General features: G+C 74.0%; 56 protein-coding genes (2 of these 56 cut by a window edge). 36 read left to right on the top strand and 20 right to left on the bottom strand.

What is annotated here, in order from left to right; all coding sequences use genetic code 11:
* Positions 1-808: the 3' portion of a helix-turn-helix transcriptional regulator gene (locus E4623_RS18525; RefSeq protein ID WP_134768030.1), read on the top strand. It extends 38 nt beyond the left edge of the window; 808 of the gene's 846 nt are visible here — the last part of the coding sequence; its start codon lies off the left edge, out of view; the stop codon is at positions 806-808.
* A gap of 98 nt (positions 809-906) precedes the next feature.
* The gene (locus E4623_RS18520) at positions 907-1,152 is read left to right on the top strand and encodes a hypothetical protein (protein WP_134768029.1); all 246 of its coding nucleotides are present in this window, start codon (positions 907-909) and stop codon (positions 1,150-1,152) included.
* A 90-nt stretch (positions 1,153-1,242) separates the two neighbouring features.
* Here E4623_RS18520 and E4623_RS18515 read toward each other — a convergent pair whose 3' ends face one another.
* Both E4623_RS18515 and E4623_RS18510 read right to left on the bottom strand, forming a co-directional pair.
* Positions 1,243-4,245, bottom strand: a complete 3,003-nt coding sequence (locus E4623_RS18515; protein ID WP_209020755.1) for a crotonase/enoyl-CoA hydratase family protein — start codon at positions 4,243-4,245, stop codon at positions 1,243-1,245.
* Positions 4,242-5,384 (bottom strand): acyl-CoA dehydrogenase family protein, encoded by a 1,143-nt coding sequence (locus E4623_RS18510; protein WP_134768028.1) that lies wholly within the window; start codon positions 5,382-5,384, stop codon positions 4,242-4,244. The genes E4623_RS18515 and E4623_RS18510 overlap by 4 nt, the downstream gene beginning before the upstream one ends.
* A gap of 174 nt (positions 5,385-5,558) precedes the next feature.
* Between E4623_RS18510 and E4623_RS18505 the strand changes: the two genes are divergently transcribed.
* Entirely contained in the window at positions 5,559-6,224 is a 666-nt protein-coding gene (locus E4623_RS18505) for a TetR/AcrR family transcriptional regulator (protein WP_134768027.1), read from the top strand.
* Positions 6,225-6,340: 116 nt separating this feature from the next.
* Positions 6,341-7,534, top strand: coding sequence for a thiolase family protein (locus E4623_RS18500; RefSeq protein WP_134768026.1), 1,194 nt, complete (start codon positions 6,341-6,343; stop codon positions 7,532-7,534).
* A gap of 58 nt (positions 7,535-7,592) precedes the next feature.
* Here the strand turns inward: E4623_RS18500 and E4623_RS18495 are convergent, their stop codons facing one another.
* Positions 7,593-8,087 carry a MarR family transcriptional regulator gene (locus E4623_RS18495; RefSeq protein ID WP_134768025.1) on the bottom strand — a complete coding sequence of 165 codons (495 nt, stop codon included), beginning with the start codon at positions 8,085-8,087 and terminating at the stop codon, positions 7,593-7,595.
* Positions 8,088-8,179: 92 nt separating this feature from the next.
* Here E4623_RS18495 and E4623_RS18490 point away from each other — a divergent pair, with 92 nt between their 5' ends.
* From E4623_RS18490 to E4623_RS18480, 3 genes are all read left to right on the top strand, one after another.
* On the top strand, positions 8,180-9,085 hold the full coding sequence (locus E4623_RS18490) for a class III extradiol ring-cleavage dioxygenase (RefSeq protein ID WP_134768024.1): 906 nt from the start codon (positions 8,180-8,182) through the stop codon (positions 9,083-9,085).
* 191 nt (positions 9,086-9,276) lie between these two features.
* On the top strand, positions 9,277-9,519 hold the full coding sequence (locus E4623_RS18485; protein WP_134768023.1) for a DUF6458 family protein: 243 nt from the start codon (positions 9,277-9,279) through the stop codon (positions 9,517-9,519).
* 323 nt (positions 9,520-9,842) lie between these two features.
* Positions 9,843-10,844: a serine/threonine-protein kinase gene (locus E4623_RS18480; protein WP_134768022.1), complete on the top strand. Its 1,002-nt coding sequence runs from the start codon at positions 9,843-9,845 to the stop codon at positions 10,842-10,844.
* Between the two features lie 50 nt (positions 10,845-10,894).
* Here the strand turns inward: E4623_RS18480 and E4623_RS18475 are convergent, their stop codons facing one another.
* The gene (locus E4623_RS18475) at positions 10,895-11,581 is read right to left on the bottom strand and encodes a sigma-70 family RNA polymerase sigma factor (protein WP_134768021.1); all 687 of its coding nucleotides are present in this window, start codon (positions 11,579-11,581) and stop codon (positions 10,895-10,897) included.
* A 50-nt stretch (positions 11,582-11,631) separates the two neighbouring features.
* Between E4623_RS18475 and E4623_RS23390 the strand changes: the two genes are divergently transcribed.
* On the top strand, positions 11,632-12,600 hold the full coding sequence (locus tag E4623_RS23390) for a hypothetical protein (RefSeq protein ID WP_209020754.1): 969 nt from the start codon (positions 11,632-11,634) through the stop codon (positions 12,598-12,600).
* 58 nt (positions 12,601-12,658) lie between these two features.
* Here the strand turns inward: E4623_RS23390 and E4623_RS18465 are convergent, their stop codons facing one another.
* Positions 12,659-13,102: an Hsp20 family protein gene (locus tag E4623_RS18465; RefSeq protein WP_280633680.1), complete on the bottom strand. Its 444-nt coding sequence runs from the start codon at positions 13,100-13,102 to the stop codon at positions 12,659-12,661.
* 134 nt (positions 13,103-13,236) lie between these two features.
* Between E4623_RS18465 and E4623_RS18460 the strand changes: the two genes are divergently transcribed.
* From E4623_RS18460 to E4623_RS18445, 4 genes are all read left to right on the top strand, one after another.
* Positions 13,237-13,539 (top strand): MerR family transcriptional regulator, encoded by a 303-nt coding sequence (locus E4623_RS18460; protein WP_245155166.1) that lies wholly within the window; start codon positions 13,237-13,239, stop codon positions 13,537-13,539.
* 91 nt (positions 13,540-13,630) lie between these two features.
* The gene (locus tag E4623_RS18455; protein ID WP_209020753.1) at positions 13,631-14,806 is read left to right on the top strand and encodes a helix-turn-helix domain-containing protein; all 1,176 of its coding nucleotides are present in this window, start codon (positions 13,631-13,633) and stop codon (positions 14,804-14,806) included.
* 114 nt (positions 14,807-14,920) lie between these two features.
* Positions 14,921-15,919, top strand: coding sequence for a TerC family protein (locus E4623_RS18450; protein WP_134768019.1), 999 nt, complete (start codon positions 14,921-14,923; stop codon positions 15,917-15,919).
* Positions 15,920-15,973: 54 nt separating this feature from the next.
* Entirely contained in the window at positions 15,974-16,495 is a 522-nt protein-coding gene (locus tag E4623_RS18445; protein WP_134768018.1) for a hypothetical protein, read from the top strand.
* A gap of 34 nt (positions 16,496-16,529) precedes the next feature.
* Here the strand turns inward: E4623_RS18445 and E4623_RS18440 are convergent, their stop codons facing one another.
* Positions 16,530-17,372: an SDR family NAD(P)-dependent oxidoreductase gene (locus tag E4623_RS18440; protein ID WP_134768017.1), complete on the bottom strand. Its 843-nt coding sequence runs from the start codon at positions 17,370-17,372 to the stop codon at positions 16,530-16,532.
* An 82-nt stretch (positions 17,373-17,454) separates the two neighbouring features.
* On the bottom strand, positions 17,455-18,330 hold the full coding sequence (locus E4623_RS18435; RefSeq protein ID WP_134768016.1) for a LysR family transcriptional regulator: 876 nt from the start codon (positions 18,328-18,330) through the stop codon (positions 17,455-17,457).
* Positions 18,331-18,453: 123 nt separating this feature from the next.
* Between E4623_RS18435 and E4623_RS18430 the strand changes: the two genes are divergently transcribed.
* The 13 genes from E4623_RS18430 (at position 18,454) to E4623_RS18370 (ending at position 31,674) form a co-directional block, all read left to right on the top strand.
* Positions 18,454-19,815, top strand: coding sequence for an LLM class flavin-dependent oxidoreductase (locus E4623_RS18430; RefSeq protein WP_134768015.1), 1,362 nt, complete (start codon positions 18,454-18,456; stop codon positions 19,813-19,815).
* 50 nt (positions 19,816-19,865) lie between these two features.
* Complete coding sequence (locus E4623_RS18425; RefSeq protein WP_134768014.1) at positions 19,866-21,431, top strand: ABC transporter substrate-binding protein; 1,566 nt, start codon at positions 19,866-19,868, stop codon at positions 21,429-21,431.
* A 100-nt stretch (positions 21,432-21,531) separates the two neighbouring features.
* Positions 21,532-22,593 carry an ABC transporter permease gene (locus tag E4623_RS18420; RefSeq protein WP_134768013.1) on the top strand — a complete coding sequence of 354 codons (1,062 nt, stop codon included), beginning with the start codon at positions 21,532-21,534 and terminating at the stop codon, positions 22,591-22,593.
* On the top strand, positions 22,590-23,507 hold the full coding sequence (locus E4623_RS18415) for an ABC transporter permease (protein ID WP_134768012.1): 918 nt from the start codon (positions 22,590-22,592) through the stop codon (positions 23,505-23,507). Before E4623_RS18420 ends, E4623_RS18415 begins: the two co-directional genes overlap by 4 nt.
* Entirely contained in the window at positions 23,500-24,555 is a 1,056-nt protein-coding gene (locus tag E4623_RS18410; RefSeq protein ID WP_134768011.1) for an ABC transporter ATP-binding protein, read from the top strand. Before E4623_RS18415 ends, E4623_RS18410 begins: the two co-directional genes overlap by 8 nt.
* 67 nt (positions 24,556-24,622) lie before the next feature.
* Positions 24,623-25,693, top strand: coding sequence for an oligopeptide/dipeptide ABC transporter ATP-binding protein (locus tag E4623_RS18405; protein ID WP_134768010.1), 1,071 nt, complete (start codon positions 24,623-24,625; stop codon positions 25,691-25,693).
* Positions 25,693-26,820 (top strand): LLM class flavin-dependent oxidoreductase, encoded by a 1,128-nt coding sequence (locus E4623_RS18400; RefSeq protein WP_134768009.1) that lies wholly within the window; start codon positions 25,693-25,695, stop codon positions 26,818-26,820. The genes E4623_RS18405 and E4623_RS18400 overlap by 1 nt, the downstream gene beginning before the upstream one ends.
* A 30-nt stretch (positions 26,821-26,850) precedes the next feature.
* Complete coding sequence (locus E4623_RS18395; protein WP_134768008.1) at positions 26,851-27,999, top strand: LLM class flavin-dependent oxidoreductase; 1,149 nt, start codon at positions 26,851-26,853, stop codon at positions 27,997-27,999.
* A complete protein-coding gene (locus tag E4623_RS18390) occupies positions 27,974-29,194 on the top strand; it encodes a CoA transferase (protein ID WP_209020752.1) in 1,221 nt (406 codons plus the stop codon). Before E4623_RS18395 ends, E4623_RS18390 begins: the two co-directional genes overlap by 26 nt.
* Entirely contained in the window at positions 29,191-29,805 is a 615-nt protein-coding gene (locus E4623_RS18385; RefSeq protein ID WP_134768006.1) for an enoyl-CoA hydratase-related protein, read from the top strand. The genes E4623_RS18390 and E4623_RS18385 overlap by 4 nt, the downstream gene beginning before the upstream one ends.
* Complete coding sequence (locus tag E4623_RS18380) at positions 29,802-30,407, top strand: cysteine dioxygenase family protein (protein WP_134768005.1); 606 nt, start codon at positions 29,802-29,804, stop codon at positions 30,405-30,407. The genes E4623_RS18385 and E4623_RS18380 overlap by 4 nt, the downstream gene beginning before the upstream one ends.
* Before the next feature lie 44 nt (positions 30,408-30,451).
* Positions 30,452-31,180 (top strand): alpha/beta hydrolase, encoded by a 729-nt coding sequence (locus E4623_RS18375; protein ID WP_134768004.1) that lies wholly within the window; start codon positions 30,452-30,454, stop codon positions 31,178-31,180.
* On the top strand, positions 31,177-31,674 hold the full coding sequence (locus tag E4623_RS18370; protein WP_134768003.1) for a flavin reductase family protein: 498 nt from the start codon (positions 31,177-31,179) through the stop codon (positions 31,672-31,674). Before E4623_RS18375 ends, E4623_RS18370 begins: the two co-directional genes overlap by 4 nt.
* A gap of 48 nt (positions 31,675-31,722) precedes the next feature.
* On the opposite strand, the gene E4623_RS23385 is transcribed toward E4623_RS18370, so the two are convergent.
* The gene (locus tag E4623_RS23385) at positions 31,723-32,568 is read right to left on the bottom strand and encodes a LysR family transcriptional regulator (RefSeq protein WP_134768002.1); all 846 of its coding nucleotides are present in this window, start codon (positions 32,566-32,568) and stop codon (positions 31,723-31,725) included.
* A gap of 102 nt (positions 32,569-32,670) precedes the next feature.
* Here E4623_RS23385 and E4623_RS18360 point away from each other — a divergent pair, with 102 nt between their 5' ends.
* The gene (locus E4623_RS18360) at positions 32,671-33,408 is read left to right on the top strand and encodes an SDR family NAD(P)-dependent oxidoreductase (protein WP_134768001.1); all 738 of its coding nucleotides are present in this window, start codon (positions 32,671-32,673) and stop codon (positions 33,406-33,408) included.
* Positions 33,409-33,421: 13 nt separating this feature from the next.
* Here E4623_RS18360 and E4623_RS18355 read toward each other — a convergent pair whose 3' ends face one another.
* The 5 genes from E4623_RS18355 to E4623_RS18335 all read right to left on the bottom strand — a co-directional run bounded on the left by E4623_RS18355 (position 33,422) and on the right by E4623_RS18335 (position 37,961).
* A complete protein-coding gene (locus E4623_RS18355) occupies positions 33,422-34,336 on the bottom strand; it encodes a hypothetical protein (RefSeq protein ID WP_134768000.1) in 915 nt (304 codons plus the stop codon).
* Positions 34,333-34,977 (bottom strand): hypothetical protein, encoded by a 645-nt coding sequence (locus tag E4623_RS18350; RefSeq protein WP_134767999.1) that lies wholly within the window; start codon positions 34,975-34,977, stop codon positions 34,333-34,335. Before E4623_RS18350 ends, E4623_RS18355 begins: the two co-directional genes overlap by 4 nt.
* Before the next feature lie 138 nt (positions 34,978-35,115).
* Positions 35,116-35,709, bottom strand: coding sequence for a TetR-like C-terminal domain-containing protein (locus E4623_RS18345; RefSeq protein WP_134767998.1), 594 nt, complete (start codon positions 35,707-35,709; stop codon positions 35,116-35,118).
* Positions 35,702-36,541 carry an alpha/beta hydrolase gene (locus E4623_RS18340; protein ID WP_134767997.1) on the bottom strand — a complete coding sequence of 280 codons (840 nt, stop codon included), beginning with the start codon at positions 36,539-36,541 and terminating at the stop codon, positions 35,702-35,704. Before E4623_RS18340 ends, E4623_RS18345 begins: the two co-directional genes overlap by 8 nt.
* A gap of 199 nt (positions 36,542-36,740) precedes the next feature.
* Complete coding sequence (locus E4623_RS18335) at positions 36,741-37,961, bottom strand: HNH endonuclease signature motif containing protein (protein WP_167736749.1); 1,221 nt, start codon at positions 37,959-37,961, stop codon at positions 36,741-36,743.
* Positions 37,962-38,174: 213 nt separating this feature from the next.
* On the opposite strand from E4623_RS18335, the gene E4623_RS18330 reads away from it, so the two are divergent.
* The 4 genes from E4623_RS18330 (at position 38,175) to E4623_RS18315 (ending at position 41,071) form a co-directional block, all read left to right on the top strand.
* A complete protein-coding gene (locus E4623_RS18330; RefSeq protein ID WP_134767995.1) occupies positions 38,175-38,429 on the top strand; it encodes a PspC domain-containing protein in 255 nt (84 codons plus the stop codon).
* A gap of 153 nt (positions 38,430-38,582) precedes the next feature.
* The gene (locus E4623_RS18325) at positions 38,583-39,290 is read left to right on the top strand and encodes a VOC family protein (protein ID WP_134767994.1); all 708 of its coding nucleotides are present in this window, start codon (positions 38,583-38,585) and stop codon (positions 39,288-39,290) included.
* An 87-nt stretch (positions 39,291-39,377) separates the two neighbouring features.
* Entirely contained in the window at positions 39,378-39,737 is a 360-nt protein-coding gene (locus tag E4623_RS18320; protein WP_134767993.1) for a hypothetical protein, read from the top strand.
* Positions 39,738-39,943: 206 nt separating this feature from the next.
* Positions 39,944-41,071 carry a crosslink repair DNA glycosylase YcaQ family protein gene (locus E4623_RS18315; protein WP_134767992.1) on the top strand — a complete coding sequence of 376 codons (1,128 nt, stop codon included), beginning with the start codon at positions 39,944-39,946 and terminating at the stop codon, positions 41,069-41,071.
* On the opposite strand, the gene E4623_RS18310 is transcribed toward E4623_RS18315, so the two are convergent.
* Positions 41,049-41,972 (bottom strand): LysR family transcriptional regulator, encoded by a 924-nt coding sequence (locus tag E4623_RS18310; RefSeq protein ID WP_134767991.1) that lies wholly within the window; start codon positions 41,970-41,972, stop codon positions 41,049-41,051. The genes E4623_RS18315 and E4623_RS18310 overlap by 23 nt on opposite strands.
* A gap of 83 nt (positions 41,973-42,055) precedes the next feature.
* Between E4623_RS18310 and E4623_RS18305 the strand changes: the two genes are divergently transcribed.
* Positions 42,056-43,285 (top strand): MFS transporter, encoded by a 1,230-nt coding sequence (locus tag E4623_RS18305; protein WP_209020750.1) that lies wholly within the window; start codon positions 42,056-42,058, stop codon positions 43,283-43,285.
* A 36-nt stretch (positions 43,286-43,321) separates the two neighbouring features.
* Here E4623_RS18305 and E4623_RS18300 read toward each other — a convergent pair whose 3' ends face one another.
* The gene (locus tag E4623_RS18300) at positions 43,322-44,506 is read right to left on the bottom strand and encodes an ROK family transcriptional regulator (protein WP_134767990.1); all 1,185 of its coding nucleotides are present in this window, start codon (positions 44,504-44,506) and stop codon (positions 43,322-43,324) included.
* A 168-nt stretch (positions 44,507-44,674) separates the two neighbouring features.
* On the opposite strand from E4623_RS18300, the gene E4623_RS18295 reads away from it, so the two are divergent.
* From E4623_RS18295 to E4623_RS18285, 3 genes are all read left to right on the top strand, one after another.
* Positions 44,675-45,886 (top strand): substrate-binding domain-containing protein, encoded by a 1,212-nt coding sequence (locus E4623_RS18295; protein WP_209020749.1) that lies wholly within the window; start codon positions 44,675-44,677, stop codon positions 45,884-45,886.
* 134 nt (positions 45,887-46,020) lie between these two features.
* The gene (locus E4623_RS18290; protein ID WP_134767988.1) at positions 46,021-46,800 is read left to right on the top strand and encodes an ATP-binding cassette domain-containing protein; all 780 of its coding nucleotides are present in this window, start codon (positions 46,021-46,023) and stop codon (positions 46,798-46,800) included.
* Positions 46,800-48,224 carry an ABC transporter permease gene (locus E4623_RS18285; protein ID WP_134767987.1) on the top strand — a complete coding sequence of 475 codons (1,425 nt, stop codon included), beginning with the start codon at positions 46,800-46,802 and terminating at the stop codon, positions 48,222-48,224. The genes E4623_RS18290 and E4623_RS18285 overlap by 1 nt, the downstream gene beginning before the upstream one ends.
* A gap of 119 nt (positions 48,225-48,343) precedes the next feature.
* Here E4623_RS18285 and E4623_RS18280 read toward each other — a convergent pair whose 3' ends face one another.
* Positions 48,344-48,913: a TetR/AcrR family transcriptional regulator gene (locus tag E4623_RS18280; RefSeq protein ID WP_134767986.1), complete on the bottom strand. Its 570-nt coding sequence runs from the start codon at positions 48,911-48,913 to the stop codon at positions 48,344-48,346.
* A 117-nt stretch (positions 48,914-49,030) separates the two neighbouring features.
* Positions 49,031-50,710, bottom strand: a complete 1,680-nt coding sequence (locus tag E4623_RS18275) for a hypothetical protein (RefSeq protein WP_134767985.1) — start codon at positions 50,708-50,710, stop codon at positions 49,031-49,033.
* Between the two features lie 178 nt (positions 50,711-50,888).
* On the opposite strand from E4623_RS18275, the gene E4623_RS18270 reads away from it, so the two are divergent.
* Both E4623_RS18270 and E4623_RS18265 read left to right on the top strand, forming a co-directional pair.
* Positions 50,889-51,071, top strand: a complete 183-nt coding sequence (locus E4623_RS18270; RefSeq protein WP_134767984.1) for a hypothetical protein — start codon at positions 50,889-50,891, stop codon at positions 51,069-51,071.
* A gap of 114 nt (positions 51,072-51,185) precedes the next feature.
* The gene (locus tag E4623_RS18265; protein WP_134767983.1) at positions 51,186-52,547 is read left to right on the top strand and encodes a serine/threonine-protein kinase; all 1,362 of its coding nucleotides are present in this window, start codon (positions 51,186-51,188) and stop codon (positions 52,545-52,547) included.
* A gap of 56 nt (positions 52,548-52,603) precedes the next feature.
* Here the strand turns inward: E4623_RS18265 and E4623_RS18260 are convergent, their stop codons facing one another.
* The 3 genes in view from E4623_RS18260 to E4623_RS22790 are tightly spaced (at most 22 nt apart) and all read right to left on the bottom strand, a layout consistent with a single transcriptional unit that may run on beyond the window.
* Positions 52,604-52,963, bottom strand: coding sequence for a cupin domain-containing protein (locus E4623_RS18260; RefSeq protein WP_134767982.1), 360 nt, complete (start codon positions 52,961-52,963; stop codon positions 52,604-52,606).
* Positions 52,964-52,985: 22 nt separating this feature from the next.
* Complete coding sequence (locus E4623_RS18255; protein ID WP_134767981.1) at positions 52,986-53,654, bottom strand: response regulator transcription factor; 669 nt, start codon at positions 53,652-53,654, stop codon at positions 52,986-52,988.
* Positions 53,644-54,903, bottom strand: partial view of an ATP-binding protein gene (locus E4623_RS22790; RefSeq protein ID WP_167736747.1) — the 3' portion only. It continues 192 nt past the right edge of the window; the window shows 1,260 of its 1,452 coding nt (coding positions 193-1,452); the start codon falls outside the window, past its right edge; the stop codon is at positions 53,644-53,646. The genes E4623_RS18255 and E4623_RS22790 overlap by 11 nt, the downstream gene beginning before the upstream one ends.

Raw genomic sequence — 54,903 nt, 5'->3', positions numbered from 1 at the left:
CTCCCGGCGCGACCGGGTGACACCGGCTCAGGCCGGGATCACGGCGTTCCCCGGCGCCCGCCGGGTGCCGGGGCTGCGCAAGGAGGAGCTCGCCGTGCTGGCCGGGCTCAGCGCGGACCACTACAGCCGGATCGAGCAGGGCCGGCAGCAGACGCTGAGCGACGACGTCCTGGACGCGCTGGCCCGCGCGCTGCAGCTCGACGACGTCGAGCGGGCCCACCTGCGCGACCTCGCCGCCCCCTCCCGGCGACGCTCGGCCCCGTGGGAGGTGCCGCAGCGCGCCGACCCCGGTCTGCTGCGCCTGATGACCACGCTCGACCACGTCCCCGCCCTGCTTCTCGGCCGCCGCGGTGAGGTGCTCGCCCGCAACCTGCTGCTGCCGGCCGTCCTCGGGGACGAGATGCCGCCCGGGTCGTCGTTCGTGCGGTGGCTCTTCCTCGACCCGACGGCTCGCGAGCGGATCGTGAACTGGTCCGACTTCGCCGCGGCCGCGGTCGGCGCGCTGCGCTACGAGGTCGGTCGTCATCCGCAGGACCGGAGGCTGGCCGCGCTCGTCGCCGACCTCCGCGACCGCGACGCCGACGTCGCACGCTGGTGGGACGACCACGGCGTCACCGACCGCACGTCGGTGCCGAAGCAGGTCGCGCACCCCCAGCTCGGCGTGCTCCGGTTCACGATCGAGGCCCTGACCACGCCACACGACCCCGAGCAGCGGCTCGTGGTCTACACCGTCGAGCCCGGGTCGGAGACGGCGCGCGCCCTGCCGCTGCTGGCCTCGTGGCAGGCCACGACCGGCGCGAGGGCGTAGGCGCCGCTGCCACACCGGCCCGGGTCGGACGGTGCCGGTGCGACCCGGGGAGGGTCGCTCCCTGTCGTCGGCGCGGGCAGGGGGAGCAGGATGTGGGCATGCCCACCGACATCGAGGTCAGCTACGCGGCGGTCCGCGGCACCCCGACGTTGCCGTCGGGTCGTCCGGTGCTCACGTGGGGCACGCACCCCGAGCACGGCACGGGGTGGACGCTGTGGCACCTGGTCGACCCCACCTCGGAGTCGGCCGAGGTCGCGGACTACTTCATCCCGGGCGACCTGCCGGACATCGACCTCGTCGTCCGGTCGGCCCAGGCCTACCTCGACCACCGCCGCTCCCGCTAGCCGCGGGACGGCGGCGCCTCCGGGGTCGGGGCCGTTCCCACCGTCGTTCCCACCGTCGTTCCCGCCGGCACGACGGCCGGAGCGAGCGCGTCACCGACCGACCCAGACCGGCGCGCGCCCCTCGGCGAACGCCCGCACCCCCTCGCCGGCGTCCTCCGAGGCCAGCGCCCGCCCGGCCAGGTCTGCCTGGCGGGCGAACGCCTCGTCGACCGCCCAGCCGGGGGCGGCGCAGACGATCTCGCGACTGACCGCCACCGACAGCGGGGCGTTGGCCACGATCGAGTCGGCCAGCGCGAGGGCCGCCTGCAGGCTGGTCCCCGGCTCGGCCAGGACGTTGACGAGACCGAGGTCGTGGAGCCGCCGGGCCGGCACCGGGTCGCCGGTGAGCGCCATCTGCATGGCGACGTTGCGCGGGAGGCGCTGGGTCAGGCGCAGGACGCCGCCCGCAGCAGCGGCGAGCCCGCGCTTCGGCTCGGGGAGGCCGAACGTCGAGTCGGTGGCGGCGACGATCAGGTCGGCAGCCAGCGCGAGCTCGCACCCGCCGGCCAGCGCCGGGCCCTCGACCGCGGCGATCAGGGGCTTGGTGAGCGGGAGGCCCGTCAGGCCGAGCGGACCGCGCCTCTCGGTGATCGGGAACTGGCCGGAGGCCGCGGACCTGAGGTCCATCCCGGCACTGAACACGCTCGTTCCGCCGGTGAGGATCGCGATCCTCACCTGGTCGTCGGCCTCGAAGGCGTCCACGACCCGCTCGAGCAGCTCCGCGGTCGCGAGGTCGACGGCGTTCCGGCGCTCGGGCCGGTTGAGGGTGATGACCCGGACCGCTCCGTGGTCCTCGACCAGGACCGGCATCGGCGGGGGCGGGGACAGCTCGGCCCTGCCCTCCTCGAGGACGGTCAGCTCCTCGCCCGCCACGGCGACCGTCCACCCGAGCGGGTCGTGCGACTCCAGGTGGTGCACCAGGCCAGGGTCGGTCACTCGGACGAGACCTCGGGAGCCGTCGGCGGTGATGGCGCTGACGATGGCCGACTCGGGCCCTCCGGCGCGGTCGTAGGACACCGTGCAGGCCTCCACGACGGCCGGCCCCTCCCACTCGCCCACCGCGGGCCGGCGCGCCTCGATCGGCACCGTGGGACGCAGGTCCGCGAACGGCACGGCCGGCGGCGTGGCGGAGAGCAGCGCGGCGGCGTGCTTGGTCGCGTACCAGCCGAGCGAGGTGGTGAGTCCGAACGCCTCCGGCCTCTCCCGGAGCCGCGCCACGAGCGTCGCCACGGCGTGGCCCCCGTAGTTGTTGCCGGGTCCCCCGCCGAAGGTGAGACCCCCGGTCACCGAGAGCGGCCGGGCCGGGTCACCGACCGGCAGCCCCAGCTCGTGGGCGGCGAGCTGGACGGCGGCGGGGAAGCACGAGTACAGGTCGACGATCTCGACGTCGGCGATCGCCCGCCCGGTGTGCGCCCCCAACGACGCGCCGATGGCCCGGATGGCGGGGGAGCCGGCCAGGGACGCACGCTCGGAGACGAACCACTCGTCGTGGGCGGCCGCACCGGCGTGGAGGAAGACCCACTGCTCCTGGGGGATCCCTGCCTGCTCCGCCGCCGCGACACTGGTGACGATGATGCCGCTGGCGAGGTCGACCTGGAGGTTCGCGCAGAGCAGCTTCGGGTACGGCGAGGTCACGGGACGGTTGTCCGGACCGGGCGTGGCCAGCTCCTCGGCGGCGAAGGACGTCGGGAGCCAGGCGTGCTCGTTGGCGGCGGCGACCTCGGACAGCGACGACCACAGCCGGGTGATCTTCTCCTGGTGCACCTGCTTCGTGGTGCCGTCGCGCGCCCGGAGCGCCGACTCCATGAGGGCGTAGTTGTAGACGGGGGCGCCGAGCCCGACCCGGCCCTCGAGCTCGGTGTTCGCCTCGCGCTCGGAGCCCAGCGAGCGGGTCGGGCGGGTGCCGGGGTCCTGCTCGGTCCAGGCAGGGGTGGTGCCGTCGCGCTGGGCGCGCGCCAGGCTGGCGCCCGCCTCGGCGCCGACCACCAGGACCACGGCGGCCTCGCCCGCGCCGATCGCCCGACCGGCCTCGTTGACCACCAGCTGACCGCCGTCGCCCCCGAACCTCGCCGTCTGGAGGGTCACCGACGGCTCGGCGCCGACCCGGGCGGCCACGACGGCGGCCAGGTCCTGGTACTGCCACGAGGCGCTGGCGACCGCGTACACGGAGTCCGCCGAGGCGAGCAGGGCGGCGGCCCGCGTCGTCCCGGAGTCCTCGGCGGCCCGCCGCACGGCCGCGGCGGCCAGGTCGGCCGGCTCCCGCCACGGGGCGGCCGGGTCGCGCTGGACGACCTGGCCGACGCCGACGATCACCGGGGTCCGTGGATCGAGCGTGGCCCCCGAGGCCCGGTGCAGGACGGCCTTGCCGGTCCTGGGCCCGGACCGGCCGGTGGACGGACCCGCCTCGGCGGCGCGCGTGCGGAGGTTCTCCAGCGACAGGTGGAGCGCCTCGGCGATGCTCCGGGTGACCGAGGCGCCCAGGGGACCCTTCACCGGGTCTCCGGAGAGCCCGGCGTGGAGGACCACCCGGGTCCTGCGACCCACGGCGACGGTCGTCATCGCGAGTCCGAGCCTGAGACCCATCGGCCCCGTGCCGTCGAGCACCAGGACGGCGTCGTCGGCCCGCAGCACGGTCCAGGTCACCTCGGCGGGGATCCCCATGATCTTGAGCTGCTGCCCGTAGGTGCTCCCCTCGACCGCGTGGTCCGGAGCGGCCCCGCGCCAGCCGGCGTGCAGGGTCAGCCACGCCTCCTGGTGGGCGATGTTGCCGATGAGCTCCCGGGTCACCGCGGAGGTCGCGTCGAGCACGGACTCGGCCGAGACGGAGCGCAGGTGACCCTCCAGCTCGGGCGGGACCGGGTGCGGCCCCCCGCCGACGGCCTCGTCCGGCTCGCCGCCCTCCCTCGCGAGACCCGCAAGGCGGCGCAGCGGCTCGGGCAGGGCCCCGCCGACGACGTCCCTGACCAGGCCGGGCTCGCGGGCGACCAGGACGGCGACGTCGCGGACGGCCCTGGCCGAGCGCGCCGCTCTCCGGGCCGGCGTGGGGCGGCTCATGCGAAGCCCAGCAGCTTGGCGGCCAGGTCCCGCATGACCTCGGTGGCACCGCCGCCGATGCCCAGCACCCGGTTGTCCCGGTAGTGGCGCTCGATCTCGGACTCGCGCATGTAGCCCATCCCCCCATGGAGCTGGACGGCCTCGTCCACGACCCGCTTGGCGACCTCGACGGCCTGGTTCTTGGCGACCACCGCCTCCGCGAAGAGGTGCTCGCCCGCTGCGTGCCGGACGGCGAGGGAGCGGGTGTAGGTGCGGACCACCTCGATCTGCTCGTGCATCTCGACGAGCTTGTGCCGGACGACCTGGCGCTTGATCAGGGGCTGGCCGAAGGTGGACCGGTCCCGCGCGTGCTGGGCCGCGAGCTCCAGGCTGCGCGCGGCGAGGCCGTAGGCGTGGGCCGCGATCCCGATCCGCTCGGCCGCGAAGGCGTTCGCGACGAGCGCGAAGCCGCTGTTCTCCGGCCCGACCAGGTTCGCGACCGGCACCCGGCAGTCGGTGAACGACAGCTCCGCGGTGTCCGAGCAGAGCCAGCCCATCTTGTCGAGCCGGCGCGACACGGTGAACCCGGGCGCGTCGGTCGGGACGACGAGCAGGCTGACGCCCCCGGCGCCGGGGCCGCCGGTCCGGACGGCGGTGGTCACGAAGTCGGCACGGGTACCGGAGGTGATGAAGGTCTTCGCCCCGTTGACGACGTAGTGGTCGCCGTCCCGGACCGCGGTGGTCCGCAGCGCGGAGACGTCGGACCCGCCGTCGGGCTCCGTCATCCCCAGCGCGCCGATCGTGGTCCCGGCCAGCGTCGGGGCGACGAAGCTCGCGATCAGGTGCGGGTCGTTCACCTCGACCATGTGGGGCAGGGCGATCCCGTGGGTGAAGAGGGCGGCGTGCGCCCCCGAGCTGGCGCCCGCCTCGAACCAGGCCTCGGTCAGGACCAGGACGTCCACCGAGTCACCCCCGGCACCGCCGACCTCCTCGGCGAAGCCGACGCCGAGCAGCCCCGCCTCGGCCGCGCGCGCGTGCAGGCTGCGCGGGACGGCGCCGTCCCTCTCCCACTGGTCGAGGTACGGGGTCACCTCACGGCTCACGAACCGGCGGGTGCTCTCGCGCAGTGCCTGCCGCTCGGGGGTCTGGAGCTCCTGCATCGCTGGCGCCTTTCCGGGGCGGGTGGGCCTGGGACGGGCCCGTGGGCCAGAAACAGTACATGCGGACGGTATCTGGCTCCGGCGGGGCCGGCCGCCGTGGCGCTGGGATAGCGTGAGGACCTCGTCGGGGCGCTGCCTGCGCCGGCGCAGCGACGAGGAGCGAAGGGGTCACCGGTGCCCAGGACCGACGAGGCCGCGCGTCCACCGGCTCGACGGACGCAGGAGCAGCGCCGGACCGAGACCCGGACCAGGCTGCTCGACGCCGCGGTGGAGTGCCTGCTCGAGCTCGGCTACTCCTCGACGACGGTCGCCGAGGTGCAGGAGCGGGCGGGCCTCGCCCGGGGGACCCTGCTCCACCACTTCCCCACCAAGAACGAGCTGGTCGTGGGTGCGATGGGGCACCTGGCCGCTCGACGCGTCGACCAGTTCCGCGCCGAGGCCGAGCTCATCCCGCCCTCCAAGGACCGTCTGGAGGCGCTGGTCGACCTGGCCTGGAGCGGACTGCACGACCCGGCCTTCTTCAGCGCGGCCGAGCTCTGGGTGGCGGCCCGGACCGACCCCGACCTGCGCGCGGCGCTGCTGCCGGTCGAGGCGGTCGCCTTCGCCGACCTGCAGGACGGCCTGACCGCCGTCCTGGGTCCCGCGTACGCCGACGACCCCAGGACCCCGACGCTGGTCGGCATGACCATCGACCTGCTCACCGGGCTGTCGCTGGCCGCGATGCTGACCGGCGACCTCGGTGAGCGGCGCAAGCTCCTGGTGCGGTGGAAGCGTGCGCTGGGCGTGCTGTTCGGCGAGCTCCCCCCCGACGAGTTGCTCGGACCCCGCGCCCGGTCCTGAGGCCGCGCCCCGTCCTGGGCGCCCGGGCCCGGTGTGCGTCGGGTCGGCCGGGCGGCCGGCGTCGCGGTCGCCGAGCGGTCCGCGGCGCGAGGGGCACCTCGTCGTACGGTCGGGGTGTGCCCGATGCCTACCTCTACGCCACCGCCCGGACGCCGTTCGGCCGCTTCGGCGGCGCGCTGTCCGACGTCCGCCCCGACGACCTGGCGGCGACCGCGCTCGCCGGGGTCCTCGCGAAGGTTCCCGACCTCGACCCGGCCCGGATCGGTGACGTGGTCTGGGGCAACGCCAACGGTGCGGGGGAGGACAACCGCAACGTGGGCCGGATGGCCGTCCTGCTGGCGGGCCTGCCGACCTCGGTGCCGGCCACGACGGTCAACCGGCTCTGCGGATCGTCGCTGGACGCCGCGATCATGGGCGCGCGCGCCATCGAGGCGGGCGACGCCGAGGTCGTCGTGGTCGGCGGGGTGGAGTCGATGACCCGCGCCCCGTGGGTGCTGCCGAAGCCGTCGCGGGCGTTCCCGGCCGGCAACGTCACCGGGGTGTCGACCACCCTCGGGTGGCGGCTGGTCAACGAGCGGATGCCGGCCGCGTGGACCGTCTCCCTGGGGGAGGCCAACGAGCTGCTCGCCGAGCGCTTCGCGATCTCGCGGGAGCGGCAGGACGAGTTCGCCGTCCGCTCGCACGACCTCGCCGACGCGGCGTGGGCGGCGGGGTTCTACGACGAGCTCGTCGGGCCGGTCGCGGGCGTCGACCTGGCGCGCGACGAGGGGATCCGGCCCGGCTCGAGCGTGGAGCGGCTGGCGGGTCTGAAGCCGTCGTTCCGCACGGTCGAGCAGGGCGGCACGATCACGGCCGCCAACGCCTCCCCGCTCAACGACGGTGCCTCCGCCGTGCTGCTCGCCGCGGAGGACGCCGACCTGGGCGCCGCGCCGCTGGCCCGGGTCGCCGGGCGCGGCGTGCACGCCCTCGACCCGCAGGACTTCGGCTTCGCGCCGGTCGAGGCGGCGAACAAGGCGCTGGCCCGGGCCGGGATCGGCTGGTCCGACGTGGGCGCGATCGAGCTCAACGAGGCCTTCGCGGTGCAGTCGCTGGCCTGCGTCGACGCCTGGAGGGTCGACCCGGAGCTGGTCAACACCAAGGGCGGGGCGATCGCGATCGGCCACCCGCTGGGCGCCAGCGGCACCCGCATCCTGGCCACCCTCGCCCACCGCCTGGTGGAGAGCGGCGAGCGGTGGGGCGTCGCGGCGATCTGCATCGGCGTCGGACAGGCTCTCGCCGTCGTCCTGGAGAACGCCGCACGAGCGGGGTGACCACCCTCCGCGACCGGGCCGTCGACGGCCGCCTCGCCGGGGCCGGCACGTGCGCCGGTCAGGGGTCGTAGCGCCGGTAGACCTCGGCCATCGCGCCCTCGGGGTCCAGTCGAGCCAGGAGCGCGCTGCCGATCGCGGTGAGCTGGTCGACCTGCTCGGGCGTGAGGACGTCGACGACGTGGTGCCGCACCGTCGCGACGTGCCCGGGAGCCGCGGCTCGCACGGTCCGCCACCCCTCCTCGCTCAGCCGGACGTTGGTGGCCCGGGCGTCCTCCGGGCACGGGAACCGGGTCACGAGCCCGCGGTCCTCGAGCCGCTTCACCACGTGGGACAACCGGGGGAGGGTGGCGTGGGTCTGCGCCGCCAGCGCGGTCATCCGCAGGGTGCGCTCCGGGGACTCCGAGAGCATGGCGAGCGCGTAGTAGTCGAAGTGCGTGAGGCCGGACTCGCGGCGCAGCTGCGAGTCGAGCACGCCGGGCAGCAGCTCGAGGATCGCCGCCAGGCGCACCCACGCGGCCCGCTCGTGGTCGTCGAGCCAGTCGGGTTCGGTCACCGGCCCAGTGTGGCGCACAGATGGTTGTCCCTTCAACCAAAGTGGGGTACGGTGATGGTTGTAGCAACAACTAACATGTCGAGGAGCACCTCATGAGCACCACCGCCCCGCGCAGCAGCACCGCTCTCGCCGACGCCCGCATCCCCGCGACGCACCCCTTCGCCGTCCACCTCGGGCGAGCCGCCGCGGCCGAGCGCCGGCAGGCCCACCGGGTCTGGACCCCGGACGACGGCCCGCTGCCGAGCCTCTACCTCAGCCACGGTGCCCCGATGCTCTTCGAGATGACCGACTGGATGACCCAGCTGCACGCGTGGGCGCGCGACCTGCCCCGACCCAGGGCGATCCTGATCGTCTCGGCGCACTGGGAGTCGGCGCCGCTGTCGCTCAGCGCGACCGCGCCGTCCGAGCTGGTCTACGACTTCGGCGGCTTCGACCCGATGTACTTCCAGATGCGCTACGACACCCCGGTCGCGACCCGGCTGGCGGCGACGGTCGCGGCGATGATGCCCGACGCAGAGCCCGTGCACGAGCACCGCACCCGCGGCCTCGACCACGGCGCCTGGGTACCGCTCAAGATCATGTACCCCGAGGCCGACATCCCGGTCCTCCAGCTCTCCATGCCGACCCACGACCCGGAGCGGCTCCTCGACCTCGGACGCCGGCTGCGCGGCCTGCGCGAGGACGGCGTCCTGGTCGTCGGCAGCGGCTACATGACCCACGGCCTGCCCTACCTCGACTGGTCGCGGCCGGACCAGGTGCCCGGGTGGTCCTCGGAGTTCGACCTCTGGGCCGCCGACGCCCTCGGTCGCGGCGACGTCGACGCGCTCTCCGACTTCCGGCACCAGGCGCCGGGCATGCCCTTCGCCCACCCGACCGTCGAGCACTTCACCCCGCTCTTCGTCACCCTCGGCGCCTCGGCCGACCCGAGCGCCGCGCCGACGACCACCATCGACGGCTACGCCATCGGGCTCGCCAAGCGCTCGTTCCAGGCTGCGTGAGCACCACGCCGTCGCGAGCGCCCGTTCGGGAGCCGGCGCCGACCGGCGCCCCCCGGACGCCGTCCCCCCTTTGGGGTGGCTTCGCCGCGCCGCTGTAACGACGCGACGCCCTCGTCACATGTGACCTTCGAGTGGCGGCCGCGGTTCGAGGGTCGCCCGCGTGGCATCCGGAGCGGATCGAGGAGACAGACATGGGATACGGATTCGGAGCGTTCCTGCTGGTGGTGGGCCTCGTGCTCGCCCTGGCCGTGACCGACAGCATCAACGAGGTGGACCTCACCGTGGTCGGCTGGATCATGGCGGCGGTGGGCCTGGCGCTCATCGCCATCACGGCGCTGACCTGGAACAGCGGGCGGCGCGCGCGGTCGGTCCAGACCGTCACCCACCCGGACGGCTCGCAGACGGTGCGCGAGCACCGCACCAACGAGATCTGATCACTTGACCGACCAGCACCTCGGGCCCGGCCGCCCGGACGGTCGGTCCCGACCCGCACCGGCACAGCCCGGACGGGAACGCCCTGGCGACGGTCCTCGTCGCCGCGGAGCGGCCGGAACCCCCACGTCCCACGGACACGTCGCCAGACACCGTCGGGCAACCACCGATCCAGGAGACCCCATGAACACCAGGACCATCGCCGTTGTCGCCCTCATCCTCGTCGTCGTCGTGCTGGCGCTGCTGCTGCTCTGAGACACGGCAGGCCCCGGGCGTGGTGGAGCGCCGGCGACCGCACGACCACTGACCGGCTGAAGGAGGACCCATGACCGCTTCGCCCCCGCTCCTGCTGGGCGGACGCTTCGAGACCGTGGAGTCCATCGGCCACGGCGGGATGGCCGACGTCTACCGCGCCCACGACCACGTGCTGCACCGCGACGTGGCCGTCAAGGTGCTGCGCGAGGTCACCGAGGTAGATCGCGAGCGGTGCGCCAGCGAGGCGCAGCTCCTGGGCATGCTGTCGCACGAGGCGATCGTGGCCCTGTACGACTCGAGCGTCGAGGACGACCGGCCCTGGCTGGCCCTCGAGCTCGTCTCCGGGCGACCGATGTCGGAGCTGCTGGCCGAGGGGCCCCTGGCCGCACGGTCCCTGGCGTTGCTCGCCGCCCAGGTCGCGGCGGGCCTGGCCCACGCCCACGCCCGCGGCGTCGTGCACCGCGACATCAAGCCCAGCAACGTGCTCGTCACGCCCGGCGGGCGTGCCCTGCTCAGCGACTTCGGCATCGCTCGCCTCGTGGGCTCCGAGGACCAGCTGACCCTCGACGGGAACGTCGTGGGTACCGCCGCCTACATCGCGCCCGAGCAGGTCCGCGGACAGCGGGTCAGCGGCGCCGCCGACGTCTACGCCCTGGGACTGCTCCTGCTCGAGTCCCTCACGGGGGAGCGCTGCTTCCCGGGGCCGGCCACGGAGGCGGCGCTCGCCCGGCTGCACCAAGGCCCGCTCATCCCGACCTCGCTGCCCGCGGGGTGGCCCGGGCTGCTGGTGGCGATGACGGCGCTCGATCCCGACGACCGTCCCACGGCACAGGCGACGGCGGAACGGCTGCTGGAGCTGGCCGGCGCGGCGAACACCCCCGGGGACGGCGCGACGCAGGGTGGGACGAGGGACGTCCCACCCACGCCGGAGGCCGCGCTGTCGACGCCGGTCCTGGAGCTCGTGGTGACACCCCACCGGACCCGGCGACGCCTCAGGTGGTTCTGGACCAACCTCGCGATCCCGCTGGTGGTGCTGGTGGGCGCGCTGCCCTGGTGGTTCGTCCGCACCTGAGCGACCCTCCGGCCGTCGTCCCCGCGACAGGCGCCGCTCCGGGTCGTCGGCTACGCCGTGCCCGGCCGGGGTTGGCCGGTGGCGACCTCGGGGGTGACCTCGGGGACGGCCTCGGCGGGGAGTACCCCCACCCCGCCGGCGTCGCGGTCGACGACGCGGCGCAGTCGTCCGAGTGCCCGGTGCCTCGCGACCCGGACAGCGGTCGGCTTCATGCCGAGCGCCCGGGCGGTGGTGGCGACGTCCAGGCCGGCGACGTCGATGCAGGCCACCACCTCGGCCTCGCGCGGACTGAGGTGGCCGAGCAGCCGGGTGACCAGGTCGTGGTGCTCGACCTGCCGGGAGACGTCGTCCACCGAGGCGGAGACCTGCGCGTCGTGCTCGACCGGGTCCGTGCGCCGTCGCCGGGCCGTCCGGTGGCTGTTCGAGGCATGGTTGCGGGCGATGGTGAACAACCAGCCGCCGAAGTCGTCGTCGGAGCCGTGGAACTCGTCGAGCTTGGTCGCGGCCGTCAGCCAGGCCTCGGCGACCACGTCCTCGGGCGAGGAGGCCCAGTCGGTTCGCGGGAGCGCCCGCACCAACGAGACGATCCGGGCGGTGTGCATCACGTAGAGCCGACGCCAGGACGCCTCGTCGCCGGCGCGGGCGCCCGAGACCGCTGTCTCCGACCCGTGTCTCACCGCACGTCGCTCCTGCCGCTGGTCACCGACCTCGAGCGCGACGCGGGGCCCCGACGTCATCAGCTCGGTCTCAGCGTAACGATGTGCGTGCGGTGTGACATGTTGTTGGCGTGGCCCGTTCTCGATCACGCTCCGAGGTAGCGCGACTCCTGCGCGCCGACCCGGCGGCGGCGGTCCCCGACGACCAGCTCGTCGCCCGGCTGGCCGCGCTGGCGGCCTCGTCGCAGGCGGCGCGTCCACCGCACGGACGCCGCAGCGCGCGCGCCGCCGTGGCCGCCGTGGTCTTCGCCGGCGTCACGGTCACCGGCGGCCTCGGGGTGGCCTACGCCTCGGGTGTGATCTCTCCGCCCTGGGAGGCTCCGCGCGCACCGGCCGTTCCCGACCCGTCGACCGGGGAGCCGAGCAGCGGACCGAGCTCGACGGTGGACGTCGGACCGGACGGCCAGCCGGGCGCCGAGCCGACCACACGCCCCGGGCAGGACGGGCCGTCGCTGGGCGGCGCCGGGGGCGGCAGCATCGACCGCGACCCGCCGGGACCCCGCCCCGACGGCGCCCCGGGGGACGGCCCGGGCCCGGTCCAGCCGGGCCAGGGCAATCCGGGCAGTCCGGGCAGTCCGGGCAATCCCGGCAGTCCGGGCAATCCCGGCCAGGGCAACCCCGACAATCCCGGCCAGGGGAACCCAGGCAATCCGGGCAATCCCGGCCAGGGGAACCCGGGCAATCCGGGCAATCCCGGCCACGGCAACCCGGGCCACGGCAATCCGGGCCAGGGGAACCCCGGTCAGGGGAACCCTGGGCACGGTGAGGGTCACCCGGGCCACGGCAACCCGGGCCAGGGCAACCCGGGCCAGGGCAACCCGGGCCAGGGCAACCCGGGCCAGGGCAACCCGGGCCAGGGCAACCCGGGCCAGGGCAACCCGGGCCAGGGGAACCCTGGGCACGGTGAGGGTCACCCGGGCCACGGCAATCCGGGCCAGGGCAACCCGGGCCAGGGCAACCCGGGCCACGGTGAGGGTCACCCGGGCCAGGGCAACCCGGGGCACGGTTCTCCGGGTCCGGACCGGGCACCGGGCGCCTGAGCCGCAGCACGAAGGGCCGGACCGGGTGGACCGGCCCCTGCGTGCCTCCCAGGACGGGTCAGGCTCCGATGGCCTCGTGGGTCGTGCCGCCCTCGACGGTGTCCCGGCCGCCGTCGATGGTGATCTTGCGCGGCTTGGCCCGCTCCGCCACCGGGACGACCAGGCGCAGGACGCCGGCGTCGTAGGACGCCTCGATCCGGTCGAGGTCGAGGTTGTCGCCCAGGACGAGCTGGCGGCTGAAGGCCCCGCGCGGCCGCTCGGCCGCGAGTGCCTCCCAGTCGCCGTTGCGGGCGACCCGCTCGGCGCGCACGGTGAGCACGTTGCGCTCGACGTCGAGGTCGATGGTCTCGGTCGAGACGCCGGGGAGGTCGAACTCGATGACGAACCGGTCGCCCTCGCGCCAGGCGTCCATCGGCATCACCACGGGTCGGCTGGTGGTGCCGAGCAGCTGCTGGGCGAGGCGGTCGAGGTCGCGGAACGGGTCGGTGTTGCGCAGCATCATGGTGTCCTCCTCGAGGTGGTCGTGGGTATCGGGTCGTTCCGATTACCTGTATCGTGAGATACACATTTGTTGTAGCCGACGGTGTAGCCCAGGCGCAAGTCGTGCGACTGAGAAGTTCCTGAGAGGTGGCGGTCGTGGTCCGACGGGAGGCGGGGGTCTTCGCGATCTCGGTGGCGGCGCGGATGGCCTCGATGGAGATCCAGAACCTGCGCGTCTACGAACGCCGCGGCCTGGTGCAGCCCGATCGCACGGCGGGAGGCACCCGGCTCTACAACCAGGACGACGTCGACCGGCTGATCCGGATCGGCGAGCTGCTGGCCGAGGGACTGAACATCGCCGGCATCGCGCGCGTGCTCGCGCTCGAGCACCGGCTGGACCGGCTGCAGGCCGAGAACCGGCGCCTGCGCACCCGCGGGTCCGCGGGTCGCGACGGCTGAGACCGCCGGGTCCGGGTCCGCGGGCGAGGCCGGCGGTGGGAGGATGGTGGCCGACGGGCCGACTTCCGGTTCCCGGCAATCGGAGGACTCCATGCTTCGACTCGACGCGGTGGCCGCGGCGGCCGCCGGGGACGCCGGAGGGATCGATCCCGGCCTGCTCGGTGACTTCCTCCCGATCGTGGTGGAGGCGGCTGCCTCGGGTCGTCGGCTGCGTCGCGCGGAGCTGAGGGCGTGCGGCGAGCACGGCGCGGCGGCGGCGCTGGTCGGCGTGCCGCTGCGGGCGCTCGTCGACCTCTACCTCTCGGCGTGCTGGCGGCTGTGGGAGGAGCTCGACACCGGGCCGGACGCCGTCCGGGTGCGGGCCGCCGGACTGGCCGTGCTCCGGGCCGCGGACGACGCGGTGGCCGCGCTGGCCGAGGGCTTCCAGCTCGCCCGCAACGACCTGTCGCGCCAGCAGGAGTCCACCCGGCACGACGTCTTCGACCTCCTGCTGGGCGGTGGTCCGGCCGCGGTCGAGGCGACGGGCCGGGCCGCCGACCTCGGGCTCGACCTCACCAGCCCGCACGCGGTCCTGGTGGCCCGGCACGACCTCACCTTCGACCACCCGTCACTGACCTCGGTCCCGCGTCGCCTCGAGGGCGCCGTGAGCGGCCGCCACGGCGACACCAACCCGCTCGTCGCGACCAGGAACGGACTCCTGGTCTGCATCTTCGCCGCGCCGGACCGGGCCAGCGTGACGCTGGTCGGGGAGCGGCTCGCGGCGGTGATCGCCGAGGCCGCACCGAGCGCGGCCGGCCCGCCCCCGGGCGCGGGTCCCGGGCGGGCCTGGCAGGCCGCGATCGGGCGCACCCGGCCCGGCGCGGGCGCCGTCCGGGTGTCGTACGAGCAGGCCGGCAACGCCCTGGACCTCGCCAGCCGGCTCGGTCTCGAGGACGCCGTGATCGACTCCGGCTCCCTGGTGGTCTACGAGGTGCTGCTGCGCGACCGCGCCGCGATCGACGATCTGATCGCCGCCGTCCTCGGGCCGCTCCACGAGGCGCCGGGCAGCGCGGCGGCGATGGTGGAGACCCTCGAGGCCTACTTCGCGTGCGGCGGGGTCGCCACGGCCACCGCCGCCCGGTTGCACCTCTCGGTCCGGGCGGTGACCTACCGGCTCCAGCGGATCGGCGACGTCCTCGGGCTGGACCCGACCGATCCGGCGCACCGCTTCACCCTGCACGCCGCGGTGCTCGGCGCCCGCCTGCTGGGCACGTTCTCCGAGGGCTGAGTTGCCGGGTGTCGGCAACTTCGTCGCCGGGAGTCGTCCACCATCGGACCTCGTCCGTGGGCCTCGGGTCGCGCAGAATCGAGGAGTACCCAGATCACCTCGAAGGAGACCCTCGTGCACGACGTACCCGTCTGGCTGTGGGGCGCGTTCGCCGCCACCGTCGTCATCGCCCTGGCCATCGACCTGCTCGCCCACCGCGACGCCCACGTCATCGGCTTCAAGGAGGCCGCGCGCTGGAGCGTGGGGTGGGTGGGGCTCGCCGTCGTCTTCGGGATCGTGGTCTTCGCCGTGGTCGGCCGGGACGCCGGCGTCGAGTACACGACCGCCTGGTTGCTCGAGAAGAGCCTGTCGGTCGACAACCTGTTCGTCTTCGCCCTGATCTTCGGGTACTTCAAGGTGCCGGCGCAGTACCAGCACCGCGTGCTGTTCTACGGCGTCATCGGCGCCCTGGTGTTCCGCGGGATCTTCCTGGCCCTCGGTGTCGCCGTGGTCAGCCAGTTCACCGCGATCCTCTTCGTGTTCGCCGCGATCCTGCTCTACAGCGCCTACAAGCTGATCAAGGGCGACGACGACGACTACGACCCGAGCACCAGCCTGTCGCTGCGCCTGATGCGCAAGCTCGTGCCGATGACCGACGAGTACCACGGCACCAAGTTCTTCATCAAGGAGGCCGGCAAGCGCGTCGGCACCCCGATGCTCGCCGTCGTGGTCGCCATCGAGGCCGCCGACCTGCTCTTCGCCGTCGACAGCGTGCCCGCCGTCCTCGCGGTGAGCGACGACGCCTTCATCGTCTACACCTCCAACGCCTTCGCCATCCTCGGCCTGCGGGCGCTCTACTTCCTGCTGGCGGGCCTGCTCGACCGGTTCCACTACCTCGGCACCGGCCTGGCGCTCATCCTCGCCTTCATCGGCGTGAAGCTGATCCTGCAGGCCGCGCACAAGACCATCGACACCTCCATCCCGGAGATCCCGTCCCTCGTGAGCCTCGGCGTGATCGTCGTGGTCCTGGCCGGATCGGTCGGACTCAGCTTCCTCAGGCCCCGGGCTGCCGAGGGCGCGGACGACGACGCGGGCGGCAAGGACGAGGACGAGGTGCCGGTCGAGCCGCGCTGACCCGCGTCCGACAGCATCGCCGGCGGCCTTGCGTAATGATGTAATCATGTAAGCATGACGACATCAGAGAGCACCACCGAGAAGGTCGCCGGCTGGTTCGAGGGCCGGCTGCCCGCAGAGTGGCGGGCCACGCCGGCCGCCATCACCGTCGACCGCGAGGAGGTCGTCGTCCTGCTGACCCAGCCGGACGTCGACCTCCCCGACGCGAGCGACGCCGCCCTGTCCGAGGCACGGGTGGGCCGGGCCCGGGCCTTCCGCGAGGAGACCCGGGCCCGCCGCATGGAGATCGCCCGCGAGGCCGAGCACCGCTTCGAGGCCAAGGTCTCGTGGGGAGTCGTGCTGGGTGAGCACCGCGAGCTCTGGACCCACGTCGCGGCACCCGTCATGACCCGGCTGCGCCAGCCCCAGCGACGGGTGCTCGACACCCTCGTCGAGGCAGGCGTCGCGCGGTCGCGCTCCGACGCCCTCGCGTGGTGCGTGCGGCTGGTCGCCCAGCACGAGGACGACTGGCTGACCGAGCTGCGCGACGCGATGACGAGCGTGTCCGACGTCCGTGCGAAGGGGCCGTCCGCCTAGGTGCAGCCCGGGCGCCGCCGACGCCGTCGCGTGCTCAGGCGAGCCCGACGAGCGCGGCGGAGCGCTCCCACAGCCCGTCGATGACCGACTGGTCGCGAGCCTGCCGGTTCTCGCGGCCGTGCGGGTCGAACCGGCTGAAGTAGGCGCCGTCGAGCTCGGGGTCGGGGCCGCGCTCGGCGAGGGCGACCAGCGGCGCCGCTCCGTCCGGGACGCTGATCGTCGCGAGCCGCTTGAGCGGGGTGCGGTAGGCGAGTCCGACGAGCCACGAGTCGCGGCCGAACGAGCTGCCCACGGGGCCCGGGTGGACGGTTACCGAGACGATGCCGTCGGAGGCCCAGCGCTGGGAGGCGCCGCGGGTGAAGAGGATGTTCATCAGCTTGCCGGTGCCGTAGGCCCGGAGCTCGGATGCCCGACGGCGCTCGTGGTCGAGGTCGTCGAGGACCACCTTGCCGACCAGGTTGCCGATGCTCGAGGTGTTGACGACGAGTGACGCGCCGGCGGCCGCCAGCCGCGGGCGGAGCAGGTGGGTGAGCAGGAACGGCGCCAGGTGGTTGACCTGGAAGTTGGGCTCGTGGCCGTCGTGGGTCCGCCGCGACGGGGCGAAGGTGCCGCCGGCGTTGTTCATCAGCACGTCGAGCCGGTCCACGCGCTCGCCGACCTGGTCGGCGAGCCGGCGGACGTCGTCGAGCCGTGAGAAGTCGGCGACCAGCGGGTCGGTCCCGACGGCCTCGGCGACCGGGCGGAGCTTGTCGGCGGAGCGTCCGGTCACGTGGACCGTCGCACCCCGCGCGGCCAGCGCCCTGGCGGTCTCGGCGCCGATCCCGTCGCTCGCCCCGGTCACCAGGATCGTGCGGCCCGCCATCGTCTGGTCGCTCATGGCGCGAGCCTAGTGGCGCGCCGGCCACGGGTCGGAGCGCATGCTCGGGCAAGCGGATCGGACTGGGGCGGCTGGTCCCTCGTCAGCGGGCCAGGGCGAGCTGCGGGGCCGGTCGGGGCTGGGCCAGGGCCGCGGTGACGGAGTCGACCGCGACCCGGACGACGGCGTCGTCGAGGCCGGCGCGGGGGCACACGTAGAGCGCCAGCGGCGCCGGGGACGGGAGCGAGTCGACGGCGACCAGCCCGGGCGGTGCCTCGTCGAGGGCCATCAGGGCCACGCCGAGCCCGGCCCCGGCCGCGGCCTGGACGCCGGCCAGCTGGGTCGCCTCGCTGCCGACGGTGGCGGCGATGCCGTGGTCGGCGAGGGTCTCGAGCGCCCGCTTGCGCAGCTCGCACGGGCCGTCGAACGCGACGACCTGAACGGCGTCCGGTGCGGTCGGGCGCCGCCAGCCGGGAGCGGCGTACCAGGTCAGGTGGAGCTCGCCGACCAGGGCGGCGCCGGGGTGGTCGCCGGCGTTCAGCAGCAGCGCGAGGTCGACCTGTCCGGACGCCAGGCCGTCGCGCAGGCGGGACCCGCGGTCGATCCGGTAGCGGAGCCCGGCGTGGGGGACCGCCTGCTCCAGCGCCGACGACAGCGTCGGGAGCAGGCGCGCGGCCGCGTGCTCGGTGGAGCCGACGGTCAGGTCGAGGCGGGTGCCGGTGACCTCGCGGAGCGCCTGGTCGTGCAGGGCGAGCAGCTGACGGGCCGAGGCCAGTAGGCGCTCGCCGTCGCCGGTGAACCGCGAGCCCCGGCCGTGCCGCTCGACGAGCGGCTTGCCGGTGGCGGCCTCGAGGCGGCGCACGTGCTGGCTGACCCCGCCCTGGCTGAGGTGCAGGTGCTCGGCCGCGCGCTGGAAGCCGCCGCAGTCGGCCACCGCCACGAGGCTGCGGAGCGGTCCGATGTCGAGGGTGCGGTCCATGTCGATCAGATTACTTCACAATCGATCACCAGGCGTGATGACATGCATCACGGACTCTCGTTGGAGTGTTCTCTCTAAGACAACTAGATTGATAGAGAAATAGTTGATGGAGAGAGGATCTGGATGTCCGCGCCGAGGCAGATGCACCTGGGAGCCGTGCCCTACGGCACCGGTGGCCCGGGAAGCCACACGTTGTGGCTCGACCCCGAGATCCCCACCGACGCGAGCGTCAACGTCGAGTGGTTCGTCGAGATGGCCCGGCTCGCCGAGCGCGGCAGGTTCGACCTGATCTTCGTGGTCGACAGCCAGTTCATCACCCCGTTCTCCCCTCCGCACTACCTCAACCGGCTCGAGCCGCTCACGCTGCTGAGCGCGCTCGCCATGCGAACCGAGCGGATCGGCCTGGTCGGCACCGCGACGACGAGCTTCAACAGCCCGTTCAACCTGGTGCGCCGCCTCGGCTCGCTCGACCTGATCAGCGGGGGCCGCGCGGGCTGGAACGTCGTCACCACCGGCGACGCCGGCACCGCGGGCAACTACGGCCTCGACGAGCACTTCGACTACGACACCCGCTACGGCCGCGCCCAGGAGTTCGTCGGCCTGGCCCGCGCCCTCTGGGACTCCTACGAGGACGACGCGTTCCCGCGCGACCGCGAGACCGGCCGGTTCCTCGACCCGGACAAGCAGCACGTGCTCGACCACGACGGCACCTACTTCAAGGTCCGGGGACCGCTCAACCTGGAGCGCTCGGCCCAGGGCCACCCGGTGATCTTCCAGGCCGGCGACTCCGACCAGGGCCGCGACCTCGGTGCCAGCGTGGGGGAGGGCATCTTCACCTTCGCCCCCGACATCCCCACCGGTCAGGCGTTCTACGAGGACGTCAAGACCCGCGCCCGCGACCGGTTCGGCCGCAACCCCGACCACGTCGTGGTGATGCCCGGCATCAAGGTCGTGGTCGGTGACACCGACGAGGACGCCCGCGAGATCGAGGCGTTCAACAACGACCGCGACCACACCTTCGACGCCGCGCTGCGCGAGTTCGGCCGACCGTTCGGCTGGCACGACTTCACCCAGTACGACCTGGACGCGCCGTTCCCGGCCGAGACGCTCGTGCACGGCGAGCGCTCCTTCTTCACCCAGGCCAAGGCGGTCACCCAGCGCGCCCAGGACAACGGCTGGACGCTGCGCCAGGCCGTGGAGGCCACGCGCGGCTTCCGCAAGAGCGAGTTCGTCGGCTCGCCCGCCACGGTCGCCGACAAGCTCGTCGAGTGGTGGGAGGCCCGGGCCTGCGACGGCTTCAACATCGGGCTGGACCACCCGGCCAACTTCCGGCGGATCGTCGACGACGTCGTTCCGCTGCTGCAGGAGCGCGGGGTCTTCCGCGCCGAGTACGACTCCACCCACCTGCGCGGGCACCTCGGGTTGCCCGTGCCCGTCAACCGCCACACCGCCGCCCGCGCGGCCGGCTCGGCGTCAGCCCGCTGACGCCACCGGCCCACGCCCCTCTTCTCCCGACGAAAGGCAGACGCCTCACCATGACGCGCGCCCGCACCAGCCCCCCTCGCCTCAACCTGCCCAACCCGCGGCAGTCCCGCCGCGGATTCCTCGGCCTCGGCCTGGCCGCGGGCATCGTGCTCAGCCTGGAGGCCTGCGGCGGCGCCTCGACCGCCGACAGCGGCTCCGGCGGCACCAAGACCATCAAGTGGGCCTGGCAGCTCCCGACCACCTGGGACCCGGTCACCTCCTCGGCCGGGTCCGACGTGCAGATGCTCGCGCTCGCCTACGACCCGCTCACCGCCCTCGACGAGCAGGGCAACGCCGTCCCGTGGCTCGCCGAGTCCTGGGCCTACGACGAGGCCGGCACCAGCGTCACCTTCACCCTGCGCCCCGGCCTGACGTTCAGCGACGGCAAGCCGATCGACGCCGCGGCGGTGGCCGCCTCGATCGAGCGGGGCCGCACCCAGGACGGCTCGCTCATCGCCCCGCAGATGGCGACGATCAAGAAGGTCTCGGCCTCCAGCGACCTCGAGGTGCTGGTCGAGCTCTCCGAGGTCGACTACCAGTACCCGCTGCTGTTCGCGGGCAAGACCGGCATGGTCGTCAACCCCGCCGCCTTCGAGAAGGACGCCGCCGCCCTGGCCACCCAGCCGGCCGGCTCCGGACCCTTCACGGTCACCTCGTACGTGCAGAACGACCACGCGAGCATGAAGAAGAACCCGCGCTTCCACCTCGCCGACGAGATCAAGGTCGAGAACTTCGACCTCTACCCGCAGCAGGACCCGTCCACCGCCGTCGCGTCGGTGCGCTCGGGCCAGTTCAACGTCGGCCGGCTCGGCGGCGCGCAGGTCCAGCAGGCCAAGGACGCCGGGCTCGACGTGCAGGTCATCGACACGATGTACATCAGCGTCCTCGACGTCAACGCCACCATGGCGCCGTTCGACGACCCGGCCGTGGTCGAGGCGATGAAGTTCGGCATCGACCGCGAGAAGGTCCGGGAGGTCGCGTTCTTCGGCCTCGGCGACGTCAACTACCAGCCGTTCCCGCCGGGCTACGTCGGCTACAACGCCGAGCTCGAGGACCTCTACGCCTACGACCCCGAGAAGGCTCGGCAGCTGCTCGCCGACGCCGGCTACACCGCGCCGGTCAAGGGCACCTTCACCAGCAGCGGCCAGTCCGACCCCGCCGTCGAGCTCATCCAGGCCCAGCTCAAGGAGATCGGCATCGAGCTCGAGATCGAGTCGATCCCGCCGACCCAGCACACCCAGCTGGTCTACCTCGAGCACTCCAAGGCCCTGACGTACGACGGGTTCGCCGGCCGCGAGTCGCCCGTCCAGGCCTTCCAGGTGCTGTTCGGCGCCGAGGGCCTGATGAACCCCGGCCGCAAGACCAGCCCCGAGCTCGAGGCCCAGCTGGAGAAGGTCAAGAAGACCCCGACGGACTCGCCCGACTACCCCGCGCTCCTCCAGGAGGCGACCAAGATCGCGGTGACGTCGTTCCCCAACGTGTTCCTGCAGCTGATGCCGTCCGCGATCGCCCGCAAGGGCGTCTCGGAGCTGCCCGACCTGCCGAGCCTGCGACGCTTCGAGGGCGTGACGGCATGAGCACCCCACCGACTTCTGCGGGGGGTTCGCTGCGCTCACGCGGAGCACAACTCGTCGGGGACCCCGGTATGAGCACCCCACCGACGTCTGAGGGGCCCGCGTGAGCCTCGCCGTCGCCCCCGAGACCGAGCCGGAGGTCGCCGCTGCGCCCCCCGTCCCGGCGCCGGACGCCGCCGCGACCCCGCGCCGCCGACGCGCCGTCCCGCTGCTCCGGTCGCTGGTCAGCACCCTGGTCATCACGGTGACCGTGCTGCTGCTGGCCTCGGTCGTCACGTTCGCCCTGGGCGCGGTCAGCGACAGCAACCCCGCCGCCGCCGCGCTGGGGGAGACCGCGACCCAGGCCGACATCGACCGGCTCGACGCGGAGTTCGGCCTCGACCGACCGCTCGTCGTGCAGTACCTCTCCTGGGTCGGCCACGCCGTCCAGGGCGACCTCGGCCGGTCGTGGTTCACCACGATCCCGGTCACCGACAGCATCAAGCAGGCGCTGCCGGTCGACCTGTCGATCGCGGCCCTCGCGCTGCTGCTCGCGATCCTGGTCGGCGGCAGTGCCGGCATCGGCGCGGCGCTCAGCAACGGCGGGTTCTTCGACCGCCTCGTCACGCTGGTCTGCTCGGTGCTGGCCACCCTGCCGCCGTTCGTGATCGGCATGGCGCTGATCGTGGTCTTCTCGGTGAAGCTGCAGGTGCTGCCGTCCGGCGGCTACGTGCCGATCGAGCAGGACCCCCTCGAGTGGCTGCGGTTCGCGATCCTGCCGTCGCTGGCCCTGTCGCTCGACGTGGCGGCCTCGATCGCCCGCCAGCTGCGCACGTCGATGGTGGCCTCGCTCCGCGAGAACTACGCGGTCGGGGCGGAGATGCGCGGCTACGGCCGCTCCCGCGTGCTCTTCGGCCACGTGCTGCGCAACGCCGCCGGACCGACGCTCGCGGTGATCGGCCTCGCCATCCCGCTGATCGTCGGCGGCGCGGTGATCACCGAGAAGCTCTTCGGCCTGCCCGGGGTGGCCCAGCTCGCGCTGCAGTCGGCCGAGCGCGGCGACGTGCCCGTCGTCCTCGGGACGCTGCTCACCACCGCCGTCGTCGTGGTCCTGGCCAGCCTGGTCGTCAACGTCCTCCAGACCGCCCTCAATCCCGTCGCGCGGCGCGAGGGGGCCCACCGATGACCACGCTCCGCAACCTCTGGGCCGTCCCGACCGCCCGGTTCGCCCTCGTGGTGCTCGCCGCCGTCGCACTGCTCGCCCTCTTCGGCGAGGCGCTCGCCCCGCACGACCCGCTGCGCCAGTACACCGACCGGGTGCTCGAGGGGCCGAGCGCCGACCACCTCCTCGGCACCGACTACGTCGGCCGCGACGTGCTCAGCCGGCTGATGACCGGCACGCGACTGTCGGTCGTGGGTGCGGCCGAGGCGGTGCTGATCGGCGGCGCCCTCGGGATCCCGACCGGCCTGGCCTCGGCCTGGCTGGGGCCGCGGCTCGAGTGGCTGACCCTCCGGGTCAGCGACACCCTGGTGATCCTGCCGTTCACGGTCTTCGCCATCGCCGTCGCCGGCACCCTCGGCAACGGGCTGCAGCAGGCGATGTTCGCGATCGGCGTGCTGATCAGCCCGATCTTCTTCCGGGTCACCCGCGCCGTCGCGCTCGGCCTGCGCCGGCAGCAGTACGTCGAGGCGGCCGAGCTGATGGGCGCCTCGCAGTGGTGGACCCTGCGCAAGCACATCTGGAGCAAGGTGCTCCCGAACGTCGCGGTCACCGCGGCCCAGGCCACCGGGGCCGCGCTGCTCGTCGTCGCCTCGCTGTCGTTCCTCGGCCTCGGCGTCTCGCCGCCGGCGCCGACCTGGGGCGGGATGCTCGCCTCCGACCTCGACTACCTCGCCCAGCAGCCGTGGGCGCCGGTCTACCCGGGGCTGCTGATGATGGCGACCGTCGGCTCGCTCAACCTGCTCGCCGACGCCGTCCGCGAGGCGACCGGCGACGCACCGCGCCGCCGGCGCAAGCGCCGGAGCCCGTCCGCCAGCCCGTCCGCCGGCCCGTCCGCGGCCGCGCCCGTGAACGCCCGGAAGGAGAACGCCGATGCCTGAGTCCCGCCCCGTCCTCGAGGTCAGCGACCTCCAGGTCTCCGTCGGCGACCACCTGGTCGCCGTCCACGACGTGTCGTTCGCGATCGGTCGCGGCGAGTCCGTCGGCCTGGTCGGCGAGTCCGGCAGCGGCAAGACGCTCACCTGTCGCGCCGTCCTCGGGCTGCTGCCCGCCACCGGCGAGGTCGACCACGGGCGCATCGTGCTCGGGGGCGGCGAGGACCGCGAGGCCGTCGAGCTCACCGGCGCCGCGCGGGCCACCTGGAACCAGGTCCGCGGCACCCGCCTCGGCGCGGTGTTCCAGGACTCCGCGTCCTACCTCAACCCCTCGCTGACGGTGGGGCACCAGCTCGCCGAGCAGCTGCGCGTCAAGGGCGGGCTCGCCAGGGGCGCGGCCCGCGCCCGCGCGGTCGAGCTCTTCGCCGAGGTCGGGCTGCACGACCCGGCGTCGGTCTTCCACCAGTACCCCCACCAGCTCTCCGGCGGCATGCAGCAGCGGGTGCTCATCGCGATCGCGATCTCGTGCGAGCCGGAGCTGCTCATCGCCGACGAGGCGACGACCGCGCTCGACGTCGTCATCCAGGCCGAGATCCTCGCCCTGCTGCGCCGGCTCCGCGAGACCCACGGCCTGTCGCTGCTGCTGGTCACCCACGACCTCGCCGTCGTGGCCGAGACCTGCCAGCGCATCCTGGTGATGTACGGCGGCCAGGTGGTCGAGAGCGGCACCACCGAGGAGGTGCTCGCGCGACCGAAGCACCCCTACACGCAGGCGCTGATGGGCGTCGCGACGATCGGGACCTGGGAGCGACGCGCGCTCGAGGTCATCCCCGGCCAGCCACCCGCCGCCGGCGAGGAGATGCCCGGCTGCCGGTTCGCCCCGCGCTGCCGCTGGGCGACCGAGGCGTGCGTGTCCGGTCCGGTCCCGCTCGCCGACCTGGGCGCGGGCCGCGCCGCCCGCTGCGTCCGGGTCGACGACGTCCTCGACGGGCCGGCGACGGCGACCGCCCAGGAGATCGAACACGCCACCGAGCTCGAGGGAGCAACCACATGAGCACCCCACCGCCCTCCGCGCGAGGTCCGCTCCGCCCCCGTGCGGCACAGCTCGGCGGGGACCCCGCATGACCGCCACGCAGGAGCGCGCCGTCGCCCTCGAGAAGGGGCCGGCCCGGGTGGCCCCGCTGCTCCGGGTCACCGGCCTGTCGGTCTCCTACGCCCCGCCCAAGAAGGGGGTCGGGCTCGGCACCGGCGCCGCGCTGACCGACGCGAGCCTCGACGTGCGGCCCGGCGAGATCGTCGGCATCGTGGGCGAGACCGGCTCCGGCAAGACGACGCTGGCCCGCGCCACGGTCGGCCTGGTCCGCCCGGCCGCCGGGCGCATCGAGTTCGCCGGCCAGGACATGGGTGCCCTCCGGGGCCGGGCGCTGCGCGACTTCCGTCGCTCCGGTCAGGTGCAGCTGGTCTTCCAGGACCCGCTGCGCTCCCTCGATCCCGACCTGACGGTCGCCGAGCTGGTCCGCGAGCCGCTCGACGTCGCCGGCACCCTGCCCCGCAGCGAGCGGCACGAGCGCGTCGCGGACTCGCTGCGCCTGGTCGGCCTCGACCCGGAGACAATGCTCGGACGCCGTCCGCGCGAGCTCTCCGGCGGGCAGCGCCAGCGGATCTCGCTGGCGCGCGCCATCTCGACCCGCCCGCAGCTGCTGTTCTGCGACGAGCCCGTCTCCGCGCTCGACGTGTCGAACCGCAACCTCGTGCTGAGCCTGCTCGACCGGCTCCGCACCGAGCTCGGGCTCGCGGTCGTGATCATCGCCCACGACCTGAGCTCGCTGGCCGGCATCGCCGACCGGGTCGCGGTGTTCTACCGGAGCCGCGTCGTCGAGCAGGGGCCGATCCAGGCCGTGCTCGAGCGGCCGGCCCACCCCTACACCGGCCTGCTCACCGCCTCGGCACCCAGCGTCACGCAGGTCGACCGGCTCCGGCCCGACCAGCTGCGGCCCGAGCCGGGCGCGCGGGACTGGCCGGTGCACGGCGCCTGCGTGTTCGCCGCCCGGTGCCGCTTCGCCCACGACGCGTGCGTCGAGCAGCCCCCCTCGCTCCCGCTCGCCGGCGACCGCGAGGCCGCCTGTCACGTGGCCGGCGAGTGGCGCGCGCAGCTCACCACCGACCACCGCCCCGACACCGAGGAGTCCTGATGGGCATCGAGTTCATCGGCATCACCGCCACGCAGGAGACCAGCAGCAGCGCGAGCGAGCAGAACCGCGTCGACGGCATCTCCGCCCAGACCGAGTCCGGCGTCCCCGTCGGTCCGACCGTCAACCCGGCGTACGCCGCCCGGTTGGCCCGGGCCCACGAGACGGCGGGGTTCGACCGGGTGCTCGTCGCGCACTCGTCCGCGACGCCCGACGGGTTCCTGGTGGCCTCGCACGTGCTGCAGTCGACCAGCCGGCTGGGCGTGCTCCTCGCCCACCGGCCGGGCTTCCTCGCGCCGACCCTGACCGCGCGTGCCTACGCGACGCTCGACGCCTACTTCCCGGGCCGGGTGGCGATGCACGTCATCACCGGCGGCGACGACGTCGACCAGGCGCGTGACGGCGACTTCTCCGACAAGGTGACCCGCTACCGCCGCACCGACGACTTCCTGACCGTGCTGCGGCGCGAGTGGGAGGCCGAGGAGCCCTTCGACCACGAGGGCGAGTTCTACCGGGTCGAGGGCGCCTGGTCGGCGGTGCGACCCGCACCCGGCGGCATCCCGGTCTACTTCGGCGGCGCGTCCGACGACGCCATCCGGGTGGGCGGCAAGCACGCCGACGCCTACGCCTTCTGGGGCGAGCCGCTCGACGGCATCCGCGAGCGGATCACCCAGGTGCGGGCCGCCGCGGCGCCGTACGGCCGCGACCCGCGCTTCAGCGTCAGCCTGCGCCCGATCGTCGCCGACACCGAGGCCGAGGCCTGGGCCCGCGCCGACGCGATCCTCGCCGCCACCCAGGAGCGCTGGGGCACCACGCGGCGCACCTTCGGCCTCGACGGCAGGAACGCCGTCGGGTCCCAGCGGCTGCTCGCCGCGGCCGACAAGGGCGACGTCCACGACACCCGCCTGTGGACCGCGCTGGCCAAGGTCACCGGCGCCACCGGCAACTCCACCGCCCTCGTGGGGACCCACGAGCAGGTCGCCGACGCGCTGCTCGACTACGTCAGCCTCGGCGTCACCACCCTGCTGATCCGCGGGTTCGACCCGCTCGCCGACGCGGCGTCGTACGCCGGCGTCATCGACCTGGTGCGCGCCGGCGCCGCCGACCGTGCGCCCGCGCTGGCCGGCTGACCCACCCCCGACCCGAGAGAAGACACCCCCATGAGCGCCACCCCCAGCACGAGCACCGCCCGCTACGACGACGTCGAGCTGCTCGGCATGATCGGGACCTCGGACGCCTCCGAGATCCGCCCGGCCAGCGGCCCGGTGGTCGACCCCGACCACACCGCGCGGTTCGCCCAGGCCCACGAGGAGGGCGGGTTCGACCGCGTCCTGATCGGCTACGGCTCGGGCTGGGCGGAGACCACCCAGGTCGCCGCGTTCGCCGCCTCCCGGACCGAGCGGCTCGGGATGCTCATCGCGCACCGGCCGGGCGTCGTCCACCCGACGCTGGCGTCGCGGACCTTCAGCACGCTCGACCACTTCAGCAAGGGCCGGGTCGCGCTCAACATCGTGACCGGCGGCAACGACACCGAGCAGCGCCGCGAGGGCGACTACCTGCCGCACGACGAGCGTTACGCCCGCACCGACGAGTACCTCCAGGTGCTGCGCGACTCGTGGGACACCCAGGGTCCCCGCGACTTCGACGGCCGCTACTACCGGTTCGAGGGCTTCGCCCCCCAGGTGCACCCCTACGAGGACCGCCACCTCGAGCTCTTCTTCGGCGGCAGCTCGGCGGCGGCGTACCCCGTGGGCGCGAAGCACGCCGACACCTACATGCTCTGGGGCGAGCCGCTCGCGGAGACCGGCGAGCAGATCGCGACCGTCGAGCAGCGCAGCCGGGAGATCGGCCGGGCCACCCGGCCGCGGGTCTCGGTGTCGTTCCGCCCGATCCTCGGCGCCACCGACGAGCTCGCCTGGGAGCGCGCGCACGGCATCCTCGACACCATCAACGGCGCCGTCGGCGCGCAGTTCAAGGAGAAGGTGCACCGCCTGCACCCCCAGGACCAGGGCCCCCAGAACGCCGGGTCGCAGCGGCTGCTGTCGGTGGCCGAGAAGGGCGAGCTGCACGACCGCTGCCTGTGGACGCCGACCGCGAAGGCCGTCGGCGGCGGCGGCAACTCCACCGCGCTGGTCGGCTCGCCGGAGACGGTCGCGGCCGCCATCCTCGACTACGTCGAGATCGGCGTGAACGCCGTCCTCATCCGCGGGTACGACCCGCTCCAGGACGCCATCGACTACGGCCGCGACCTGCTGCCGCTGGTCCGCCAGGAGCTGGCCCACCGTGCCGGGACCGCTCGTGCCTCCTGAAACCCCGGTCGCCCCGGCGGGACGCCCGCTGGCCGGCGTCCGGGTCGTCGAGCTCGCGCACGTCGCGGCCGGCCCGTTCGCCGGGATGCTGCTCGCCGACCTCGGCGCCGACGTCGTCAAGGTCGAGCCGCCGACCGGCGACCAGATGCGCGCGTGGCCGCCGTTCGCCCGCGACGACGAGGGCGCGTCCTTCAGCCACAACTTCGCCTCGGTCAACCGCAACAAGCGCAGCGTCGTCGCCGACCTCAAGGACCCCGCCCGGCTCGCCGCGGTGCGGGAGCTGGTGGCCGGCGCCGACGTGGTCGTGGAGAACTACCGGCCGGGCGTGCTCGACCGGCTCGGCCTCGGCTACGACGAGGTGTCCGCCGGTCACCGCGGCCTCGTCTACGCCTCGATCTCCGGCTACGGCCTGACCAGCCCCTACGTCAACGACGGCGCCTACGACGTGGTGGTGCAGGGGATGGCGGGGCTGATGAGCGTCACCGGCGAGCCCGACCGCGGCCCGGTGAAGTCCGGCGTGCCGGTCGGCGACTTCACCGCCGGCCTGTACGCCGCCTACACGATCGCCGCGGTGCTGCCGCAGGTCCGCGACAGCGGCACCTCGGTGCGCCTCGACGTGCCGATGCTCGACTGCCTGATCGGCGTCTCGGCCCTGCAGACCAGCGAGTACTGGGGCTCCGGCCGCGAGCCGGCCCGGCTCGGGACGGCGCACCCGCGCAACGCGCCGTACCAGGGCTTCGCGGCCGCCGACGGCGACCTGACGATCGCCGCCGGCAACGACCGGCTGTGGGCCGCCGTGGCCGACGTGGTCGGCCTCCCGCACCTGGTCGAGGATCCGCGCTTCCTCACCCAGGCCGACCGCGTCGCGCACCAGGGCGAGCTGGCGGCCCTGCTGGGCGAGCAGCTCGCGACCGAGAAGCGCGACCACTGGCTGAGCGAGCTCCGCCTGCGCGGCGTCCCGTGCGGGCCGGTCAACACCTTCGGCGAGGTGCTCGCCGACCCGCACGTCGAGGCGACCGGGCTGGTCGCCCGGCTCGAGGTGCCGGTGGCCGGCGAGGTGCCCACGGTCGTCTACCCCGTCCGGATCTCCGGCCAGACCGCCCGGCTGGACCGGGGCGCGCCCGCGCTCGGCGGGAACCCCGAGGTGCACGACGAGTGGCTCGCACCGTGGATCGACGAGCAGGTGGCGCCATGACGCTCCGGGTGACCCGCGGCGACGTCTGGACCGTCGTCCTCGACCGGCCCGAGCGCGCCAACGCGCTCTCGGCCGACCTGGTCGAGGCGCTGCACGCGACGCTCGACGACGCCGAGCAGGCCGCGCCCCAGGCGCTGGTGCTCCGCGGCAACGCCCGGCACTTCGCGGCCGGCTTCGACCTCGGCGGGCTCGAGCGGGAGACCGACGCGACGCTCGCGCTGCGGTTCCTGCGGGTCGGCGTCCTGCTCGAGCGGCTGCTCGCCGCGCCGTACGTCACGGTGGCGGTCGCCGAGGGCGCCGCCGTCGGGGCCGGCGCCGACCTGGTGCTCGCGTGCGACCACCGCCTCGTGGCCCCCGACGTGACCCTGCGCTTCCCCGGCTCGGCGTTCGGTGTCGCGCTCGGCACCGTGCGCCGCGCCGAGCTCGGCGCCGTCCTCAGCACCGGCGTGCCGGCCGACCTCACCGACGCGCTCGGGACGCCGTTCTCGCCCCGGCCCTCGCACGACTCCGACGCCGACCTCGCCGCGCTGGCCCGCTCGGTGTCCGTCCCCGGCCTGCGCGACCGCATTGCCGCCCACGCCGACCGCACCCTCCCGAAGGAGCACGCATGACCCAGCAGATCCAGCAGCCGCCGGCCCAGGAGCCGGTCGTGCCCGTCACCAGCGACGTCCCCGCCGTGGCCGCCCTCGCCCGGGCCGTCGAGGGGCTGGTCGCCCGGGGCCTCGACGAGCAGGCACTGACCGCCGCCGTCCGCGACGAGCTCGAGGCGGCGCTCGCCGCCGGGTTCGAGCTGCCGGCCGAGCAGGTGCGCCCCGATCCGGAGCGCTACGTGATGTACCCGCTGCACGTCGCCCCCGACGGCAGCTTCTCGATCGCCAGCGCGGTCTGGGACGTCGGCCAGGGCACGCCCGTGCACGGCCACGAGACCTGGGGCGTGGTCGGCATCTACTCCGGCGTCGAGGTCGAGACCCGCTTCGAGAAGCCGGCGCAGCCCGGCGTCCCGCTGGTGCTGGAGGGCACCGACGAGTGGGGCGCCGGCCAGGTCACGGTCTGCTGCACGACCGACGACGACGTTCACCAGGTGCGGTGCGGCGGCGACCAGCCGGTCGTCGGCATCCACGTCTACGGCGCCGACATCGGCACCCTCCCGCGCCGCAGCTACGACCCCGCAACCGGCGCCGTGCACTGGTTCACGTCCCGCTGGGCCGGCTGACCCGCTCCCTCCCCCGAACCCACCGATCCACAGGAGACCCGAACATGACCGTCACCACCTGGGACGAGCCCGCCGGCGCCACCGCGCGCGGCACCCTGATCGTGCTGCCCGGCCGCGGCGAGACCGGCGCGTCCTACCAGCGCTTCGGCACGCGGCTCGCCGCCGACGCCTACCGGGTGCGCCTGGTACCCGTCGACCTCGACGACCTCGCCGCCGCGCGGGAGCAGGTCGAGAAGCTCCTCGCCGACGAGTCGCTGCCGGCACCGAAGGTGCTCGTCGGCACCGACAGCGGCGCCACCCTGGCCGCGACGATCGTGGGCGAGGTCGACGCCGACGCCGCCGTGCTCGCCGGGCTCGCGCTGCCCGGGGCGGCCCCCGCCCCCGGGGCCACCTGGGACGACGAGCTCGACGCCCGGTCCGCGTGTCCGGTGCACCGCTCGGTGATCGAGGGCGACGCCGGCTTCGAGCGGGCCGCGCTCGGCCGCCCGCTGCCGTGGTCGTCGCTGGAGGTGACGGCGCCCGCCAAGCCGGTCCTGGTGGTCCACGGCGCGGCGGACGCCGTCAGCCCGGCGGCCGAGGCCGTGGCGCCGTACGTCGGGGCGCCGGGCGCGCGCACCTGGCTGGTCCAGGGCGGGCGGCACGACGTCCTGAACGACGTCTCGCACCGCTCGGTGGCCGCGACGATCGTGCTCTTCCTCGAGTCGCTCAAGCTCGGGCCCGAGCTGCCCGCCGTCCTGGTCCCGGCCAGCGGCGCCGTGGACGGACCCGCATGACCGTGCTCACCACCAACCAGGACCTCGACCCGCGCCGCCTGCGCGACGCCTTCGGCACGTTCCCGAGCGGTGTCGTCGCGATCGCGGCCGAGGTGGACGGTCGTCCCGTCGGGCTGGCCGCGAGCTCGTTCGCGTCGGTCAGCCTCGACCCGCCCCTGGTCTCGGTCAACCTGGCCAACACCTCGAAGACCTGGCCCGACCTGCGTCGCTCCTCGCACCTCGGCGTGACCGTGCTCGCCGGTCACCACGAGGACGTGTGCCGCGCGCTGGCCGGTCCGGTCGAACGCCGCTTCGACGACCTCTCCTACACCACCAGCCCCGACGGCGCGGTCACCCTCGACGACGGCCTGGCGAGCTTCGACTGCACGATCCACCAGGAGGTCGAGGCCGGCGACCACGTGCTCGTCCTGCTGCGGCTGCACGCCGTCCACCAGGCCGAGGGGGTCGGCAGCCCGTTGGTCTTCCACCGCAGCGCGTTCGGCACCCTGGCCTGACCGCCGGTCCGCCGACCCGCCCTCGCCGCACCGACCGGGCCCGGCTCCTCACAGGCGGGCAGCGGTGCGCACCAGGCCGGCCACCCCGGCCGACGTGCTGTGCGACGGCCAGGCGATGACGGTCGTCACCCGGGGTGCGTCGGAGAGCGGGACGACGGCCAGCCCGTCGCGCAGGTCGGCGCGGACCACCTCGGGCAGCAGGATCGCCGCGCGGCCGAGCCGGACCAGCTGCAGCACCTGCGTCAGGTCGCGCAGCTCCGGGCCGGGTCCGTCGGGGTAGGTCCCGTCGAGGTGCGGCCAGCGCGGCAGCGGCAGGTCGGGGATCGAGCTCGCCTCGGCCACGGTCATCGACGTCCGGGTGCTCGACGGGTGGCCGCTCGGCAGGACCAGCACCTGGTCCTCGACGCCGAGCTCGTCGGCGTCGAAGCCGCTCGTGTCGTCGAAGGGCCGGTGCAGGATCGCGACGTCGGCGCGTCCGTCGCGCAGCATCGGCGCCTGGTGCCCGGGCGGGCTGAGCACGACCTCGACGTCGACCGCGTCGGGCTCGGCGGCGTAGACGTCGAGCAGCTTGGCCATCAGGTCGCCCGACGCCCCCGCCTTGGCGGTGAGCACCACCGTCGCCCGGCCCCCCGCGGCCACCGCGCGACGGGTGCGTCGCTCGGCGGCCTCGACCGCGGCGAGCGCGGCCCGCCCCTCGTGCAGCAGCGTCTCGCCGGCGCTCGTGAGGGTCACCCCCCGCGGCGTCCGCACGAACAGCTCGGCGCCGAGGCGTCGTTCGAGCTGGCCGATCGCACGCGACAGCGGCGGCTGGGCCATGCCGAGCCGCCGGGCCGCCCGACCCACGTGCGCCTCCTCGGCGACGGCGACGAAGTAGCGCAGCTCGCGGGTCTCCACGTCGTCCAGGCTACGCCGCTCACCTGGCGTCATACCGCCGCGGTATCGGGCCCGACCCGATCGGTGTTGGAACGCCGTGGCGGCGCGACCCACGATCGAGGCATGACTGAGAACACCACCGACCACAAGCAGACAGCGCTGGTCACCGGCGCCAACAAGGGAATCGGCTACGAGATCGCCGCAGGCCTGGCCCGGCGCGGCTTCCGCGTCGGCGTCGGCGCGCGCGACGCCGGCCGCCGTGAGGACGCCGTCGCGAAGCTCCGCGCCGACGGTCACGACGTGTTCGGGGTGCCGCTCGACGTGACCGACGACGCCAGCGTCGCCGCCGCCGCGGCCCAGCTCGAGGCGGAGGGCGGCCTCGCCGTCCTCGTCAACAACGCCGCCATCACCGGCGGGATGCCGCAGGAGCCGTCGCAGGTGAGCGCCGACCAGGTGCTCCGAGTCGTCGACACCAACGTCATCGGGGTCCTCCGGGTCACCAACGCCCTGCTCCCGCTGCTGCGCCGCGCCGCCTCGCCGCGGATCGTGAACGTGTCGAGCACCGTCGGCTCGCTCACCCTGCAGACCGCCCAGGCGGACGCGGTCGGGCCGATCTCGGCGGCGTACTCGCCCACGAAGTCGTACCTCAACGCCATCACGATCCAGTACGCGAAGGAGCTCGCCGGCACCGGCATCCTGGTCAACGCCGGTTGCCCGGGCTTCGTCGCGACCGACCTCAACGGCCACCGGGGCACCCGGACGCCGGAGCAGGGCGCCGCGGTCTTCCTCGAGCTCGCCACCCTCCCCGACGGCGGCCCGAGCGGCACGTTCCGCGACGACGCGGGCATCCAGCCCTGGTGAACCTCACGACCGGTCAGTCGTCCAGGAGCCCGACCAGCGTGGTGCGGACCTCAGCGCAGTCGTCCGCGAGCGCGTCCTCCTCGGCGAGACAGGTCGTGAGCACGGCCATCAGCTCGGCGGCCAGGTCGATCCGGACCTGCTCGGGCGACCGGTCGGACTCGCTGGCCGCGGCGTCGTCCCCGTCGGCAGGTCGTGAGCACGGGGTGCCGTCGAGGTCGGCCGCCTCAGCACCGGCCTCGCGTGCCTCGGCACAGGCCTTGGCCGTCGCGACCGTGTCGTCCTGGCTGGCCACCACGTCGGAGAAGAGGGCGAAGCCGACCAGGCCGACTGCCACGAGGAAGAACGCGGTTCGGCTCTGCGACCCACTTACCGCCTCGGTCGAGCGACGCCGTACGACGGTCGTCCGGGCGCGGGCGACCGCGTAGTCGATCTCGAGCCGGATCTCGTCGGCCAGCGCCGTGCGCCGCGCGCGCTCGTCGTCGGTCGCCGAGCGGGCGGCGGTCTTGCGGAGTCCGCGCTCGCGCTCCTGCAGCGCGGCGAGCGAGGTGAAGCCGAACCGCGCCGCCGAGAGGCCGAAGACCCGCTCGACGTCGGCGCGCTCGACCGGTTGGAGGACGGAGACGTCGGCCTCCGGGCCCAGGACGATCGGGTCGCCCACCTGCAACAGCCGGATGGCGACGGACACGGCCTGGTGGGCCGCGAGAAGCAGGAACAGGATCGCGACCACGGCGATCGCCCAGTCGGAGCCGGTGCGCAGCGGCGCCAGGTCCGAGACCTTCGCGAGTCCGACGGCGCCGGTGCCCAGGGTCGCGATCGCGGCGAGCGTCTTGCCGACGAGGTCGACCCGGTTCCTGAGTGCGTCGGCCGCTGCCTCCAGCGCGGCGGTGGCGGCAGCGACCGGGGCCGTCGGCGTGGGGTCGCCGGTCACGCGGGGCTTCCCAGCTCTGCGCAGCGGCGTCGCAGACTGAGGTTCATCTCGATGACGACCTCGAGCTCGTCGAGGAAGCCGGCGGCGGCGTCCCCGTGCTTTCCGGCGACCTTCGTCCGCGCGGTCTCGAGCGTGCGGCTTGCGTCCTTCAGGCTCTTCTCGGCGTCAGCGAGGGTCGGCGTCGGCGGGACCGCGGCAGGGGCCTCGCTCGCGTCGAGCTCGTCGAGCTCCTCCTCCAGCTCGGTCCGCGCCGGGTTCTCGTCGTCCATCGCCCGGATCCTGTCGACGATCACGCGCCTCCGGGTCGCGGTGTCGCCAGGGGGCTCCGGGTCGGCGCGCAGTCCGAGAGTGGCGGCACGGCGTTGGAGGTCCTCGGTCTCGCGCTGGAGGCTGCGCGCCAGCTCGGCCGCGATCGCCACGCCGCTGGGCGAGGTGAGTACGCCGAGCGCAGTCGCAGCGTTGCCGAACAACCCTGCCACCCGGGTGAGGTTGTCGGACAGGTTGGCCCAGGAGCGTTTGGTGACCGCGACCGGCGTGGTCCCGCCGTCGACCTCGGTGGCAGCCCTCAGCTTGACGTACCAGTCGAGGAACTCCTCGACCTCGGACTTCAACGACACCGCGCAGCCCCCCGCTCCGGTCACCTGCACCACGATCCACCCGCTGGTCGCACCGGCTCGAGCCATCCGCGCCCGACGTCGATCCGGTCGACGTCCGCATTCTGCGGGGGAGGAGACCGCCATGTCCAGGGAGTCGTCGAGACGTCGACGCCCGGCGGGGAGTCAGGGTGACGTGGGTGCGTCGAGTGGGGTGCGCGTGGCACGCAGTCCGTGGTCGACGAGGTCCACCATCCATTTGAAGCTGTCGTCGACGTCCGTGTCGAACCGGAACCCGCCCTCGACCTCGAGGACCGCGAAGCCGTGGAGCATGCTGCGCAGCATCCGCAGGGCGTGCACCTCCTGGTCGGCGTCGAGCGCGTAGCCGCGCAGGACCGCCGAGAACGACCCGAGCATCCGGTCGATGGCAGGGGTGAGGACGTCGTCCGGTCCGGTGGGGCGGACGGTGTTCCCGGCTGCGTACCGGCCGGGGTGGGCGGTGACGTAGGCGCGCATCGCCCGGGCGGCGGCGACGAGGGCGTCGGTGCCGGCGCGTCCCTGGGTGGCGTCGCGCAGGGCGTCGCCGAGCTCGGTGGCGGCCAGGACCGCGATGCGGTGCGCGAGGTCGGCCTGGCCACCGACGTGCTTGTACAGCGAGGGGGTCTTGACGGCGAGGCGCTCGGCGAGCAGGCCCATGCTGAGCTGCGAGAACCCGACCTCATCGGCGAGCGCGGCCGCGGCCTCGGTGACCGTGGCCGCGGTCAGGCCGGCCCTAGGCACGGGGCAGCACCCGAGCCAGGAAGGGCAGCGTCACCGCGACCACCTGGTCGGGGACCTCGGCGTGCGGGTAGTGGCCGGCGCCCTCCAGCACCGTCATCTCGCCGAGCCCGGCCGGCAGGTCGCCGATGATGCGCTCGCCCTCGGCCCGCGGGTCGGCCCAGTCGGGGTCGGCGCTTCCCTCGACGACGAGGACCGGGCACCGGACGTTGGTCAGCTGCGCTCCGGCGTCGGTCGGCTTGGACCTGGCCATGGCCTGCAGTGCCTTCATCCGGCCGGGCTCGCTCAAGGTGGCGTCGGTGCGGGCCAGCTCGGCGTCCCAGTCGGCGGGCTTGGTGGGGTAGGCCAGGTCGAGGTACTTCTTCCAGCTCACCAGGCTCCCGGTCAGCACGGTCCGCCCCAGGTACAGGGTTCCGCGCCGGTAGGGCCGGACCCGCAGGAACCCCCCGACGGGGAACGACTGGGCTCGGGTGAAGGGAGCGAGCTCGACCAGGCCGGTGATCAGGTGCGGCGCGGTGGCGGCGGCGATCGTCGCGGCGCCGCCGCTGATGGACTGCCCGACGATCACGGCCGGGCCGCCGCCCAGGTGGCGGACGAGCGCGACCAGGTCGGCGGCGATGTCGGTGCGGCTGTAGCCGTCCCACCCGAGGCTGGACTCACCGCAGCCGCGGAGGTCGACGGAGGCGACCCGGTAGCCCGCCTCGACCAGGGCGGGAGCGACGAACCGGTACGAGCGACGGGTGTCGCCCATCCCGTGGGCGAGGACGACGAGCGGCCCCTGGCCGGCGACGTCGTAGGCGAGGCTGTTCTCGCCGAGGTGCAGGTACTCGGTCATGGGGTGCTCCAGAGCTCGGGTGCGGATTGGCTAGTGACATTAGCCTAAGGCTAATGACGTTAGCCGTCAAGAGGGAAGAGCACACTCATCTCGTGGCGCCGTGGCGCCGTGGGCCGTGGCAGGACGGCGCTCCGACGTCGGCTGGTGCTGCCCAGGGGTGCCGACCCGTCGGCGGTGGGTCGGCCGGAGGGCCGTGGCGTCAGGGACGCATCGGGTAGGTCTGGCCGCTGGCGTGGGCCTGGTGGTGGTGGAAGGGGCAGAGGAGGGCGGTGTCTTTGGTGTTGGTCTCGCCGCCTTTGGACCAGGGGACTGCGTGGTGGGTGTGGCAGTACGCGGCGGGGGTGGTGCACGTCTGGTGCTGGCAGTGAGGCTGCTCCAACCCGATCGCAAGGCGTTGGGTGCTGGTGTGGAAGCGGCGCTTCCTGCCGAGGTCGAGGACGTGGCCGGCGCCGTCCAGGACGGCGGGGATGATGCCTGCTTCGCAGGCGATCCGGCGGGCCTGGTCGGGTGAGAGGGCGACGCCGGTGTCGAGGTGCGCGGCGGCGAGGCCGCCGAGGAGGGTCTCGAGGGTCATCGTGACCACGACGGTGGCACTGGTCCCGCCGAGGCTCGGGAGCTGGTCGGTGGGGTAGCGCTCGACGTACTCGCAGAACGCCCGCCCCAGCCTCTCCGGGGTCGGCCTCTCGTGGTCGTAGGTCCCGGCGCCCTCGGTGGCGCGGACGTGCTTGGGTGCCGCGATCGCGGCCAATGCCTTCTTCAGCATGGAGGCCTGCGCGGACGGCATCGTGAACCGGCCGTGGGCCAGCCCCTCGCCGTCGTCCCACAGCGTGAACGTGGTGCGCTTGCGGGCCCGAGCCTCCTCCGCCTCCAGCAGGCGGGCTTCGTGCTCGTCGGCCCGGTCGGGGTCGAGGGTCTCCAGGATCCGGCGGCTGAGGGTCTTCAGGTCGTGGGCGTCGTGGTGGGCGGCTTCGGCGAGCAGGTGCGCCTCGGCCTTGTCGCGCAGGTGCTGGCCGTCGAGGTCCTCGACGGCGGCGGCGATGACCCTCGCCTGCTCGGCGTGCACCCGACCGGACGCCATCGCGACCCGGGTCGGTTCGTGGTCGGCGAGGTCGCCGGCCAGCCGGACCTTCCGGGCGGCCTCGCCACCGGTGACCCGGGTGACCCGCGCGAGCCACGCCGCCAGCGACGGCGCCCCGATCGTCCCGGGCAGGTCGAGGACCCCGGCCTGCCCGACCACTCGCGCCTCGAGCTCCTGCACCCCGGCCACCACCTCTGCCAGCCGCGGCACCAGGTCGGCGGTCGCAGCAGCGTCCAGCGACCACGCCGGAGCATCCACCAGATCAGCGACCTCGGCCTCGAGGACCGCGACGAACCGGGCAACGGGGTGCCCGTCGCGGTGGTCGTCGTGGTGCTTGCTCATGCCCCGATTCCACGCCGCACCGCCGACAATCGACACTGTGTTCGACATCCCTATGGAGAAGCTCGAGCCTGGTGCCGCACGTCGTCCGGTCAGGCATCGTCCGCCGCCCACCCCGAGACGGGGTGCAGGGGGAGGGCCAGGGCCGTTCCCGATGGTGGGCGGCGTCGCGAGGACGCACGCTGGAGGGACCAGTCGACCAACCGGAGGACCACCATGACCGACATCCGTTCCAGCTTCGCCCGCCAGGGCCTCGTCCGTCCCCGGGACGGCAAGGTCCTCGGTGGCGTCTGCGCCGGCCTCGGGCGCCGGCTCGGCCTCACACCCTGGACCACGCGCCTGCTGTTCGTGCTGCTGCTGATGGTCCTCCCGGGCAGCCAGCTGCTGGTCTACCCGGTGCTGTGGATCCTGATGCCGACCGAGGACGCCGCCACCCACGTGACGCCGCCTGCGACGTACTCGGCCGCCTAGGCGAGCCGCCGGAGCGCCGCCGGAGCGCCGCCGGAGCGCCGCCGGACGCGAGGCCGACGCGTCGACCTGGCCCGGACCGCGCCGCGGCTGCGGCCGGGTCCGGTCGCCCACGGCACGCGACGGCGGGCCGATCGAGGGCTAGGGTCGCCGTCCATGGACATGGTGCGGAGCCAGCAGATCGCCGAGGCGGGTCTGGCCGACTGGCGCAAGCTGGCCCAGGGACTGCACGCGCGCTACCTGGTCGACGGCTTCAGCGGCGGCGCCCGGTTCCTCGTCGCGGTGGGCGAGGTCGGCGACACACTCGGCCACCACCCCCGGGTGACCCTCGGCAAGGGGTACGTCGACCTGAAGCTCGTCAGCGACGACGCCGTGCACCGCGACGACGACGGCACCGAGCTCGTCGTCGAGTGGGTCACCCAGCAGGACGTCGACCTCGCCCGGCGGATCACCGAGATCGCCGCCGATCATGGACTCCACGCCGACCCGGCCGCGGTCAGCGAGATCGAGCTCGGCCTCGACACGGCGCGCTCCGCGACCATCGCCCCCGTGTGGGCCGCCCTGCTGACCGGCAGCGCCGACGCGCAGGGTCGCGGCACCCCGAGCGACGAGATCCGGGACGCCACGGACCGGGTGCCCCACCTGTGGTTCGGGGACGCCGACGAGCACGGGTCCACGGGCCAGCGGTTCCACCTCGAGGTCTACGTGGCGCCCGAGACGGCCGAACGCCGGATCGCCGCCGCCGTCGCCGCGGGTGGCACCGTCGTCGACGACGGCGACGCACCCTCGCTCACCGTGGTCGCCGACCAGGACGGCAACCGGGCCGTCGTCTGCGTCGACGCCTCCGCCGCGGCGACGGACTGAGCCGGCACGCCGGGACGCAGTTTGAAGTCTGGTGAGGGCGGGCACACGCCAGCCCGACCACCCGTCACACCACCTTCAGGAGAACCTGTGTCCCTGCGTCGCGCGGCAGCCGCTGCCGTTCTGTCCACCGCTCTCGTCAGCACCGCAGCCCTGGCCCCGGCCGGCGCCACGACGGTCGACGCCTCGTCCGAGCGGGCCGCCGCGAAGGGCTGCGTGTCGAAGGCCGAGTACCGCAAGATCAAGAACGGCATGACCATCGCCAAGGTCAAGCGCATCACCGGCACCGCCGGCAAGCAGGTCAGCAAGACCCCTCTGCCCGACGGCAAGTTCGTGGTCGGCCGCGCCTACAAGGTCTGCACCTCGAAGAACGGCGGTGTCGGCATCGCCTTCACCAACCAGACCAGCAGCAGCTACAAGGTCGCGTCCAAGTCCGCGGTGTGGGGCTGATCCGCCCGCTCTGAACCGACCAGCGGGGACCGCCGTCCCCGCGCCACGGTGCCCGGGGCGGACCACGAGGTGGTCCGCCCCGGGCACTCGCGCGTCGCGTGCCCCTCGCAGCACCGGCTCGTCCCTTCGGCGCCGCGAGACCGGTCCCGGGGAGGCCCCGACAGTTCCGGACGTGATCCGTCCGGATCTGCTGCCAGCATCGCGGCATGAGCAGAGCTCCCGAGATGTCGGTGTCGTGGCCCCAGGCGCTGGCGTGGCGGACGGGGCAGCACCTCCTCGACCCGGTCGGCACCGCGCCGGTGGTGGACGTCGTCCGCCGGTTGGGTGCGGTGCTCGCGATGGACGGCGCCCTGGCCGAGCTGGCGGTCCGCACCCGGCGTGCGTCGTCGGAGCCCGGGGAGCTCGCGGCGGCGTGGCGCGCCGGCGAGGTGGTGACGACGTTCGCGTTCCGCGGGTCGATGCACCACGTCTCGCCCGAGGACGGCGGCACCTACCTCGCGCTGCGGGCCGCTGGGCGGCAGTGGGAGCTGGCGAGCTGGGTGGAGCACTACCGCCTCCGGCCCGAGGACTGGCCGGACTTCCGGGCAGCGGTGCGCGAGGCGCTGACCGACGGGCCGTTGAGCGTCGGTGAGCTCGGCGAGGCGCTGACGGTCGACCGTCGGTACCGCCACCTCGGGCCGACCTTCGCCGACGGCGCGGGCACCCTGGTCAAGCCGCTGTGCTGGCAGGGCGACGTGAGCCTCGCGCCGCCGCGGGGCGGGGCGATGACGCTCCAGCGGCTCGACACCAACCCGCGCTGGGCGGGGATCCCCGACCTCGAGGAGGCGGGTCCGCTGGCGATCCTCGCCTACCTGCGGGCCTACGGACCGGCCACGCCGGAGCACGTCCAGTACTGGCTCGGCGAGGGCCTCAGCGCGGGTCGCAAGCGGCTGACGGGATGGCTCGCGGGTCTGGCCGACCGGCTGGTCGCCGTCGACGTCGACGGGACGACGGCCTACGTCGCCCGCGAGGACGCCGACCCGCTGGCGGCCGCGGCGCCGAGCGAGGCGGTGCGGCTCCTGCCCGGCCACGACCAGTGGGTGATCGGCCCCGGCACCAAGGACCAGCACGTCACGCCGCCGTCGCGGCGCGACCTGGTGACCCGCAAGGCCAACCCGGTCGTCCACGGCGGCGTCGTCCGTGGCACCTGGACGGCGCGGGGGGACGACCTCGCCGTGTCCTGGCTCGACGAGCGGCCGGCCCCGAGGGAGGCCATCGCCCGGGAGGCCGACCGCCTCGCCGGCCTCCTGGGCCGCGACCTGCGCCTCACCTTCACGGCGACGCCGGGGCCCTAGGCGGCCGCCGGTCTCCGGCGCCCGACGCCCCCGACCCGACCAGGGCCGTCACGAGGGCGCGCGCCGCCGCGCCCGGGCCGTCGTGGCGTCGGGTGCAGACGGCGAGCGGCCACGGCGGGGGGCCGTCGACCAGGTCGACCCGGACGCAGCCCGGAGCCTCGACGACGTCGGGGACGACGGCGACGCCCACCCCCGCGGCGACGTAGCGCGGGACCGACGGGAGCTCGGCCACCTCGACCACGAGCCGGCGCCGCGCCCCTCGCTCGCCGAGCGTGCGGTCGAGCAGCACGCGGTTGCCGTAGCCGGGCAGCGTGTCGACCCAGCCCTCGTCGGTCAGCTCGGCGAGGCGGATCCGGCGGCGTCGCGCCAGTCGGTGGCCGCTCGGGACCAGGGCCACGAACGGCAGCGACGCCAGCGGCACCGACACGATGTCGGGGTCGCTCCTGCCGGGGAGGGAGGAGAAGGCGACGTCGAGCCGGCCCCGGCGCAGGTCGTCCATCAGCCCGGTGGACCCGTGCGGCGAGGCCGACAGGACGAGGTCGACGAGCGGGTGCTCGGCGCTGAACGTCGCCACCACGTGTGGGAGGTCGACGACGTCGAGGCCGGCGAACGAGCCCAGCCGGACCCGCCCCCGCAGCTGCGCGTCGTCCTCGGCGGCGACGTCGTGCATCCGCGTCGCCGCCGCGAGGAGCGCGCGCGCCTCGGGCAGCACCCGCTCCCCGGCCTCGGTCAGGCGCATGCTGCGCGTCGTCCGCTCGAACAGGCGCGCGCCGAGCTCGTGCTCGAGGCTGCGCACCCCGGCCGAGACGGTCGACTGAGCCGCGTACAGCCGACGGGCCGCCCGCGTCACGCTCAGCTCCTCCGCCACGGCGACGAACTGCTCGACGGCACGCTGGTCCATGGACCCATTGTGCAACACGAGCGAATAATCGATCCAAGATCTTTCGTTGGACGCGGACAGTCAGGCGTCGCAGACTCGAGTCCGTGAACACCACCACGCTCGACGTCACCCCGGCCCCCGTCGTCACCAGCCCCGCACGCCGCCACGCGGCCGGCTACTGGGTGGTGGCGCTGGCCTTCCTCACCGTGATGGCGTTCGCGACCGTGCCGACGCCCCTCTACGCGATCTACCAGCAGGAGGCGGGCTTCGCGCCGGTCGTGGTGACGGTGGTCTTCGCCGCCTTCGCGGTCGGGGTGATGGTCAGCCTGCTCCTCGCCGGGCACCTGAGCGACACGCTCGGACGTCGTCCGCTGATCCTGCTCTCGATCGGGCTCGAGGTGGTCTCGGCCCTGGTCTTCCTGACCTCGACGTCGCTCCCGGTCCTGCTCGTGGCCCGGCTGGTCTGCGGCATCGGGATCGGCACGCTGACCGCGACCGCCACGGCCCACCTGGGCGAGCTCCGCGCGGTCGCCGCTCCGGGCGCCGGGCCGCGCCACGCCGCCACGGTGGCCGGCCTCGCCAACATCGGCGGACTGGCCCTCGGGCCCCTGGCCGGGGGGCTGCTGGCCGAGCTCGCGCCGGCGCCGCTCCACACGCCGTACCTGGTGTTCCTGGTGCTCCTCCTGGTCGCGGCCGCTGCCGTGGCGACGGTGCCCGAGACGGTCGCCCGACCCGAGGTGCGGGCGCCCTACCACCCGCAACGCGTCGCCGTGCCGATCGCGGAGCGTCCGGCCTTCCGGGCAGCGGGCGCCAGCGCGTTCACCGCCTTCGCCGTGTTCGGGATGTTCACCGCCCTGGCCCCGACCTTCCTCGTCACGGTCCTGCACCGCACCGACCACCTGCTCGCGGGCACGGTCACCTTCGCGGTCTTCGCCGCCGCGGCCGCCGCCCAGGTGCTCGGCGGCGGCTGGACGCCTCGCCGCCAGGTGGTGGCCGGTGCCACGGCGCTCGTCGCCGGGCTCGTGGTCGTGGTCGTCGGCGCCGTCGCGGCGCTGCTCGGCGTCTTCCTCCTGGGCGCCGTCGTGGCCGGCACGGGCGTCGGGCTGGTGTTCCGCTCGGCCGTGGTCCGCGCCGGTGCGCTGGCCCCGGCCGACCAGCGGGGCGAGGTGCTCGCGGCACTCTTCCTGACGGCGTACGCCGGCCTGACGGTCCCGGTCCTCCTGACCGGGGTGGCGCTGCTGTTCCTGGACCCGGTCACCGTGCTCGTCGGGTTCGTGGTCGTGACGAGCGCCGCGGTGCTCGCGAGCACCGCTCGCAGCCTGCGGGTCTCCTGAGACCCGCCCACCGGTTGCCGTCGGACCGGGCGGGCCTCAGTCGGCGGGCAGCAGGTCGGTGCGCTCGGCAGCGAGCAGCACGGCGCCGACGAGCGAGGCGCGCCGGCCGAGGCTGCTGGCCACGACGGGCGTCGCGGCGACGGCGTCCAGCGCGTGCCGGCGCAGGCCGACCCGGGCCGACTCGAGCAGGAGGTCGCCCGCGCGGGCGAGGTCGCCGCCGACGACGATGAGGGCGGGGTTGAAGAGGTTGACGAGGCTGCCCAGGCCCCACCCGAGGTGGAGGCCGGCGTCCTCGAGGCTGCGCAGGGCCGACACGTTGCCCCTGCGCGCCTCGTCGATCACCTCGTCGAGGGTCGCGCCCGGCATCTGCGTGGCCATCAGCTCCAGCACGCTGCCGGTGGAGGCGTAGGTCTCCAGGCAGCCTCGGCTGCCGCACCGGCACACCGGCCCCTGCTCGTCGACGGTCAGGTGGCCGACCTCGCCGGCAGTGCCGCTCGCGCCGTGGAAGAGGTGGCCGTCGATGATGATGCCGGAGCCGACGCCCGAGGAGAGCTTGAGGTAGACCGACGTGGCGTGGCCACGCGCGCTGCCCAGCCGGTGCTCGGCGAGGGCGCCGAGGTTGGCGTCGTTCTCGATGTGCACCGGTCCGGCGAAGCGCTCCTCGGCCACCTGGCGTGCGTTGACGCCGACCCAGCCGGGGAGGATCGCCGAGGAGCGGACGACGTCGTCGATCATGGGCGCGGGCAGCCCGAGCCCGGTGCTCCGCACCGCGCCCGCCTCGAGCCCGAGCCCCGCGAGCAGGGCGCCGAGCATCTCCGCGGCGCACGTGAGCCCCTCGTCGTGCCCGTGCGCGGGGTCGAGGGGGCGGTGCTGCTCGCCGAGCAGCTGGCCGGTGAGGTCGCCGACGGCGACCGACACGTGGCTGTGCCCGAAGTCGACGCCGGCGACCACGCCGGCGCCCGGGGCGAGCTGCACCGTGGTGCCGCGACGACCACTGCCCGGCACGGTGGTGACCAGGCCGGCGGCGGCGAGCTCGCGCACGATGCTCGACACCGTCGCGGGCGCGAGCCCGGTCGTCCGGGCGAGGTCGGCCTGGGTGATCTGCGGCTCGTCGGGGTGGTCGAGGTCCGCGCCCTGTGCCTGGAGCACGTCGAGCACCCGCCGCTGGTTCGCCGTGCGCAGCGAGGCGGTGGAGCCCGGAGCGGGGTCGACGGTCGACATGGCCCGAACTGTGCTGGACGAGCGAGGTAGTCGTCAAGGTGTGGTCAATAAACCGGCCGATCGCCGATATCGATCGATTTTGCGTTCATGTCTTGACGACTACGGCGTGACCGACAACACTTCGAGCACCAGTGGCGCCCGTCGCCCGAACTCATGCAGGAGGAATCCGTGTCTTCATTCATCCGCCGCGCCGCCCTCGCCGGGGCAGCGCTCACGCTGTCTGTCGGCCCGTTGGCGGCCTGTGGCTCCGACGACGGCGGCGACGGGGGCGACGGGGGTGACGGCGGCAGCGCCGACATCACCGGCGCCTGCAGCCTCGACAGCCCGCCGATGAGCGAGGCGAAGATGCCCGAGGGCGGCGACGCCGGCCAGGCCACCGGCAAGGTCGGCGTGATCCTGCCCGACACGACGTCGTCGACCCGCTACGAGACCTACGACGCCCCGCTGCTCGAAGAGGCGCTCTCCGCGGCCGGCCTGACCCCCGACATCCAGAACGCGCAGGGTGACATCAACAAGTTCACCTCGCTCGCGCAGAACATGATCGGTGCCGGCGTCAAGGTGCTCATCATCGACTCGATCGACGCCGCCTCCGGCGCCGGTGTGGAGAAGCAGGCCGACGAGGCCGGCGTCCCGGTCATCGACTACGACCGCGTCAACCTCGGCGGCACCGCGCCCTACTACGTCTCGTTCGACAACGAGGACGTCGGCCGTCTCCAGGCCCAGACCCTGGTCGACTGCCTCGACGCGAGCGGCGCCGAGAACCCCAACATCATCATGATGAACGGCGGCACCGACGTCGACAACAACGCCGTGCTCTTCATGAAGGGCGCCCACGCGGTGCTCGACCCGCTGGTCGAGGAGGGCAAGCTGACCATCACCCAGGAGGCGACGGTCAAGGGCTGGAAGGTCGAGAACGCCGCCCCGACGTTCCAGCAGGCCTTCACCGCCGTCAACGGCGAGGTCGACGGCGTGCTCGCCGCCAACGACGACATCGCCAACGCCGTCATCGGCGTGCTCAAGACCAACGGTCTCGACGGCCGCGTCGTCGTCACCGGCCAGGACGCCGGTGTCCAGGGTCTGCAGAACATCATCACGGGCACCCAGAGCATGACGGTCTTCAAGGACGTCAAGCTCGAGGCCAACGCCGCCGCCCAGCTGGCCATCGCGGTCGCCGCCGGCACCGACCCCGCCGACGCGGGTCTCGAGCTGGCGCCGTTCGAGGACCCGGAGGCCCCCGACCACGACCTGCAGGCGCTCCTGCTGCCGGCCCAGGTCATCACCCAGGCCAACGTCGCCGACGTGATCGAGGCCGGTGCGCTCAGCGCCGACGAGATCTGCCAGGGGATCGAGGCCGACTGCGAGGAGCTCGGGATCTCCTGATCCCGGCCAGGAACCCTGGCACCCCGCACCTCCGAGCTCCACCAGCGCGACGCGGTGGCCGGGCCGACCGGCCCGGCCACCGTCGTACGCGCCGCCCCTTCCGCTCCTCGCACGCTCATCCGAAAGGCCGGACCGTGTCCGAACCGCTCCTCTCGGCCCGGGGGCTCAACAAGAGCTTCGGGCCCGTCCACGTCCTGCACGACGTCGACTTCGACGTCTACCCCGGCGAGGTCACCGCGCTCGTCGGTGACAACGGCGCCGGCAAGTCGACCCTGGTGAAGTGCTTCGCCGGCATCAACTCCATCGACTCCGGGCAGATCACCTTCGAGGGCCAGGCGGTGACCATCGCCGATCCCCGCGCAGCCAGCGCGCTCGGCATCGAGTTCGTCTACCAGGACCTCGCGCTGGCCGACAACCTCGACATCACCCAGAACATGTTCCTCGGCCGCGAGATCCGCACCATGGGCATGTTCCTCGCCGACGGTCAGATGGAGCGCAAGGCGCGCGAGACCCTCGCCAGCCTGTCGGTGCGCACCGTGTCGTCGGTGCGTCAGCAGGTCGCGAACCTCTCCGGTGGCCAGCGCCAGACCGTCGCCATCGCCAAGGCCGTCCTGTGGAACAGCAAGGTCGTCTTCCTCGACGAGCCGACCGCCGCTCTCGGTGTCGCGCAGACCCGCCAGGTCCTCGACCTCGTGCGGCGGCTGGCCGACCAGGGCCGTGGCGTCGTCCTGATCTCGCACAACATGAACGACGTCATGGAGGTCGCCGACCGGGTCGCCGCACTCTTCCTCGGCCGCGTCGCCGCCGAGGTCAAGACCACCGACACGAGCACCACCCAGATCGTCGAGCTCATCACGTCGGGCCGCACCGGCGACCTGGGCCTCAGCAAGGCAACCGCGAACGAGGTCATGTGATGAGCACCGAGACCCCCTCTCCCAGCCTCGACAAGCCCGAGCGCGCCGGCGAGTTCTCCCTCGACGTCGAGGAGCGATCCATCGGCGGCGCCCTGACCGGCTGGGTCACCAAGCTGCGCACCGGAGACCCGGGGGCGCTGCCGTCGGTGCTCGGCCTCGTCGTGCTCGGCGTGATCTTCATGCAGGTCAGCGAGGCGTTCCTGACGAAGTACAACATCGGCAACCTCCCCGGCCAGGGCGTCTACATCGCGGTGATCGCGATGGGCCTGGTCTTCGTGCTGCTGCTCGGCGAGATCGACCTGTCGGCCGGCACCGCCGGCGGCATGTGCGCCGCCCTCGCCGCCGTCGCGGTCTTCGACGGCGACCTGAAGGACGGGCTGCCGTCCTTCATGTACTGGGCGCTGATCGTCGGGCTGCTCGTCGCCATCGGCCTCGCCGTCTGGGTCCACGCCTGGTCCGCCGCGGTCGTCGTCCTGGTCGGGCTCGTGCTCGTCGCGACCAACCAGACGCAGCACCTGGTGCTCGCCCTCGTGGCCGCCGTCTGCATCGGCACCGCGATCGGGGTGGCCAACGGCATCCTGGTGGCGAAGGTCGGCATCCCCAGCTTCGTCGTCACCCTCGCGCTCTTCCTCGCGTGGCAGGGCGTGCTCCAGTTCGCCCTCGACGGCCGCCCGGTCAACACCTCCAACTACGACTTCTGGCACGACCTGACCTACGGCACCCTGAGCCCGACGCAGAGCTGGATCTTCACCCTGGTGGTCGTGCTGGGCTACCTCGCCTTCACCCTGGTCACGGCCCTGCGCGCCAAGGCCGCCCACCTGACCCACGACGCCGTCAGCCTGGTGCTGCTGCGCGGCGGCATCATCGCCGCGGTCGGCATCGTGCTCACGGTCCTGGCCAACCAGAACCGCAACCCCAACCCGCGCTCACGGCTGGTGATCCAAGGGATCCCCGTGGCGGTCGTGATCGCCGTGCTGCTCATGATCGCCTGCGCGATCGCCCTGACCCGGACCACCTGGGGCCGGCACCTCTACGCCACCGGCGGCAACGCCGAGGCCGCCCGGCGCGCGGGCATCGACGTCGTCCACATGAAGGTGACGGCGTTCGCGCTGTGCTCCGCCTTCGGTGCGATGGGTGGCGTGCTGCTCGCGTCGTCGCAGTCGTCGGCCTCGCTCGACCTCGGCTCCGGCAACGTGCTGCTCTTCTCGGTGGCGGCCGCCGTCATCGGTGGCACGTCGCTGTTCGGTGGTCGGGGCAAGCCGCGCGACGCCATCCTCGGCGCCCTGGTGATCGTCATCATCCCGAACGGTCTCGGCCTGCGTCCGAGCCTGGGTGCCCAGTGGCAGCAGGTCATCACCGGCGTCGTGCTGCTCCTCGCCGCCGCGATCGACGCGGTCTCGCGCCGCAGGGCCCGGCGTTCCTGAACGAGGCCGACCCGACGGCGTCAGGCCGGTCCACCGCGACCGGCCTGACGCCCGCGGTGCTCGTGGTCACGCACCCGGTCAAGCGGCGCCAGTTCAGCCCGGAGAACGACTGCAGCCGATCAGCGCTCGGGGGGCGGGGCCACCGAGCGGACCCACATGCGCGCGATCTGGTCGACGCACGAGTCGTCGAGGCGGTAGAGCGTGAGGGAGAAGATCACGGCGGTCCCGAGGGCGGTGCGCGCCACGAGGTAGTCGAGGTCGGGATCGATCTCGCCACGGTCCAGGCCCCGCTGCCAGATCGGTCGCATGTACACGTCCGAGGACCCGCCGACGGTGTCCTGGAACACGCGGTTGGCGGTGTCGTCGGCGATGGCGCGTCCGACCTGTGGGCCGAGGGTGGCCCGGATGGTCGGGGTGTTGACCGTGGGGACCACGCCGCGGACCACGGCCTGGATGTCGCCCAGCAGGCTCCCGGTGTCGACCGGCTCGACGGGGATGGAGGCGCGGGCGTTGACCGCCATGACGACCTCGTCGCGGTTGGCGAAGCGGCGGTAGATGGTGGGCTTGCCCACCCCGGCCCTCTCGGCGATGGCCTCCATCGTCAGGCCGGCGTAGCCGTGCTCGGCGATGAGGTCGTCGGTCGCATCGAGGATCCGTTCCTCGATGAGCGGGTCACGCGGGCGCGCCATGGGTCCTCCTGGTCGTTGCAGCCATCGTCCACCGTGGGTGGTGGGCCTTCGTGGTCGGGCATGCCGACAGCGGCCGGACCCGAGGGGTCCGACCGCTGCGGTCGTCGCTGATGGTGCTCAGCCCTTCGTGACCTTGCCGGTCGCGGAGGACGTGCGTTCCACCGAGTTGTGGCCGGCCAGCGCACCGGTGACGCGGACCCGGATCTTCTTGCCGCGGTCGGCCTTCTTGACCTGGTAGGTCGTCTTGGTGGCCCCGGCGATCGGCTTGCCGTTCCGCAGCCAGCGGAACGTCAGCGTGGCACCCGGCTCCCACGAGCCGGCCTGGGCGACCAGCTTGGAGCCGGCGCGCAGCTTGCCCTTGGTCTTCTTGGTGATCTTGGGCGTGGCCGCGTCGACGGTGAACCAGCGCTGGACGTCGTGCGCGACCAGGGTGGGCTTGCCCTCCACGAGGGTGCGGTAGACGACGTGGTTGCCGACGGCGACCAGGGCCTGGGCGCTGCCCTGGTTGCCCGGGACGACGTCCTTGACCTGGTCGGTGCCGCCGGCGGACCCGTTGCTCACCCACGGCTCGGTGCCGGTGGCGGCGGTGTCGCCCCCGAAGGCGACGAAGCGGCCGCTGGCGACCAGCGGGCCCACGACGCCGTCGTCGGTCCCGGCGCCGATCTCCTCGACCTTGACGGTGCCGGACTCGGTGCCGTTGGAGGTGTAGAGCTCGCGGCCGGAGCCAGGTGCCTCCGCGGTGAAGTACGCCCGCCCCGCGACGTCGACGATGTCGGCGGGGGTGCTGCTGCTGCCGGGCGCGATGTCGCGCACCATCGCGGTGGTCGCCGCGGTGCCGGCGGTGGCGAAGAGCTCACGTCCCTTGCCAGGCTGGGTGCCGGCGTAGAAGACCTTCGACCCGACGCGCGTCAGGTCGGTGATGGTGCTGTTGTCCGGACCGGGGGTGACGTCCTCGACCAGGACGGACCCGGCCGGGGTGCCGTTGCTGCGCCACAGCTCGCGGCCCGCGCCGAACGTCGAGGCGGTGAAGACGACGGTGCCGCCGGACAGGTGGGTGATCTGGTCGGGGGTGCTCGACGACCCGCCCGCCACGAGGTCCAGGAACTGGGTGCCGCCGTCCGTGCCGTCGGTGCGCACGAGCTCGGTGCCGGTCCCGGCGGAGAAGGCCCGGAAGTAGGCGACGCCGTCGGCCGCGGTGATGCCGGACACGGAGCTGCCGGAACCGCCGGGCGTCAGGTCGTCGACGAGCTCCGTAGTGGCAGCGGTGCCGCGGCTCGACCACAGCTCGGCCCCGTGGACCCCGTCGGAGGCCTTGAAGAGCAGCCGGTCGCCGAAGGCGGTCAGCTCGCCGGGTGCGGCGCCCAGGGCGCCCGGGAGGACGTCCTCGACCATCGAGGTGCCGGCCGCCGTGCCGTCGGTGACCCACAGCTCCCGGCCGGCGGCGAGCGTCGTGGCCACGAAGTAGACCCGCGAGCCGACCCGGGTGAACTCCGCCGGCGTGCTGTCACCGGCGCCGGGGACGAGGTCCTTGAGCATCGTGGTGCCGGCGGGGGTGCCGTCCGAGATGAACGGCTCGAGGCCGCCGGTCTCGGCCTCGGCGGCGAACAGGAACCGGTTGCCGAGCACGGCGATGTCCTGGGTGGCGCTCATCGTGGTGAAGGTCTTCACGACGGTGGGCGAGGCGTTGCCGTGGGCCGACGCCGGCGTCGCGCCGGCGGTGACGGCCAGGGCCGCCAGCCCGACGGCGGCGGCGCACATCCCCGCCACGGTGGGGCGGGGGTTCTGGTGGTGGTGCATGGTGTCTCTCTCCTGAGGTGGTGTGTCGCATGTTTAGTTACGTGTCGTAACGTAATGGAACTGAACCAGGAGTGCCAGCGTCGATCCGACTGGTCTGGACCACCTGCCTCCACGACGCTGCGGCGCCCCTGCCCGGCGGGGTGGACCGGGTGCCCCGCGCAGTCCGTACCTTCGGTGCATGACCTCCGAGCAGCACGAGCCCGAGACCACCGCCGACACCACGCCCGCCGGCGACGTCCCGGGCACCGAGGGCGGCAACCCCATCGCCGGCGTCGAGATCGACGAGGCCGAGCTCGAGCAGGCGGTCGAGCCCGACGACAACGCCTTCGAGGTCGACGGGCCCCAGGCGGGCCACGCCTGAGCGTCGCCGTCCGAGGCGCCCGCCGGGGACGTCTCACCTGCAGGGGCGGAGCCACCACGCCGCGCGGCGGCCACAGTGAACGGGTCGTCCTTCCACCCCGAGGAGCCCGCGCAGATGACCAGCGATCCCGACCTGCTCGGCGAGCGGTACGAGCTGGGCGTCCCGCTCGGCCGCGGCGGCATGGCCGACGTGGTGCGTGCCCACGACCGGGTGCTCCACCGCGACGTCGCGGTCAAGCTGCTCCGCGAGGTCGGTGACGTCGACCGTGAGCGCTTCGCGAGCGAGGCCCGGTTGCTGGCGATGCTCAACCACCCGAACGTCGTCACCGTGCTCGACGCGGGCGTCGCGGGCGACCGGCCGTGGCTGGTGCTCGAGCTGGTCGCCGGGGTGCCCCTCGACGAGCTCCTGGGGCGCGAGCGGCTCGAGCCCGCGCGGTGGGCGGCGATCGGGACCGGGCTGGCCTCGGCCCTGGCGCACGCGCACTCCCACGGCATCGTCCACCGTGACGTCAAGCCGTCGAACGTGCTGCTCGCCGCGGACGACCGCCCCAAGCTCACCGACTTCGGCATCGCGCGCCTCGCGGGGTCCGAGGCGTCTCTGACCCTCACCGGCCACACCATCGGCACCGCCGCCTACCTCGCGCCCGAGCAGGTCGCCGGGGACGCCGTGTCGACCCCGGCCGACGTCTACGCCCTGGGGCTGGTCCTGCTGGAGGGACTCACCGGGCGTCGGGAGTACGACGGGCCGCCCGTCGAGGCCGCACTCGCCCGCCTGCAGCGCGCGCCGCTGGTCCCCGCGTCGCTGCCGCCGGGCTGGGCGGGCCTCGTCTCGACGATGACCGCGCGCGAGGCAGCCGACCGTCCCTCCGCCGCGGAGGTCGCCCTCCGCCTCCAGGTGCTCGCGGGACGTGCCGCAGAGTCGGGCCCCACACCGGTCACCGCCCCGATGACCGCCCCGATCGCCGCCCCGGTCGCTTCCTCGATCGCTGCGCCGGCCGCAGTCCCGGTCGCAGTCCCGGTCGCCGCCCCGGTCGCCGCCACGGCGGTGATGGGCGCCCCCGCTGGGCGGCCGGAGGCCCGTCGCCGCCGGGTCGCGCTGGTGGCCGTGGCCGGCGTCGTCGTGCTGCTCCTCGCCCTGGGCTACCTCGTGGCGGCGGGAGGCGGCGACGGTGAGCCGAGCGCCGAGTCGCCCGCGTCGTCGTCGCCGCCGTCCGCGTCGGTCCCGACGACGACCGGAGCCCCGAGCCCGACCGGCACCACCACGCCGCGGGCGCCGACCGCGGGGGCGGGCGGGGCGGCGCGCCCCCCGTCGTCGTCCTCCGGCGCCGCCGACGCGAAGCCGACGGGCAAGGCCACGTCGAAGGGCAAGTCGAAGGGCAAGGGCAAGTCCAAGGAAAAGGACAAGTCGAAGGGCAAGGGCAAGTCGAAGGGCAAGGGCAAGTCGAAGGGCAAGTCCAAGGGCAAGTCGAAGGGCTAGTCGACGGGGGGCCCCGGGGGCTGAGCTCCGCCGAGCCGCCGACGGCCCGGCCGCGGTCAGCGGTCCGGCAGCAGCACGTAGACCTTGCGCAGGGTCTCGGTGACCGTCCAGGTCGTGCGGTCGCCGGCCCGCAACCGGACGACGGCGCCGGGCTGCAGCGCGAGCTCGCTGCCGTCGTCGTCGAAGCGCACCGTCCCGCGGCCGGCGAGGACGACGAACAGCTCGTCGGCCTCGACGTCGACGTCCGTGCCGGGGGCCGCCTCCCAGATGCCGGTCTCGGGAACGCCGTCGCCCAACGTGGCGGACGCGGTCGGCATCGGCCCGCTGCCGGCCCCGACGGCGTCGGCGGCGAGCGGCGCGCCGAGCGCGTCCGGGGTGAGCAGCCGCGAGGCGGCGAGCGTGGACGGTGCGGGCATCGGGGTCCTCGGGGTCAGGGGCTCAGGTGTCGTCGGCCGACACGCGGCCCGGGTGGCCGTGGCCGAAGCCGTGGTGCACGCCCCACAGCACCGCCTGCGGCCGTCGGGTCACGCCGATCTTGCGGTACGCCGTGCGGATGTAGGTCTTGACCGAGTTGATGCTGAGGTACAGCCCACGGGCGATCTCGTCGTTGCTGAGCCCCTCGGTGATCATCTGCAGGATGTCGACCTCGCGCGCCGTGAGGCCGTCGACGACGCGGGTGCGGCCGCGGGCCGTCGTGTCCGTGGTCGTGCTGAGCACGAACGACGTCCGCTGCCCGGCCTGCACGGCCCGCAGGGCGTGGAGGATCCGGGCACCGGAGAGGTCCTTCGAGAGCAGGCAGCGGGCCCCGTGGGAGCGCGCGGTGGCCTCGGTGTCGCCGCGCACCGACCACGAGAACCCGACGAGCGCCGGCGTGGCGGCGCTCGCCCCGTCCCCGAAGCCGGCCGGGACGCCGTGCAGGGGGTCGTAGAGGACGACGTCGACGGTCGACAGCCCGCGCACGGTGTCGGGCAGGTCGACGACGGTCACGTCGGGGTCCGCGGACCGCAGCAGCGCCTTGACGCCGGCGACGACGACCGGCGCGTCGGGGGCGACCGCGACCCGGAGGGCCCGGCGCGGGCTGGTCGTGGGGACGACCTCAGGAGGCATGGTGGACGATGCCGGCGCGTTCGAGCTCGACCTGGGGGGCCGAGCCGCGCCGGGCGTGCAGGACGACGCCGGCGTGGCCGGTCGGGTCGGGAGCCGGGCGAGCGACGAGGTCGGCGAGCAGACGGAGGCCGCCGGCCGAGAGGTCCGTGACGTCGCTCAGGTCGATGTCGATCGGCTGGGTGCCGCCGCGCGAGGCGAGCAGCAGCGCGTAGGTGATCTGGTCGACCTCGTCGTGGCCGAAGAAGCCGGCAAGGCGGACCGAGCCGAGCCGGACCTGCTCGACCTCGAGCACCGGCGGCGCGACCTGCAGCAGCGGGACGGGCGCCCGCTCGATGACCACCGGGCGCGACAGGCGGTGGCGGAGCCGGGCGTGGGTGCCGTGCTCGCCGGACGTCAGGGTCATGTCGTCGACCAGGCCCGCGGCCATCGCCAACCCGCGCCCACGGGCGACGTCGTCGGACGGCACCCGCCACCGGCCGTCGTCGGACACGTCGACCACGATCTCGCCGCTGGTCGCGTGCGTCGCGTGCAGCACCACCCGTCCCGCGGACTCGCCGGGGAGGTGGGCGTGCTCGACGGCGTTCGTCACCAGCTCGGTGGCGGCGTGCACGAGGCACAGTGCGTCCATCGCCGGTGCGCCGAGCCGGGTGAGCCAGTCCTCGAGCGCGACCCGCGCGCGTCGTCCGGTCGTCGGGTCGAGGGAGAGGTCGAGGTCCAGGTCGGCGGTGCGCGCCGCACGGCGCTCGGCCGCGAGCACGGCGACGGCACCGCGGGTCTGCGCCGCCACGGTCGGGCGGGCCACGGCCGAGCAGGTCGCGGCGGCATCGCCGACGACGCGGGCCCGGTCGAGCAGCGCGGTGACGTCGTCGGCCGAGCCCGACGTGGACGCCGGGGTCTCGGGCGAGTCGAGCAGCACCAGGTCGCCGTCGCCGAGGCGGTGCTCGCCGACGACCGGTCCGTCGAGGGTGCCGAGCGCCCCCGAGCCGGTGCGGGGCAGGCGCACGCTGGTGCCGTCGGCCGTGGCCACGACGGGCGCCTCGTGGCCGGCGGTGACGTAGGACAGCGAGCCGACCTCGGGGTCGAGCAGCGCGACGACCACGGCGGTGCCGCGCGCGTCGCGGGTGTGCCGGGCGTGGAGGTCGGCGAGGCCGAGCGCGGCGGCGACGTCCTCGTGGCAGAGCAGGCCGGCGCGGAGCACGGCGCTCACCCCGCCGGCGGCTGCGCCCGCCTCGAGCCCGCCGCCGGGCAC

It is taken from the genome of Nocardioides sp. 1609, assembly GCF_004522105.1.
GTDB lineage: Bacteria > Actinomycetota > Actinomycetes > Propionibacteriales > Nocardioidaceae > Nocardioides.
This window is presented reverse-complemented; position numbering and strand designations above follow the sequence as displayed.

What these genes read in the sequence shown, in the direction of transcription:
- E4623_RS18520 (WP_134768029.1), top strand. Translation starts at nt 907, where the DNA reads ATGCCCACCGACATCGAGGTCAGCTACGCGGCGGTCCGCGGCACCCCG.
- E4623_RS18515 (WP_209020755.1), bottom strand. Translation starts at nt 4,245, where the DNA reads ATGAGCCGCCCCACGCCGGCCCGGAGAGCGGCGCGCTCGGCCAGGGCC.
- E4623_RS18510 (WP_134768028.1), bottom strand. Translation starts at nt 5,384, where the DNA reads ATGCAGGAGCTCCAGACCCCCGAGCGGCAGGCACTGCGCGAGAGCACC.
- E4623_RS18490 (WP_134768024.1), top strand. Translation starts at nt 8,180, where the DNA reads ATGAGCACCACCGCCCCGCGCAGCAGCACCGCTCTCGCCGACGCCCGC.
- E4623_RS18485 (WP_134768023.1), top strand. Translation starts at nt 9,277, where the DNA reads ATGGGATACGGATTCGGAGCGTTCCTGCTGGTGGTGGGCCTCGTGCTC.
- E4623_RS18480 (WP_134768022.1), top strand. Translation starts at nt 9,843, where the DNA reads ATGACCGCTTCGCCCCCGCTCCTGCTGGGCGGACGCTTCGAGACCGTG.
- E4623_RS18475 (WP_134768021.1), bottom strand. Translation starts at nt 11,581, where the DNA reads ATGACGTCGGGGCCCCGCGTCGCGCTCGAGGTCGGTGACCAGCGGCAG.
- E4623_RS18465 (WP_280633680.1), bottom strand. Translation starts at nt 13,102, where the DNA reads ATGATGCTGCGCAACACCGACCCGTTCCGCGACCTCGACCGCCTCGCC.
- E4623_RS18455 (WP_209020753.1), top strand. Translation starts at nt 13,631, where the DNA reads ATGCTTCGACTCGACGCGGTGGCCGCGGCGGCCGCCGGGGACGCCGGA.
- E4623_RS18445 (WP_134768018.1), top strand. Translation starts at nt 15,974, where the DNA reads ATGACGACATCAGAGAGCACCACCGAGAAGGTCGCCGGCTGGTTCGAG.
- E4623_RS18440 (WP_134768017.1), bottom strand. Translation starts at nt 17,372, where the DNA reads ATGAGCGACCAGACGATGGCGGGCCGCACGATCCTGGTGACCGGGGCG.
- E4623_RS18435 (WP_134768016.1), bottom strand. Translation starts at nt 18,330, where the DNA reads ATGGACCGCACCCTCGACATCGGACCGCTCCGCAGCCTCGTGGCGGTG.
- E4623_RS18430 (WP_134768015.1), top strand. Translation starts at nt 18,454, where the DNA reads ATGTCCGCGCCGAGGCAGATGCACCTGGGAGCCGTGCCCTACGGCACC.
- E4623_RS18425 (WP_134768014.1), top strand. Translation starts at nt 19,866, where the DNA reads ATGACGCGCGCCCGCACCAGCCCCCCTCGCCTCAACCTGCCCAACCCG.
- E4623_RS18415 (WP_134768012.1), top strand. Translation starts at nt 22,590, where the DNA reads ATGACCACGCTCCGCAACCTCTGGGCCGTCCCGACCGCCCGGTTCGCC.
- E4623_RS18410 (WP_134768011.1), top strand. Translation starts at nt 23,500, where the DNA reads ATGCCTGAGTCCCGCCCCGTCCTCGAGGTCAGCGACCTCCAGGTCTCC.
- E4623_RS18405 (WP_134768010.1), top strand. Translation starts at nt 24,623, where the DNA reads ATGACCGCCACGCAGGAGCGCGCCGTCGCCCTCGAGAAGGGGCCGGCC.
- E4623_RS18400 (WP_134768009.1), top strand. Translation starts at nt 25,693, where the DNA reads ATGGGCATCGAGTTCATCGGCATCACCGCCACGCAGGAGACCAGCAGC.
- E4623_RS18395 (WP_134768008.1), top strand. Translation starts at nt 26,851, where the DNA reads ATGAGCGCCACCCCCAGCACGAGCACCGCCCGCTACGACGACGTCGAG.
- E4623_RS18385 (WP_134768006.1), top strand. Translation starts at nt 29,191, where the DNA reads ATGACGCTCCGGGTGACCCGCGGCGACGTCTGGACCGTCGTCCTCGAC.
- E4623_RS18380 (WP_134768005.1), top strand. Translation starts at nt 29,802, where the DNA reads ATGACCCAGCAGATCCAGCAGCCGCCGGCCCAGGAGCCGGTCGTGCCC.
- E4623_RS18375 (WP_134768004.1), top strand. Translation starts at nt 30,452, where the DNA reads ATGACCGTCACCACCTGGGACGAGCCCGCCGGCGCCACCGCGCGCGGC.
- E4623_RS18370 (WP_134768003.1), top strand. Translation starts at nt 31,177, where the DNA reads ATGACCGTGCTCACCACCAACCAGGACCTCGACCCGCGCCGCCTGCGC.
- E4623_RS18360 (WP_134768001.1), top strand. Translation starts at nt 32,671, where the DNA reads ATGACTGAGAACACCACCGACCACAAGCAGACAGCGCTGGTCACCGGC.
- E4623_RS18340 (WP_134767997.1), bottom strand. Translation starts at nt 36,541, where the DNA reads ATGACCGAGTACCTGCACCTCGGCGAGAACAGCCTCGCCTACGACGTC.
- E4623_RS18335 (WP_167736749.1), bottom strand. Translation starts at nt 37,961, where the DNA reads ATGAGCAAGCACCACGACGACCACCGCGACGGGCACCCCGTTGCCCGG.
- E4623_RS18330 (WP_134767995.1), top strand. Translation starts at nt 38,175, where the DNA reads ATGACCGACATCCGTTCCAGCTTCGCCCGCCAGGGCCTCGTCCGTCCC.
- E4623_RS18325 (WP_134767994.1), top strand. Translation starts at nt 38,583, where the DNA reads ATGGACATGGTGCGGAGCCAGCAGATCGCCGAGGCGGGTCTGGCCGAC.
- E4623_RS18315 (WP_134767992.1), top strand. Translation starts at nt 39,944, where the DNA reads ATGAGCAGAGCTCCCGAGATGTCGGTGTCGTGGCCCCAGGCGCTGGCG.
- E4623_RS18310 (WP_134767991.1), bottom strand. Translation starts at nt 41,972, where the DNA reads ATGGACCAGCGTGCCGTCGAGCAGTTCGTCGCCGTGGCGGAGGAGCTG.
- E4623_RS18300 (WP_134767990.1), bottom strand. Translation starts at nt 44,506, where the DNA reads ATGTCGACCGTCGACCCCGCTCCGGGCTCCACCGCCTCGCTGCGCACG.
- E4623_RS18285 (WP_134767987.1), top strand. Translation starts at nt 46,800, where the DNA reads ATGAGCACCGAGACCCCCTCTCCCAGCCTCGACAAGCCCGAGCGCGCC.
- E4623_RS18280 (WP_134767986.1), bottom strand. Translation starts at nt 48,913, where the DNA reads ATGGCGCGCCCGCGTGACCCGCTCATCGAGGAACGGATCCTCGATGCG.
- E4623_RS18275 (WP_134767985.1), bottom strand. Translation starts at nt 50,710, where the DNA reads ATGCACCACCACCAGAACCCCCGCCCCACCGTGGCGGGGATGTGCGCC.
- E4623_RS18270 (WP_134767984.1), top strand. Translation starts at nt 50,889, where the DNA reads ATGACCTCCGAGCAGCACGAGCCCGAGACCACCGCCGACACCACGCCC.
- E4623_RS18265 (WP_134767983.1), top strand. Translation starts at nt 51,186, where the DNA reads ATGACCAGCGATCCCGACCTGCTCGGCGAGCGGTACGAGCTGGGCGTC.
- E4623_RS18260 (WP_134767982.1), bottom strand. Translation starts at nt 52,963, where the DNA reads ATGCCCGCACCGTCCACGCTCGCCGCCTCGCGGCTGCTCACCCCGGAC.
- E4623_RS18255 (WP_134767981.1), bottom strand. Translation starts at nt 53,654, where the DNA reads ATGCCTCCTGAGGTCGTCCCCACGACCAGCCCGCGCCGGGCCCTCCGG.